At 70.4% G+C, this 57671-nt stretch carries 54 protein-coding genes (1 of these 54 running past the window's edge); 24 read left to right on the plus strand and 30 right to left on the minus strand.

Features of this window, described 5'->3' with window-relative positions; all coding sequences use genetic code 11:
• Positions 1-99 precede the first annotated feature (99 nt).
• From E1181_RS16055 to E1181_RS16070, 4 genes are all read right to left on the minus strand, one after another.
• Positions 100-813, minus strand: coding sequence for a hypothetical protein (locus E1181_RS16055; protein ID WP_132675616.1), 714 nt, complete (start codon positions 811-813; stop codon positions 100-102).
• A 56-nt stretch (positions 814-869) separates the two neighbouring features.
• Positions 870-1253 carry a hypothetical protein gene (locus E1181_RS16060; protein WP_132675618.1) on the minus strand — a complete coding sequence of 128 codons (384 nt, stop codon included), beginning with the start codon at positions 1251-1253 and terminating at the stop codon, positions 870-872.
• 75 nt (positions 1254-1328) lie between these two features.
• Positions 1329-1718, minus strand: a complete 390-nt coding sequence (locus tag E1181_RS16065) for a hypothetical protein (protein ID WP_132675620.1) — start codon at positions 1716-1718, stop codon at positions 1329-1331.
• Between the two features lie 303 nt (positions 1719-2021).
• Entirely contained in the window at positions 2022-2393 is a 372-nt protein-coding gene (locus tag E1181_RS16070) for a hypothetical protein (RefSeq protein WP_132675622.1), read from the minus strand.
• A gap of 49 nt (positions 2394-2442) precedes the next feature.
• Between E1181_RS16070 and E1181_RS16075 the strand changes: the two genes are divergently transcribed.
• The 4 genes from E1181_RS16075 to E1181_RS16090 all read left to right on the plus strand — a co-directional run bounded on the left by E1181_RS16075 (position 2443) and on the right by E1181_RS16090 (position 5628).
• Entirely contained in the window at positions 2443-2871 is a 429-nt protein-coding gene (locus E1181_RS16075; protein ID WP_132675624.1) for a protein-tyrosine phosphatase family protein, read from the plus strand.
• 114 nt (positions 2872-2985) lie between these two features.
• On the plus strand, positions 2986-3276 hold the full coding sequence (locus tag E1181_RS16080) for a hypothetical protein (protein ID WP_132675626.1): 291 nt from the start codon (positions 2986-2988) through the stop codon (positions 3274-3276).
• A gap of 115 nt (positions 3277-3391) precedes the next feature.
• The gene (locus tag E1181_RS16085) at positions 3392-4951 is read left to right on the plus strand and encodes an alkaline phosphatase D family protein (RefSeq protein ID WP_132675628.1); all 1560 of its coding nucleotides are present in this window, start codon (positions 3392-3394) and stop codon (positions 4949-4951) included.
• Positions 4952-5139: 188 nt separating this feature from the next.
• Positions 5140-5628, plus strand: coding sequence for a SixA phosphatase family protein (locus E1181_RS16090; protein ID WP_207922170.1), 489 nt, complete (start codon positions 5140-5142; stop codon positions 5626-5628).
• Here E1181_RS16090 and E1181_RS16095 read toward each other — a convergent pair whose 3' ends face one another.
• Positions 5629-8115, minus strand: coding sequence for a M14 family zinc carboxypeptidase (locus E1181_RS16095; RefSeq protein ID WP_132675630.1), 2487 nt, complete (start codon positions 8113-8115; stop codon positions 5629-5631).
• 117 nt (positions 8116-8232) lie between these two features.
• Here E1181_RS16095 and E1181_RS16100 point away from each other — a divergent pair, with 117 nt between their 5' ends.
• Complete coding sequence (locus E1181_RS16100; RefSeq protein ID WP_132675632.1) at positions 8233-9036, plus strand: acyl-CoA thioesterase domain-containing protein; 804 nt, start codon at positions 8233-8235, stop codon at positions 9034-9036.
• Positions 9037-9102: 66 nt separating this feature from the next.
• Here the strand turns inward: E1181_RS16100 and E1181_RS16105 are convergent, their stop codons facing one another.
• Both E1181_RS16105 and E1181_RS16110 read right to left on the minus strand, forming a co-directional pair.
• Complete coding sequence (locus tag E1181_RS16105) at positions 9103-9315, minus strand: DUF397 domain-containing protein (protein WP_132675634.1); 213 nt, start codon at positions 9313-9315, stop codon at positions 9103-9105.
• 23 nt (positions 9316-9338) lie between these two features.
• Positions 9339-10193 (minus strand): helix-turn-helix domain-containing protein, encoded by an 855-nt coding sequence (locus E1181_RS16110; RefSeq protein ID WP_165944641.1) that lies wholly within the window; start codon positions 10191-10193, stop codon positions 9339-9341.
• A gap of 209 nt (positions 10194-10402) precedes the next feature.
• Between E1181_RS16110 and E1181_RS16115 the strand changes: the two genes are divergently transcribed.
• The 6 genes from E1181_RS16115 (at position 10403) to E1181_RS16140 (ending at position 16596) form a co-directional block, all read left to right on the plus strand.
• Positions 10403-10630 carry a hypothetical protein gene (locus E1181_RS16115; RefSeq protein ID WP_132675638.1) on the plus strand — a complete coding sequence of 76 codons (228 nt, stop codon included), beginning with the start codon at positions 10403-10405 and terminating at the stop codon, positions 10628-10630.
• A 78-nt stretch (positions 10631-10708) separates the two neighbouring features.
• A complete protein-coding gene (locus tag E1181_RS16120) occupies positions 10709-11296 on the plus strand; it encodes a cysteine hydrolase family protein (protein WP_132675640.1) in 588 nt (195 codons plus the stop codon).
• A 7-nt stretch (positions 11297-11303) separates the two neighbouring features.
• Positions 11304-12224 (plus strand): GlxA family transcriptional regulator, encoded by a 921-nt coding sequence (locus E1181_RS16125; protein ID WP_132675642.1) that lies wholly within the window; start codon positions 11304-11306, stop codon positions 12222-12224.
• Between the two features lie 116 nt (positions 12225-12340).
• Entirely contained in the window at positions 12341-13063 is a 723-nt protein-coding gene (locus tag E1181_RS16130) for an acetoacetate decarboxylase family protein (protein WP_235876806.1), read from the plus strand.
• 49 nt (positions 13064-13112) lie between these two features.
• Complete coding sequence (locus E1181_RS16135; RefSeq protein WP_132675644.1) at positions 13113-14720, plus strand: GMC family oxidoreductase; 1608 nt, start codon at positions 13113-13115, stop codon at positions 14718-14720.
• Positions 14721-15063: 343 nt separating this feature from the next.
• On the plus strand, positions 15064-16596 hold the full coding sequence (locus E1181_RS16140) for a UxaA family hydrolase (protein ID WP_132675646.1): 1533 nt from the start codon (positions 15064-15066) through the stop codon (positions 16594-16596).
• Between the two features lie 67 nt (positions 16597-16663).
• Here E1181_RS16140 and E1181_RS16145 read toward each other — a convergent pair whose 3' ends face one another.
• Positions 16664-17989, minus strand: coding sequence for an MFS transporter (locus E1181_RS16145; RefSeq protein ID WP_132675648.1), 1326 nt, complete (start codon positions 17987-17989; stop codon positions 16664-16666).
• Positions 17990-18243: 254 nt separating this feature from the next.
• Here E1181_RS16145 and E1181_RS16150 point away from each other — a divergent pair, with 254 nt between their 5' ends.
• Positions 18244-20346: an acetate--CoA ligase family protein gene (locus E1181_RS16150; protein ID WP_132675650.1), complete on the plus strand. Its 2103-nt coding sequence runs from the start codon at positions 18244-18246 to the stop codon at positions 20344-20346.
• Positions 20347-20389: 43 nt separating this feature from the next.
• Here the strand turns inward: E1181_RS16150 and E1181_RS16155 are convergent, their stop codons facing one another.
• Positions 20390-20686, minus strand: a complete 297-nt coding sequence (locus E1181_RS16155) for an SbtR family transcriptional regulator (protein ID WP_235876808.1) — start codon at positions 20684-20686, stop codon at positions 20390-20392.
• On the opposite strand from E1181_RS16155, the gene E1181_RS16160 reads away from it, so the two are divergent.
• From E1181_RS16160 to E1181_RS16180, 5 genes are all read left to right on the plus strand, one after another.
• On the plus strand, positions 20640-21407 hold the full coding sequence (locus E1181_RS16160) for an SDR family oxidoreductase (protein ID WP_235876809.1): 768 nt from the start codon (positions 20640-20642) through the stop codon (positions 21405-21407). The genes E1181_RS16155 and E1181_RS16160 overlap by 47 nt on opposite strands.
• 150 nt (positions 21408-21557) lie before the next feature.
• Positions 21558-22280 carry a GntR family transcriptional regulator gene (locus E1181_RS16165; protein WP_132675652.1) on the plus strand — a complete coding sequence of 241 codons (723 nt, stop codon included), beginning with the start codon at positions 21558-21560 and terminating at the stop codon, positions 22278-22280.
• A gap of 75 nt (positions 22281-22355) precedes the next feature.
• Positions 22356-23483, plus strand: coding sequence for an N-methyl-L-tryptophan oxidase (solA, locus tag E1181_RS16170; RefSeq protein WP_132675654.1), 1128 nt, complete (start codon positions 22356-22358; stop codon positions 23481-23483).
• Between the two features lie 18 nt (positions 23484-23501).
• Positions 23502-24935, plus strand: coding sequence for a sodium:solute symporter family protein (locus tag E1181_RS16175; RefSeq protein WP_132675656.1), 1434 nt, complete (start codon positions 23502-23504; stop codon positions 24933-24935).
• Positions 24932-26101 (plus strand): NAD(P)/FAD-dependent oxidoreductase, encoded by a 1170-nt coding sequence (locus E1181_RS16180; RefSeq protein ID WP_132675658.1) that lies wholly within the window; start codon positions 24932-24934, stop codon positions 26099-26101. Before E1181_RS16175 ends, E1181_RS16180 begins: the two co-directional genes overlap by 4 nt.
• Positions 26102-26464: 363 nt before the next feature.
• Here E1181_RS16180 and E1181_RS16185 read toward each other — a convergent pair whose 3' ends face one another.
• From E1181_RS16185 to E1181_RS16200, 4 genes are all read right to left on the minus strand, one after another.
• The gene (locus E1181_RS16185) at positions 26465-27148 is read right to left on the minus strand and encodes a dienelactone hydrolase family protein (RefSeq protein ID WP_132675660.1); all 684 of its coding nucleotides are present in this window, start codon (positions 27146-27148) and stop codon (positions 26465-26467) included.
• 88 nt (positions 27149-27236) lie between these two features.
• The gene (locus tag E1181_RS16190; protein WP_132675662.1) at positions 27237-27629 is read right to left on the minus strand and encodes a VOC family protein; all 393 of its coding nucleotides are present in this window, start codon (positions 27627-27629) and stop codon (positions 27237-27239) included.
• A 33-nt stretch (positions 27630-27662) separates the two neighbouring features.
• Positions 27663-28067, minus strand: a complete 405-nt coding sequence (locus tag E1181_RS16195) for a DoxX family protein (protein ID WP_132675664.1) — start codon at positions 28065-28067, stop codon at positions 27663-27665.
• Between the two features lie 98 nt (positions 28068-28165).
• Entirely contained in the window at positions 28166-29269 is a 1104-nt protein-coding gene (locus tag E1181_RS16200) for a J domain-containing protein (protein ID WP_132675666.1), read from the minus strand.
• A 526-nt stretch (positions 29270-29795) separates the two neighbouring features.
• Here E1181_RS16200 and E1181_RS16205 point away from each other — a divergent pair.
• Complete coding sequence (locus E1181_RS16205; RefSeq protein ID WP_132675668.1) at positions 29796-30692, plus strand: dihydrodipicolinate synthase family protein; 897 nt, start codon at positions 29796-29798, stop codon at positions 30690-30692.
• The gene (locus E1181_RS16210; protein WP_132675670.1) at positions 30692-31465 is read left to right on the plus strand and encodes an SDR family oxidoreductase; all 774 of its coding nucleotides are present in this window, start codon (positions 30692-30694) and stop codon (positions 31463-31465) included. Before E1181_RS16205 ends, E1181_RS16210 begins: the two co-directional genes overlap by 1 nt.
• Before the next feature lie 84 nt (positions 31466-31549).
• Here the strand turns inward: E1181_RS16210 and E1181_RS16215 are convergent, their stop codons facing one another.
• On the minus strand, positions 31550-32359 hold the full coding sequence (locus tag E1181_RS16215; RefSeq protein WP_132675672.1) for an SGNH/GDSL hydrolase family protein: 810 nt from the start codon (positions 32357-32359) through the stop codon (positions 31550-31552).
• 319 nt (positions 32360-32678) lie between these two features.
• Between E1181_RS16215 and E1181_RS16220 the strand changes: the two genes are divergently transcribed.
• Positions 32679-34238 (plus strand): aldehyde dehydrogenase family protein, encoded by a 1560-nt coding sequence (locus E1181_RS16220; RefSeq protein WP_132675674.1) that lies wholly within the window; start codon positions 32679-32681, stop codon positions 34236-34238.
• An 83-nt stretch (positions 34239-34321) separates the two neighbouring features.
• Here E1181_RS16220 and E1181_RS16225 read toward each other — a convergent pair whose 3' ends face one another.
• From E1181_RS16225 to E1181_RS16240, 4 genes are all read right to left on the minus strand, one after another.
• The gene (locus tag E1181_RS16225) at positions 34322-34861 is read right to left on the minus strand and encodes a GNAT family N-acetyltransferase (protein ID WP_132675676.1); all 540 of its coding nucleotides are present in this window, start codon (positions 34859-34861) and stop codon (positions 34322-34324) included.
• A gap of 20 nt (positions 34862-34881) precedes the next feature.
• Positions 34882-36192 (minus strand): FAD-dependent oxidoreductase, encoded by a 1311-nt coding sequence (locus E1181_RS16230; RefSeq protein ID WP_132675678.1) that lies wholly within the window; start codon positions 36190-36192, stop codon positions 34882-34884.
• On the minus strand, positions 36189-36506 hold the full coding sequence (locus tag E1181_RS16235) for a (2Fe-2S)-binding protein (RefSeq protein WP_235876810.1): 318 nt from the start codon (positions 36504-36506) through the stop codon (positions 36189-36191). The genes E1181_RS16230 and E1181_RS16235 overlap by 4 nt, the downstream gene beginning before the upstream one ends.
• Positions 36507-36744: 238 nt before the next feature.
• Positions 36745-37719: a M28 family metallopeptidase gene (locus E1181_RS16240; RefSeq protein ID WP_132675681.1), complete on the minus strand. Its 975-nt coding sequence runs from the start codon at positions 37717-37719 to the stop codon at positions 36745-36747.
• Positions 37720-37986: 267 nt separating this feature from the next.
• On the opposite strand from E1181_RS16240, the gene idi reads away from it, so the two are divergent.
• Positions 37987-38565: an isopentenyl-diphosphate Delta-isomerase gene (gene idi, locus E1181_RS16245; protein WP_132675683.1), complete on the plus strand. Its 579-nt coding sequence runs from the start codon at positions 37987-37989 to the stop codon at positions 38563-38565.
• A gap of 61 nt (positions 38566-38626) precedes the next feature.
• Here idi and E1181_RS16250 read toward each other — a convergent pair whose 3' ends face one another.
• The 7 genes from E1181_RS16250 to E1181_RS16280 all read right to left on the minus strand — a co-directional run bounded on the left by E1181_RS16250 (position 38627) and on the right by E1181_RS16280 (position 46138).
• Entirely contained in the window at positions 38627-39931 is a 1305-nt protein-coding gene (locus tag E1181_RS16250) for a GNAT family N-acetyltransferase (RefSeq protein ID WP_132675685.1), read from the minus strand.
• A gap of 96 nt (positions 39932-40027) precedes the next feature.
• Positions 40028-40675 (minus strand): class II aldolase/adducin family protein, encoded by a 648-nt coding sequence (locus tag E1181_RS16255; protein ID WP_132675687.1) that lies wholly within the window; start codon positions 40673-40675, stop codon positions 40028-40030.
• A gap of 10 nt (positions 40676-40685) precedes the next feature.
• Positions 40686-41162 carry a ribose-5-phosphate isomerase gene (locus E1181_RS16260; protein WP_132675689.1) on the minus strand — a complete coding sequence of 159 codons (477 nt, stop codon included), beginning with the start codon at positions 41160-41162 and terminating at the stop codon, positions 40686-40688.
• Entirely contained in the window at positions 41159-42889 is a 1731-nt protein-coding gene (locus E1181_RS16265; RefSeq protein WP_132675691.1) for a dihydroxyacetone kinase family protein, read from the minus strand. Before E1181_RS16265 ends, E1181_RS16260 begins: the two co-directional genes overlap by 4 nt.
• 1 nt (position 42890) lies before the next feature.
• Positions 42891-44351 (minus strand): FGGY-family carbohydrate kinase, encoded by a 1461-nt coding sequence (locus E1181_RS16270; RefSeq protein ID WP_132675693.1) that lies wholly within the window; start codon positions 44349-44351, stop codon positions 42891-42893.
• Positions 44348-45403 (minus strand): 2-hydroxyacid dehydrogenase, encoded by a 1056-nt coding sequence (locus E1181_RS16275; RefSeq protein WP_132675695.1) that lies wholly within the window; start codon positions 45401-45403, stop codon positions 44348-44350. The genes E1181_RS16270 and E1181_RS16275 overlap by 4 nt, the downstream gene beginning before the upstream one ends.
• A gap of 42 nt (positions 45404-45445) precedes the next feature.
• Positions 45446-46138 (minus strand): HAD family hydrolase, encoded by a 693-nt coding sequence (locus E1181_RS16280; protein ID WP_132675697.1) that lies wholly within the window; start codon positions 46136-46138, stop codon positions 45446-45448.
• Positions 46139-46260: 122 nt separating this feature from the next.
• On the opposite strand from E1181_RS16280, the gene E1181_RS16285 reads away from it, so the two are divergent.
• Entirely contained in the window at positions 46261-47049 is a 789-nt protein-coding gene (locus tag E1181_RS16285) for a DeoR/GlpR family DNA-binding transcription regulator (protein WP_132675699.1), read from the plus strand.
• 294 nt (positions 47050-47343) lie between these two features.
• Positions 47344-48687, plus strand: a complete 1344-nt coding sequence (locus E1181_RS16290; RefSeq protein ID WP_132675701.1) for an RbtT/DalT/CsbX family MFS transporter — start codon at positions 47344-47346, stop codon at positions 48685-48687.
• On the opposite strand, the gene E1181_RS16295 is transcribed toward E1181_RS16290, so the two are convergent.
• From E1181_RS16295 to E1181_RS16305, 3 genes are read right to left on the minus strand one after another with little or no spacing between them, the layout of a single operon-like run.
• The gene (locus E1181_RS16295) at positions 48684-50333 is read right to left on the minus strand and encodes a PIG-L family deacetylase (protein ID WP_132675703.1); all 1650 of its coding nucleotides are present in this window, start codon (positions 50331-50333) and stop codon (positions 48684-48686) included. The genes E1181_RS16290 and E1181_RS16295 overlap by 4 nt on opposite strands.
• Positions 50330-52759, minus strand: a complete 2430-nt coding sequence (locus E1181_RS16300; RefSeq protein ID WP_132675705.1) for a GtrA family protein — start codon at positions 52757-52759, stop codon at positions 50330-50332. The genes E1181_RS16295 and E1181_RS16300 overlap by 4 nt, the downstream gene beginning before the upstream one ends.
• Complete coding sequence (locus E1181_RS16305) at positions 52759-53697, minus strand: glycosyltransferase family 2 protein (RefSeq protein WP_132675707.1); 939 nt, start codon at positions 53695-53697, stop codon at positions 52759-52761. Before E1181_RS16305 ends, E1181_RS16300 begins: the two co-directional genes overlap by 1 nt.
• Positions 53698-54181: 484 nt before the next feature.
• Here E1181_RS16305 and E1181_RS16310 point away from each other — a divergent pair, with 484 nt between their 5' ends.
• Positions 54182-56260: a S9 family peptidase gene (locus E1181_RS16310; protein WP_132675709.1), complete on the plus strand. Its 2079-nt coding sequence runs from the start codon at positions 54182-54184 to the stop codon at positions 56258-56260.
• Here E1181_RS16310 and E1181_RS16315 read toward each other — a convergent pair.
• The gene (locus tag E1181_RS16315; protein ID WP_235876811.1) at positions 56257-57327 is read right to left on the minus strand and encodes a sensor histidine kinase; all 1071 of its coding nucleotides are present in this window, start codon (positions 57325-57327) and stop codon (positions 56257-56259) included. The two genes, E1181_RS16310 and E1181_RS16315, sit on opposite strands and share 4 nt — an antisense overlap.
• A 5-nt stretch (positions 57328-57332) precedes the next feature.
• Positions 57333-57671, minus strand: the 3' end of a protein-coding gene (locus tag E1181_RS16320) for a response regulator (protein ID WP_132675711.1). Its footprint extends 339 nt past the window's final position; 339 of the gene's 678 nt are visible here — the last part of the coding sequence; its start codon lies beyond the right edge, outside the window; the stop codon is at positions 57333-57335.

The raw sequence follows: 57671 nt of genomic DNA on the forward strand, positions 1-57671 counted from the left end.
ACCACACCCCCCGAACCCCCACCAAGACCTGGGACGACGCCGAACGCCGCTTGGGGCCTCTCGATGAGCGGAAGCGGTGACGGGGAGGGCTGAGATCGGTCATCCGATCGCACGAAGCGCAGCTCCCGGCGGAACGGTGAGCCACGCGGTTGATTCGGACTCCCAAGCGTGCAGGACCGTGGGACGTCCTTTCACCTCAGCCTTCACACCCGAGCTGTAGACGAGTCCTCGGGCGCTGAGCCGCACAGCGTCGAAAACCTCCGCAACGCTCCTCCAACGGACATTGATCTTCCCATCCGATGTGAACGCCGGAAATTCACGAACCAGGTCCAGGTAGTCCTGAAGCGAGTCGATCGTGTACGCCTCGACCTCGTCCGCCCGGAAATGCAGTTCGTAGCAATTCCTCTTACTCCCTCTCGCCACCTTCGGCTCACCCCAAGACCATGCCGGCGTACCGTCGGGGAGGAATGAGGAAGTCCACAGCGCCCCATGCGGCTTGGCTGCCATGCCCAACCAGTCCTCAGGCTCCCAGAGATCCACCACCTGGAGCTCGGGAGCCACTGCATATCTCGCCTGAGGATTGGGGATTCCCCCCAGCTCAAACCATCCCGAATTCAACCGGGATTCGATTCGGGACAACACGTCCGAAGACGCGAGCTCCCCACCCCCATCCTCGCAGCGGTCAGAATTTGCAGCTGACCCGCTGAACACGATCTCCGCGTAGAGCTCAGCATCATCAATGCTGTCAACCTCGCTCGGATCGTCCTCAAAACGCTCGCAGAGCGCCCGCAGCAAAGGAGGAAAACGGCTCATGCGATGATCCTACCTCACCATTAGGCGCCCTGCGATGCAGTTCTCAGGAAGTTGATTCAGCTGAACGTTTCGCGACCATTCTGATTGACCGGCTGCACCAACGTCAGCCGACACATATGAAAGGTGTCCCCCAGATAGATTTCCTGCCCGGAGCTAAAATTGTCGGTCCGAATGCAATCCGGGCCATACGTGTAGCTGCCGGAATAGACTCCGGTACGTATCTTCAGTGCGTGACGGTCAATATTCATTGATCCGCTTCCACCAAAACAGGTCCATGGCTGCCACGGAGGGATCAACCCCTCCCCGTTGTAGTAGCCGAACGTACCGGCGGCACCGCACTCAACTTCAACGACCGCTTTCGCACCTGAATCAGAATTCGCAACGGAAGTCGAGCTCAACAACACAACTCCAGCGCCGACAACTGAAATTACTGCAGTCATCGCACTTCGTCCAGCACGCCGCAAATCACACCTCAGCATAGGAACCTCGTTGTTTCCCGTTGACCAAAATTCGCATCACGGGCAGTTTGCAATGTTTCCAGACCGGTCCAGGAAGGTCTCAAACCGACCGTCGTTCTGGTCCACGACAAGATAGTCGGCGTGAGCCCCCATCGACAGACCATTCTGGCACTGATCCCAGGTCGCAGGGGCCGAGATGAACCGGCCTGCGCCAGAAGTGTCCTTGTTCTCCCCCGGCACGCCGACCGCTTCAGCAATCCCATCCGAGGTGAATCGGAAAAGCTGGGAATTCACACCCAGATACTTCTTAGGCGTTTTACAGCGAATTCGCGCGTCCGAGTCCGTCGTCCCTGGGACATGCCCCGACGCATGAGGATTGTCGAGGATGACTTCGCAGTCAGTCCCCGGAAGAGCCTCCTTGAGCGCGATATCGGAAGCTTGCCCCACACCAGAATTGGCAGCAACTGCTCCACGACGAACAGAACTGTTAACGATTTTGCCAGTTTCAATCTATTTCTCCCACCTGAACGAGCACTTCGGCCCGTACAGCCAACACTAGAACATGGGAGACCCACACTTCGCCCACCGTTTCCACCAGCCGGCCGAAAAATAGGTAGTACTACTTATCGGAGTTTCATCCAGCATCGAGACAACGGACAAAGCAGTCGTTTTCTCGGTCGAGAATGCGCAACTGCCTCTCGACGGCGAAGACCCCGGCGACGCTTCTCGACACCTCGCGACGCGAGCGCCTTACCACCGGTCGGCGAGGTCACCGGGAAACGCGAACGGGCCGCCTTCGCGGGAGGCGATCGCGCCAACCACCGTCGTAGGTCGCTGATCTCCTCGACGCTGTCGGCGCGGGGCAGCCCGAGCACACCGGTCCCGCGTGGTGTCGAACGAGGCGAGCCGGGACGCACGGCCATCGCCCCGGCGTTGCCAGTCGTGATTGACACCAGGCCACCGGGTTCGGCGCACCGGCAGAGCTGGTTGACCACCGGTTTCGAGGTCGTCGAGCTGGCCGATCACGTCGTGGCACTGCACGGCGTCGAAAGGCCGTTTTCCGACCGCCTCCGAGGCGTATGCCCCGTCGGCCAGCCAGGCCCAGGTGTCATCGACCGCCACGTCCCGAAGTGTCCCGCATCGGCCGGCGAAGGTTGGTAGAACTCCTCGCATGGCCGCTTGGGACGCCGACGCACCTGGGGTGCTGGCACTGCCGTCAGGACGCCTGGTCCGGGGACGCGGGTTGCGCAGACCGCTCCCCGACGGCCCGCGCCCGGAGTTCGCGCTGCACCTGCTGGGCCGCCGCCCCACCCCGGTCGAGTGGGATTCCCGCTGGGTGCGCTGGCCGGACTTCCGGCTCCCCACCGACCGCGCCGACGCCGCCGACGCTCTCCGCGAGGCGTGGCGCCGAGCGCCCGGCGAACGCGTCGAACTCGCCTGCGGCGGAGGCCGCGGCCGCACCGGCACGGCGCTGGCCTGCCTCGCCGTCCTCGACGGCGTCCCGCCCGGCGACGCCGTGGCCTTCGTCCGCGCCCACTACCACCCCGGCGCGGTCGAAACTCCCTGGCAGAGGCGCTACGTCCGCGGTTTCCGCGTCTGACGCCAGGACTTTCGGCCGGTCCCCGGGCTCCCGGACGCGGCTGACACTGGTTTCGTCGACGGGGTGCCCACCCGGCACTCCGCGATGGGATGCCAGGGGGCGGAGAACATGCGAATGCTGATCAGGATCAGGCCGGGCCTGCAGGTGGCCAACAGCGCCATCTCCGACGGCTCGATGAAGGTGGCGATGGAACGGGCTCACGAACAGCTCAAGCCCGAGGCTTCCTACTTCCTGCCGCAGGACGGCCAGCGCACGGCCCTGTTCATCTGCGACATCGCCGAGGAGTCTCAGCTCGTGGCGATGCTCGACCCGTTCTTCTCCAACCTGGAGGCGAAGATCGACGTCTTTCCCGTGATGAACTTCGACGACCTCCGCGCGGGATTGGACCAGCTGTCCCAGGGCTGACCCCACCTCTGCCCAGGGCAAGAGTCCGTCCTGAATCCGCCTGGGGTTCGCCAGGACGTCATCTGTGCTCCATAGCGTCAGTCCGGTTTTCCCGAACTGACCGAACAGGTGGAGCATGACCTCGAACTCCTTCCGCCCCAACCGCCGCCAGGTGCTGCTGGCCGGTTCGGCCGCCATCGGCGTTGCGGCGCTGGGCACTTCCGGGCTGGCCGGTGCCGCCGGTGCCGGTACCGGCCGGATCCGCGAGCCGTTCCAGCTGGGCATCGCCTCGGGTGACCCGTTGCCCGACGGCGTGGTGCTGTGGACCCGATTAGCCCCCGAGCCGCTAACCGAGGACGGTTTCGGCGGCATGCCGGACCAGATCGTGCCGGTGCAGTGGCAGGTCGCGACCGACGAGCGGTTCACCGACGTCGTCGCCGAAGGCACCGAGCAGGCCGAGCGCGCATCGGCCCACTCCGTGCACGCCGAGGTCTCGGGCCTGCGGCCGGGCGCCGAGTACTTCTACCGCTTCCGCGCCGGCGCCGAGCTCAGCCCGGTCGGCCGCACCAAGACCGCGCCGGCGCCGGGCGCGAACCTCGAGACGTTCTCCTTCGCGTTCGCCAGCTGCCAGAACTACGTCGCCGGGCAGTACACCGCCTACCAGCACATGGCCGAAGAGGACCTGGACCTGGTGGCGTTCCTCGGCGACTACATCTACGAGGGCGGCGACGCGGGCTCGATCGGGCGCCCGCACGTGCCCGCGCACGAGATCATGGACCTCGCCGACTACCGGACCCGGCTCGGCCAGTACAAGGCGGACCCGTTCCTGCAGGCGGCGCACGCCGCGTTCCCGTGGGCCGTGGTCTTCGACGACCACGAGGTGGAGAACAACTGGGCGGGCGACCTCTCCCAGCCCGACACCGAACCCGACCAGGACCCGGCGGTGTTCCGCGAACGCCGCGCGCAGGCGTTCCAGGCCTACTACGAGCACATGCCGCTGCGGCGCGCGCAGCGGCCGTCCGGACCGGACATCCGCATCCACCGCCGCTTGACCTTCGGCGACCTGGTCGACGTGCACCTGCTGGACACCCGCCAGTACCGCGATGACCAGGAGGTCCCGCCGGAGCAGGTCGCCGACCCGGAGCGCACCCTCCTCGGCACCGAGCAGCGGAAGTGGTTGCTGGACAACCTCTCCGGCCAGACCGCGCGATGGAACGTGCTGGCGCAGCAGGTGTTCTTCAGCCAGCGGGACTTCACGTCGGGCGACACCGACTCGTTCAGCAACGACGCGTGGGACAACTACCCGGCCGAGCGCAACCTGCTCCGCGACCGCATGGACGGCGTCTCGAACCCGGTGGTCATCACCGGTGACGTGCACGCCAACTACGCCGCGGACATCAAGGCCGACTTCGAGGACCCGGCCTCGGCGACGGTCGGCGTGGAGCTGGTCGGCACCTCGATCACCTCGGGCGGCAACGGCTCCGACCAGAACCCGAGCGATTCGGTGCAGCTGCAGGAGAACCCGCACATCAAGTTCATCAACCGCAAGCGCGGCTACGTCCGCAACACCATCACCCACGACTCCTGGACCGCCGACTACCGCGTCGTCGACCAGGTCACCGCCCCCGGCGGTTCGGTCTCGGATCGCGCCACCTTCACCATCCAGGCAGGCAAGCCGGGTCTGATCCAGGGCTGACCGGTGCGCCCGTGGAGGGTCGGAGCTCGACCCTCCACAGTGGAACGATCCGGTCCCGGGCCCAACGCGCGGCCAACACCGGATGAAGACCTGCTACCAGCGGACATCGCGGGCCTTCCGCAGCCGCGGGGGACGGTGGGCGTTGGGTACTGTGGAGCCGATTCAACGGCGAGCTCGTAGGACGTGACATGACGAACGCGCGGCGGAAGCTGATCTTGGTCCGGCACGCGAAGTCCGCGCACCCGGACGGTGTGGAGGACTTCGAGCGGCCGCTGGCCGAGCGCGGCCGACGCGACGCTCCCGCGGTCGGTCGCTGGCTTCGGGACAACGCCTACGCGATCGAGGCCGTGCGCTGCTCACCGGCCCTGCGCACCCGCCAGACCTGGGAACTCGCCGCGGCGCACATCCCGGCCGGACCGCAGGTCAGCTTCGACGAGCGCATCTACGACGCCACCGCGCACCAGCTGCTCGCGATCGTGCGCGAGATGCCGGTGAACGCGATGACGACCGCGATCATCGGCCACAACCCGGGCCTGGAAGACCTGGTCCACCTGCTCACCGGCGAGTCCGTCGAGCTCAAGACCTCGGCGGTGGCCCTGCTCAGCAGCGCGCGTGCCTGGGCCGACGCCGACGAGTCCTGGACCTGCGCGTCCACCTTCGCCAAGCCTCGCGGCTGACTACGGCATCCGGATCGCCACCACCGACCTGCCCAGCGAGGCCACCTGGTCGGCGACGCTGCGGGCCCACGGGTGCTCGTCGGCGCTGCGGCCGCCGAGATCGACCAGGAAGCGCACGGCGTCACCGGCCCTGACCTCGTCGAACACGGCCGAGCGCGTTCCGAGCAGCCCTCGGACGCGGCGCGCTGCCTCGGGTCGGACCGTGAGCACCATCCGGCCGGCTGCCGAAGCGGCCGGAGGCTGCTGCGCCGCGGCGCGCGCGCTCGGCGCGGTGTCGGGCTTGGGGCCGGTGAGAGCGTTGTGCAGCATGCGGGCCGTGCCGTTGGTGAAGGCCCGGTAGTTCGGATCGAAGCCGAACAGCACCACGCGCCCGGAACCGACGTTCTCGTCGACGACCGCGGTCTTGCCGTGCAGCTCCTCGGCGCCTTCGGCGAAGCCCGAGACGTACCAGTCGGGGTCGCCGGCAGCCGGGAACCGCATTGCGGTGGCCTCCGGCGGCGCTGTCCAGACGGAGTCGTACTCGTACATCGCCCACGCCGTGTCCCCCACGCCGTCGGCGAGCGGGCTTCCCGGTGTGGTCTCGGCGCGGATGAGCGCTCCCGGGATGTCGGAGGCCGGTTCGGCGTAGGTCGCCGAGGTCAGGCCGAGGCGGCCGGCCAGCCGCGAGCCGTCGCGCAGGCCGATCAGGGTCCCGCCGCCGCGCACCCAGTCGGCGAGCGCGGCCTGCCCCTGCGGGCCGAGCGCGTGGGCGGCTTCCTCGTCCGAGCCGTTGGGGATGATCAGCGTCCGGTAGTCGTCGAGCGCGCCCCCGGCGATCTGCTTCGCGGTGACGTCACCGAAGTCCTGGCGCTGCTCCCCCAGCCAGTGCCGCAACCAACCGGCGGACTCGACCGAGGAGCTGTCGGTCGCCGAGGTCTGGTAGACCGCCGTCTTCGGGCCGCGTGCGGCCGGAGGCGCGGGCTCGGCCTGCGGCGGCAGCGGCGTGGCGACGGGTTCGAGGTCGGCGCCGGACCGGCCGCCGTCGACGTTCTCCAGCAACGGCCCGCTCCACGCGGTGACGTCGTAGAAGTACGGGAACGGCACGTAGCTGCTCTCGTTGAGCATCGCCTGCACCCAGTGCTTCTGGCCCTGGGCCAGCGGGATCCACAGGGTTCCGGCGGGCAGCGTCGTCTCGCCCGCGGGCCGCCCGTAGGGCGTGTAGTCGGGCACCGTCAGAGGCGCGGCGAGGCGGTGGACGTCGACGTCCATGCGCTGCAGGCGGCGGGCCAGTCGTTGCACGCCCTCGGCCTTGGCGGGGTCGTCGGTGCGCAGGAAGTAGTGCTTGACGTCGACGTCGGGCACCGGGTTGGTGATCTCCCCGTCCTGCCAGTACAGCTGGTTGGGCTCCAGCTCGCCCTGCTGTCCCTGCCGCTGGGCTTCCAGGTGCTCGCCCCGCCACTGCTCGCGCAGCCGCTCGTTCTGCGCTCCCGCGGTCATCAGGGTCGTCCACATCGCCGTGTACTGCTCGCGCACGCGGTCGGCGATCGGGTCGGCGTTGTTCTTCTCGAAGGTCATGCCCGCGGCGTTGAAGCCGGTCAGCGGCACGGTGTCGCCGTAGCCCATGTACATCAGGTCGTAGGAGCTGCCGTTGAAGTACGGGATGCCGAAGCGGTCGAACGAGGCCTGCATGGCCGGGCCGTAGAGGCCGTAGACCCAGTTCAGCGGTGTTTCGCCGATGTCGTGGTAGACGGGGTCTGCGTTGGGCGGGAAGAAGTAGTCGTCGCTTCCCATCTCGTGCGAGTCGATGTAGAGCTGCGGCGGCAGTTCGCGGAGCTTGTCGAGCTTGGCGTCGGTTTCCGGCTGGGTGCGGGCGAACCAGTCGCGGTTGAGGTCGAAACCCGCCGCGCTCTGGCGGGTGTCGAGCTCGTGCCCGTCGGGGTTCTGGGTGGGCAGCACGACGACGATGGCATCGTCCAGGATGGACGGTGCGGTGCAGTCGGTGCGCGCGGCGAGCTCGTAGAGCACGCGCAGCGAGGCGTCGGTTCCGCTCTCCTCGTCGCCGTGCACGTTTCCGGCAACCCACAGCACCGAGGGCGTGTCGCGGACGAGTTCCTGGGCGAGGGGTTCGGGAGTCCTGGGATCGCGCAGCAGGTTCAGGTTGTGGCCGATGGTCTTCAGCGCCGCAGGGCTGGTCCACCGGGGCTGTCCGACGACGGCGTAGTTAAGCGGCCGCCCCTGGATGGAGGTGGCGATCGTGCCGTCGACGACGTTCGGGCTCGCCTGCGACACGGCGTGCAGGTAGGTGTCGGACTCGGCGGCGGTGATCTCGCGTTGTCCCAGGTCGAAGCCGAGGACGTCGCGCGCGGCGGGCACGCTGCGGTCGACGGTGGGCGGGGTGAACGCATCGCAGGCGGGCTGCGCCCGGGCGGCTGGAGCCGCCACGTGCGGTAGGACCGCGACCATCGTCACAACACCGATCAAGGCTGCGCCGCGCAGGTGCTCGGTCACCACATGTCCCGCCCTTCCGGAGAGCGTCCGTCCCAGCGCAGAGCAGTCGATCAGCGCGTCATCGGGGTGTCAAGGCGCACATCGGGTGTCGCGGGTTCGGCGTTCTAGACTCCGCGCATGGTCGACATCGCTGGTGAGCCGTTCTTCCACCCCGACGGGGACCTGCTGGTCCCGGGCCCGCACGCGAGCAGCCCGTGGTCGCCGCAGATGATGCACGGGCGGCTGTTCGGCGGCCTGCTGGCGCGGTCGCTGGAGCTGGAGCACGGCGCGGAGGAATTCCAGTTCGCCCGGTTGACGGTCGACCTGTTCCGCAGCGCCCAGCTCGAACCGGTCCGCGTCGAGACTCAGCGGGTCCGCGACGGACGCCGCATCCGGGTCGCCGACGCCACGATCTACTCCGGCGAGAAGGCGGTCGCCCGAGGCAGCGCCGTCCTGCTCCGCCGAGGCCAGCAGCCCCAGGGCGAGGTTCCAACCACCCAGCCGTGGTCGATGCCCACGCCCGCCGAACTCGGCCCGCCCCCGGCCTCCGCCGGCCAGTGGGAGCCGCCGTTCGACATCTGGATGCTCGACGAGTCCGGCGCCCCGACCGACTGGTCCAACGCGGGCGCCCGCCGAGCCTGGCTCCGCGACACCCACGACCTGGTCGAGGGCGAGACCATGACCCCGTTCGTTCGCACCGCCACCGCCGCGGACTTCGCCAGCCCGCTGGCCAACATGCCCAAGGGCGGCGCGCTGGGCTTCATCAACGCCGACTACACGCTCACCCTCAGCCGGATGCCGTCCACGCCCGAGATCGGCATGGAGGCCACCGGTCACCTCAGCAACGACGGCGTGGCCACCGCGTCCACGACGTTCCAGGACGCCGAAGGCCCGTTCGGCTACTGCAACGTCACAGCGGTGGCGACCCCGCCCATGGCCTGACCTCGGTGTTCAGAGGTGAGCGCTCCCGCTTCGAGCAGCCGGGAGCGCTCACCCCTGGGCGGTGGATCAGCGCTGGTCCAACTCGCCCGACTTGATCTTGCGCGAGAAGGCCGCCCACTCGTCGCTGCCGACGGCCAGGATCGGGCTCCGCTCCCCTAACTTGCTGTCGCGAACCAGACGACCACCCGCAACAGCCGCGGTCTCAACGCACTGCGCGTTGCCGGAGCTGTAGCTGCTCTTCACCCATCGAACCCCGGACTCCGGGACATGACTTCCCATCGAACTCGCCCCTCTCGTCATCACTAACCCATCTGTTCAGCCGCCTCGGCGAGGAACTCGCGTGACTCCACTGGCCCGAGCGCGGCAGCCTGCAACCGACCCCACAAGGCTCCGTACGAGGACACGGCATCGTGGGCGTCGAGATATCGAGCGTCGTCATGGGATTCGACGTAGACGAAGTCCAGCGGCGAACTCACGCCGGAAGCGGGAACGTTGACCAGCGTGAAGCGGTAGGCGACCTGCCCCGCGTAGGTGCGGGCCTCGAAGGGCAGCACCTGGATCTGCACGTTGCGAAGCCGCGCGATCTCGACGAGGTGGAGCAGCTGCTCCCGCATCACCGCCGGTCCACCGATGTTCCGGCGCACGCATGATTCAGACAGTATAAAGGAGAGCTGGGGACGATCGTTTCTGGTGAAGATGCTCTGCCGCTCTTTGCGCGCGAGCACGCGGTTCTCCAGGTTGTCGTCCGCACCGCCGTTCTCGAACAAGGCCTGGATGTAGTTCTCCGTCTGGAGGAGGCCGGGGATGACTTCGACCTCGACCGATTTGAGGGCTGCGGCGTCTCGTTCGAGGTCGACGAACAGGCGGAACCAGTCCGGGTAGACAGCTCGGTAGCCGGCCCACCGCCCTCGCTGGTTCTGGCCGCGCGCGAGGTCGAGCAGGACTTCGGCGTGGTCGGTCTCGGCACCGTAGAGCTCGCTGAGCAGCTTCACGTCACCGGCCTGGATGCTGCTCTGCGCCAGCTCGATGCGGCTGATCTTGCTGGTCCGGCAGCCCAGGTGGCGTGCGGCCTTGTCGGGGTCGATCCCGGCCTGCTCCCGCAATCGCTTGAGCTCGTTGGACAGCAGCAGTCGACGAACGGTCGGGGTCGTGGCCATCGGGAAGGTGCCTCCGTGATGCGAACTGGTCGTGATCAGTATCGATCGCCGGGCGCCCCGAGAAGATCCCCCTTTCGAGCGAAACAACATTAGGAGTCCTACATTCACCGCCCCGCCTGCCGATGTTCCTGGCAGCTCGGTCGGCGGCGTCCTCCTCCCCGACTCGGCGCCGCCGACCGAGCCCTCATCTCACGAGAAGGGACAGCGCGGTGTCTTCCGAAGCACGAACCCAGCGCCACTACTGGCTGCCGATCCCCAACCCCGATGGCAGCGGAGGCACTCGCCACGCCTTCCGGGGCCACCGCTGGCTGGGGACCCCGACCGAAACGGCCGTCTGCGAACGGGAAACACCCATGGCCCAACCGTCCGAAATGGACTGGATCTGCTTCCCGACCTGCCGCACCTGCAACGAGACGCTCAAGGGCGAACTCGCGTGAGATTCGATGACCGGATCGTGCTGCCTGCTGGCGGGATCGTGCCTTCTGCCCAGGCGCGTTCCCGCAGAGGATCGTGACGTGAGCAGAGCACTTCTCGTCATCGACGTCCAGGAGTCCTTCCAGCGGTTGCCGTTGTGGCGGACCATGTCCCATCCCGATATCGCCGAGTCGGTTTCGCGGCTCGTCGACCACGCCCGAGCCGAAGGGGACCTCGTGGTGTGGATGCTGCACAGCGAGCCCGGTTCCGGTGGGGTCTTCGACCCGGTCAACGGGCACCTGCGGCTGCTGGGCGGGCTCGCCCCCGAGGAAGGCGAGCCGACCGTGGTCAAGACCTCGCACAACGCCTTCACCAGCACGAATCTCCATCAGACCCTCACGCGGCGAGGCGCCCGGGAGCTCGCCGTGTGCGGCATCCGGACCGAGCAGTGCTGCGAGACGACCGCGCGGGTCGGCTCCGATCTGGGCTACGACGTCTCGTTCGTCATCGACGCGACGTCGACCAACCCGGTCGCGCACCGGGACGCTCCGGCCGACCGCGGCGTCGAGGACCTGCTGGCCGATCCGCGGACGCTGCGCACCGAGGAGATCATCGCGCGCACCGAGTACGCGCTGGCCGGTCGGTTCGCCTCGATCCGGACGGTCGCCGAGGTGACCGGGGTACGCTGACCGGATCGTGAGCCGTGTCGTCTTCCTGCTGCTGCCGAGAACGCACCTGCTGGACCTCGCGGGCCCGGCGCAGGTGTTCTCGACCGCTGCCGAACTCGGGCGCGACTACGAGCTCAGCTACGTCTCGCAGCACGACGAGGTGATCAGCGCGCAGGGCCTCCCCCTGCGCGCTGACACCGAATGGCCCGAGCTCACCGCCGACGACCTCGTGCTGGTCCCCGGCTCGCGGGTGCCCGAACCACCGCGCTGGCCCCGGCTGCACTCGACGACCGCGCAGAAGCTGCGCTCCCACCACGCCGCGGGCGGCACGATCGCCAGCGTCTGCTCCGGCGCGGACGTCCTGGGCCAGGCGAAGCTCCTCGACGGCCGCCGTTGCACCACCCACCACGACCTGCAGGACGAGCTCGCCCGCCGCTACCCGGATGCCTCGGTGGTGCGCGACGTGCTGTTCGTGTCCGACCGGCGGGTCGTGACCTCGGCCGGCATCGCCAGCGGCATCGACCTCGCGCTCCACCTGCTGGCGGACGAGCACGGTCCCGGCGAGGCGGCGCGGGTGGCCCGGGCGATGGTCGTCTACGCGCGCCGCAACGGCGACGAGCAGCAGGCCAGCGCGATGCTGCGGCACCGCGCGCACCTCGACGACGCCGTGCACCGGGTCCAGGACATCATCGACGCCCGCTTCACCGACGCCCTGCCGCTGAGCGAACTCGCCGCCGCCGTCGGGTTCAGCGAACGCACCCTCACCCGCTCGTTCACCCGGGCCACCGGACTGACACCGCTGCGCTACCAGCAGATCCTGCGCTTGGAGCGGGCCGATCACCTGCTCGGCCGGGGTGCCACCGCCGAGTCCGCCGCGCGGGCCGTCGGGCTCGCCGACGCGCGCATGCTGCGCCGCATCCGCACCCGCGAGGCCGCCGCGCGGAGTTGAGCCGCGCGATCGGACCCTTGACTTGTGGACATACACATAACCATTATCTGTATGACTGTCGCTTGGTGATGGTGGCCCGAAGACGTACCCGCACACGAGGAAAGGACAGGTCAGCGGTGCACGAGAAGCCTCTCACGAACTCCGTGCACGTGGTGCAGGGCGAACGGGTGCACATGCCCGTCGAGGTGCGCGCGGCCACCGGCATCACCGCCCAGTTCCTGGTTCCCGCCGGGCCCGCGCGCGACACCCTCGCCGCCGCCGGACTCGAACCGGTCACCCCGATCCCGGGACGCGTTCCGGCGACCTTGGGGTTCATCCACTACCTCGACTGCGACCTGGGCGAGTACCACGAGTTCCTGGTGGCGTTGATGTGCAGGCAGCCCGGCGTGCGCGGCTCGACCGGCGTCTTCATCCACTGGCTGCCGGTCGACCAGACCTTCACCTGCGAGGCGGGGCAGAACATCTGGGGATTCCCCAAGGAGATCTCCACCATCGACGTCAGCACCCGCGGCAAGCGCACCCGCTGCGAGGTGCGGCTGGAGGACCGCCCCGTCGTCGCGCTGGAGTTCGGGCGCGGCGTTCCCGCTCCCTCCGCGATGGGCGCGATGACCCTCGACGCCTACACCCACCGCGACGGCGTCCTGCGGCGAACCCCGTGGACGATGCGCGCCGGCGGCACCCGGATGCGCCCCGGCGGCGCGCGGGTCGAACTCGGCGACCACCCGATCAGCGACGACCTGCGGCGACTCGGGCTTCCGCGAAAGGCCCTGTTCACCAACCACATCGGCGAGCTGACGATGCGGTTCGCCGACGCAACACCCATTTCCAGCCGGTCGTGACCACGCGAACCGGAGCAGTCAACGGCGACCACTGGAGAAGTTGAACAAGATGAGCGATGCCGATTACATCGTCGTGGGCGCGGGCAGCGCCGGATCCGTCGTGGCCAGCAGGCTGGCCGAACGCGGGGCGAACGTGCTCCTGCTGGAGGCCGGGCGCAAGGACGACCTCCCCACCGTCACCGTGCCCGGCATGATCTCCGTGCTGCACGTCGTGCCGCAGCTGAAGAAGCAGGTCGCCTGGAAGCAGTACTCGACCCCGCAGAAGCACGCCCACGAACGCGAGATCCCGATGACCCGGGGCAAGGTCCTGGGCGGGTCGAGCTCGATCAACGGCATGCTGTTCGTGCGCGGCAACAAGGACAACTACGACTCGTGGGCCGCCGAGGGCTGCGAGGGCTGGAGCTACCAGGACGTCCTCCCCGCCTTCAAGCGCCTGGAGAACTGGGAGGAAGGCGCCAGCGACGTGCGCGGGGCGGGCGGGCCCATCGAGGTCACGCGGCAGAAGGACATCACCCCGGCCGGCGAGCAGTTCATGGCCGCAGCGCAGGAAACCCTGGGCGTGCCGCGGATCGACGACTACAACGGCGAGTCGCAGGAAGGCGTGAGCGTCTTCCAGCAGAGCGCGAGCAAGGGCCGCCGGTACAGCTCCTCGCGCGGCTACCTGACGAACCGCGAGCTGCCGTCGCTGCGCGTGCGCACCCACGTGCACGTCGCGCGCGTCATCATCGAGAACGGCCGCGCCACCGGCGTGGAGATCATCGACACCAAGAGCGGCCGGAAGGAGACGCTGCGCGCCTCCGACGGCGTCGTGGTCTCGGCAGGCGTGGTCGGATCGCCGCAGATCCTGATGCTCTCCGGTGTCGGCCCGGCCGGTCACCTCAAGGAGAAGGGCATCGAGGTCAAGGCCGACCTGCCGGTCGGTCAGAACCTGCACGACCACCTGTTCGTGCCCATGACGTTCGTGACCAAGAAGGCCCTGCACCGCTCCACCGCGACCTACATGGCCTCCGGGATGCTCAAGGAAGCACTGGGCAAGCGCGGTGAGTCCTGGCTCGGCAGAACGCTCTTCGAGACCGTCGGTTTCGTCAAGACCTCACGCGCCAAGGGCGACGTGCCGGACATGCAGATCCACACGATCCCGTGGAGCTACCCGACGCCCAACCAGGACGAGGACAAGCTCTACCGGACCGACACGCGCCCGGCGATGACGATCTTCCCGACGCTGATCTACCCGCAGAGCCGCGGCGAGGTCCGGCTGGCCTCGACCGATCCGACGGCCTCGCCGGTGATCGACCCCGGTTATCTCAGCGAACCGGCCGACACCGAGTTCCTCATCGAGGCGATGGGCATGATCCGGGAGATCATGGCGAACAAGACCATCGCCGCGGACGTCACCGAGGAGCTCAGCCCCGGCCCGAAGTACTTCGACGAGACCGCGCTGCGGCGCGAGCTGCCGACCCGGATCCACTCCGTCTACCACCCGGTCGGCACCTGCCGCATGGGCGTGGACGAGCGCGCGGTAGTCGACCCCCAGCTGCGCGTCCGAGGCGTGGACGGCCTCTGGGTGGCCGACGCCTCGATCATGCCCAGCATCACCGGAGGCAACACCAACGCCCCCTCGTACATGATCGGCGAGATGTGCGCCTCCCTCATCTGACCCACCCCACAACCCGACAAACCCCAAGACCACGGCGCCACCTCCCGACTCCGCGGGTGACCCGAATACGGCCGTACTCCGGGACCTGATTACTGCGGTATTCCGGGTGGCACCCGGAATACGGCGGTGTTCAGGACACCGAATACCGCCGCAATCGGGTCACCACCTCGGGACCCGACGGGGTCGGCTCGGATGGCGGACTGCGGTCTGGCGCTGTCGTCGTCGTGTTCGGGGCGTGAGAATCGGGTCATCGCGTTGCGCGGTGACACCGGGCGTTCGCACGTTTAGCATCCGGTTCACCACGACGAAGTGACTTCACATTTCTGAAGCGAGGGTGATCGGGTTGTCGTCGCCGACCTTGGACCAGTTGGGTTTCCGCCTGCACGAGGAGGACTCCGTCCTCATCGCCCGGCAGGACATCGAGCCCGGCACCTACTCCGGACTCGAGATCACGAACGCGGTGCCGCGCGGGCACAAGGTCGCCACCGCCGACATCGCGGAGGGGGCGGAGGTGCGCAAGTACGGGCAGATCATCGGGTTCGCCTCCCGCGACATCGCCGCCGGTGAGCACGTCCACACCCACAACGTCGCCTACCAGGAGTTCCAGCGCGAACACGCCTTCGGCGCCGACGTCACCACCACCGACTACGTGCCCGAGGACCAGCGCGCCACGTTCCAGGGCTTCGTGCGGCCCGACGGCCGGGTCGGCACCCGCAACTACCTCGCGGTGCTGACCTCGGTGAACTGCTCGGCGACGGCGGCGAAGATGATCGCCCGCCGCGTCGAGGCCTCCGGCATCCTCGACGACTACCCGAACGTCGACGGCATCTGCCCGCTCACCCACACCCTCGGCTGCGGGCACAGCGGACGCGGCAACGAGGGCTTCGAAGTCCTGCGCCGGGCGCTGCAGGGCTACGCCGGGCACCCCAACATCGCCGGACTCCTGGTGCTGGGACTGGGCTGCGAGGTCAACCAGGTCAGGGCGCTGACCGAGGACCTGAAGCTGCCCGACGACATGCCCGTGCACGCGATGACCATCCAGGAGTTCGGGGGCACCAAGAAGACCGTCGCCGAGGGCGTCCGGCGCATCGAGGAGATGCTGCCGATCGCCAACTCCCACCAGCGGCAGACCGTCGGCGCCGACAAGCTGGTGCTGGCCATGGAGTGCGGCGGCTCGGACGCCTACTCCGGCATCACCGCCAACCCGGCGCTCGGCGCGGCGGCGGACCTGCTGATCCGCCACGGCGGCACGGCGGTCTTCGGCGAGACCACCGAGATCTACGGCGCCGAGCACCTGCTCACCCGCCGCGCGGTCAGCCGCGAGGTCGGCGAGAAGCTGGTGGACCGGATCGACTGGTGGGAGAAGCACGTCCAGGTCGATGGCAGCTCGATCAACAACAACCCCTCCCCCGGCAACAAGGCGGGCGGGCTGACCACGATCCTGGAGAAGTCGCTCGGCGCGGCCGCCAAGGGCGGCACCACCAACCTCGTCGACGTCCTGCAGTACGCGGAACCGATCACCGACCGCGGGCTGATGTTCATGGACACCCCCGGCTACGACCCGGTCAACGCCACCGGGCTGATCGCGGGCGGCGCGCAACTGCTGTGCTTCACCACCGGGCGCGGTTCGGCGTTCGGCTGCAAGCCGGCGCCGAGCATCAAGCTGGCCACCAACACGCCGCTGTACGAGCGGATGACCGACGACATGGACATCAACTGCGGCGTCATCGCCGACGGCGAGATGACGGTGGCGCAGATGGGCGAGCAGATCTTCCAGCACATCCTGCGCGTCGCCTCGGGCGAGGAGACCAAGAGCGAGGAACTCGGCTACGGCGAAGAGGAATTCGTCCCCTGGCACCTCTCAACCGTGCTCTGAGCGCCGGAGTTCCCCTTGCCGTGAGAGCGGTTCCGCCGAACCCGGGTTCGGCGGAACCGCTCCTCGATCAGGCCGCTACGGGCTCGCGGCGCGGGATCTCCAGGTCCCAGCGGTGGCGGTGCAGCAAGACCGGCACCTGCTCACCGCGCTGCGCGGCCGCGAAGACCTCGGCGCGGGCACGGCGCCACCAGACCCAGGTGCGCGAGGCGCCGAAGATCAGCAGCGCGACCAGGGCCAGCATCGCCACCCGGTACTCCGAACCGCCGGGCATCGACTCGAACATGTCGAGCACCAGACCCACGGTCAGCACGCCCAGCGCCGTGGCCGAGTGCCCGCCGGCGTTGGCCACACCGGTGGCGGTGCCGACCTGGCGCAGCGAGTTGTAGTCGCGCACCAGGGCGAAGGCCACCGAGGACACCGGACCGCCGATGGCGAAGATCAGGAACGCCACCGCGATCACCGCCAGCGGCGGCCGACCCTGCGGCCAGGTCAGCAGCGCGCACCACGACAGCGCGTTGAGGCTGAGATAGCCCATGACCAGCCACATCCGGCACTCCGGACGCTGACCGATGAGCGCTCCGACCAGCGGGCCGCCCACGACCTGGCCGATGATCAGCAGGCTCAGCAGCACGCTCGCCGTGGAGGCCGCCACGCCGAGCCCGTCGACCAGGTACGGGAAACCCCACAGCAGGGTCAGCGCACCCGAGACGAACATGGTGCAGAAGTGCGTCCAGAACGCCAGCCGCGTTCCCGGCACCGACCACGCGTCCCGCACCTGAGCCAGCACCGCTCCCCCGCTCTGGGGAGCCGAGGCCTTCGGCGTGGTGTCCCGCACGACCGAGACCGTCACCGCCGCGTAGGCCATCGTCAGCGCACCCACCAGCAGGAACGTCCCGGTCCAGCCGATCGTGCGCAGCGCCGCGGCCAGCGGGAACGTGGCCGCGACACCACCCAGCGCCCCCAGAGCGCTGGAGATGGTGGCCACCAGCGCGTAGCGCCGCGCCGAGAAGTGCGCCGCCACCAGGCGCAGAATGCTCACCCACATCAACGCATCGCCCAGGCCCAGCACGCCGCGCGCGGCCAGCCCCATCGCGTACGTGTCGGCCAGCGCGAACAGCGCCTGGCCGGTCCCCAGCAACAACACCGCCGTGGTGATCACCCGGCGTGCGCCGAAGCGATCCACCAGCAAACCGGTGGGAATCTGCATGCCGGCGTAGATGCCGACCTGCAGCACCGTGAACGCGCTGAGCGCGGCCGGTCCGACGTCGAACCGATCGAGCGCCTGCGTCCCGGCAACCCCCAAGCTGCCCCTGTGAAATACCGCGGCGAGGTAGGCGACCACCGCCACGCTCCAGATCCACCATGCCCGACTCTCCGGTCGGTCGGCAGCCACGAATGCCCTCCCGTGTTCTTCATGTCAACAACGTCCAGCGAACGCTTACTCATCCGTTACTTCGTTTCGCGGAGCTCCGGGGTTAGCGATCTCGCGAGTGGACTGCACCACATGCTCCACAGTGGAGGGACGTCGATTCGAGTCTTGGCCCCGGAGCGACGCTCGCCTAGCCTCGAACCCGGTGCCCGCGACGCTGCGGGCACCGACGCATCGAAAACACCGGCGCAGCAACGCGCCAGGTGGGATGGAGCGCGATGGACGGCACCACGGCCCCGCATCCGGCGATCCACCGCATGTTGCACCCGAGGTCGATCGCAGTCCTCGGTGCTTCGAACAACCCGGTCAAGCTCTCCGGCCGCGCGATCGCGCTGATGAAGCGCTTCGGCTACGCGGGCAGGCTGCTGCCGATCAACCCATTGCGCGCGCGGGTGCAGGGAATCCCCGCTCACCCGCGGCTGGCCGACGTCGACGGCGAGATCGACCTCGCGATGATCATGCTTCCCGCCGACCAGGTCGTCGACGCCGTCCGGGACTGCGCCGATCGGGGGATTCCGGCGGCGATCGTGGGCGCGGCGGGATTCGCCGAGCTCGACGAGCAGGGGGCGCGACTTCAGCAGCAGCTCAGCGAGGTCGTCTCCGAGACCGGCATCCGGGTGCTCGGGCCGAACTGCCTGGGCATGTTCAGCCTGCGCGACAAGGCGATGCCGACGTTCACCTCGGCGATGGACGGGGACTTCCAGCTGCGCGAGGGGCCGTTGGCGTTCGTCAGCCAGAGCGGCGCGTTCGGGACCTTCATCTTCTCCGCCGCCCAGCACGCCGGGATCGGCATCTCGCACTTCCTCAACACCGGCAACGAAGCCGACCTGTCGGTCGCCGAGCTGCTGGGCGGGCTGGTCGAGCTCGACGAGGTCCGGGTGCTGATGGCCTACCTGGAAGGCGTCCACGACGGCCGGGAACTGCTGACCGTGGCCCGCCGAGCCCACGAACTGGACAAACCCGTCCTGGCGGTCAAGGTGGGGCGGTCGGACGCCGGCGCCAGGGCTGCGGCGTCGCACACCGCGTCGCTGGCCGGTGAGGACGCGGTCTTCGACGGCGTCGTGCGGCAGTTCGGCGTGGTCCGGGTGGAGGGGATGGAGGACCTGCTCGACGCGGGGATGATCTTCGCCGACGGTCGCCGGGCCAGAGGCAGGCGCCTGACCACGCTGTCGCTGTCCGGCGGCGCCGGCGTGCTGATGGCCGACGCCGCCGCCCGCCACGACCTGGACGTCGCCCCGTGGGAACCCGAGTGGCAGCACCGGATGGCCGAGGTCCTGCCCTCCTTCGGCTCCCCGCGCAACCCGGTGGACCTCACCGCGAACCTGATCAGCGACCCGGCGATGCTGCGGCGCGCCCTGGAGATCGCGGTGGAGCACCCCGGCTCGGACATGATCGCGGTCCTGCTGGGCAATTCCGACCACGTCGCGGACGAGCTCATCGGCGCCGTCGAGCACGCCTACCGCTCCACCGACCGGCCACTGGTCGTGGTGTGGACCGGCGGCAGCGGGCGTCCCCGGGAATGGCTGCGAGAGCTGGGGATTCCGTGCTTCACCGACCCCGGGCGCGCGGCTGCGGCACTGGGCGCACTGGCCGGGTACAGCTTGCGCCCGGCCCCGCCGAGCCCGAAGCGGCCGCGCGACATCGACAGCCGCGCGGTGCGCGCGATCCTGTGCGAAGCGCGCGATCACGGACGCAGGCAGCTCGACGAGCACGAGTCCAGCAGGCTCATCGCCGCCTACGGAGTGCCCTGCGCGGGCGCTTTCCCCGCCAAGGACCCGCAGAGCGCGGTCGCCGCCGCGCACGACCTGGGCACGCCCGTGGCGGTGAAGCTCCTGTCCCGCACCATCGGCCACAAGTCCGACATCGGTGGAGTGCGCCTGAACCTGTCCACCGACGCCGAGATCCTGGAAGCGGCCGATGACCTGCTGCGACTGGATCCGGACGCCAAGCTGCTCGTGCAGCGGATGACGACCGGCACGGAGTTGATCGTCGGCATCAAGCGCGACCCCGCGTTCGGCCCGGTCGTGGTGGTCGGGTTCGGCGGCGTCCTCGTCGACGTCCTCGCCGACAGCCAGGTCGGCGTCGCACCCCTGGACACCGCCTCGGCGAAGCGACTGCTGGTTTCCCTGCGCGGCAGCGAGGTGCTCGCGGGCGTCCGAGGTCAGGCCCCGCGCGATCTCGACGCCGCGGCCGACGCCATCGCCAGGTTGTCCTGGCTGGCCCACGACCTCGCCGACGACCTCGCCGAACTCGACGTCAACCCACTGCTGATCGACGAGAACGGCGCAGTGGCGGTCGACTGCCTCGCCATCCTGACCTGATCGCGGGAGCGCCTTGCGGGACAACGGCTTCCCGCCTCCTCGATCAACGCGCGCGAAGCCCGTCGACGATGACCGACACCATCGGCTGAGCCCGCGCGTCCCATTCGGCTTCGGGAACGCGGGCCAACCCGCCCAGCAGCAGGATGACGTCCGCCGCGCCGACGTCGTCGCGCACCTCGCCGGCGGCCCTCCCCCGCTCGAGCAGCACCTCGAGCGCGTCGTCGAGGCGCTGGTGCTGGTCCGAGTGGAGATCGCGCCACGCCGACGCCTCGATCGCCGCCACGACACCGCGCTTGACCCGCGCGTACTCGACCAGCCGCTGCAGCCGACTGGACGACAAGATCGTCGCCATCACCGGAGCCAGCAGCGGGATCGGTGAGGCGACAGCGCTGGAGCTCGCGGCCCGAGGCGCGGCCGTCGTGCTGGGCGCTCGGCGCACCGACCGGCTGGACGCGCTCGCCGCGCGCATCCGAACCGAGGGCGGTCGGGTGGAGACGCTGGAAGTCGACGTCGCGCAGCGCGCCGACGTCGAGCGGCTGGTGAACCTGGCGGTGAACCGGTTCGGACGCCTCGACGTCCTGGTGAGCAACGCCGGAGTCGCCCGGATCGCACCCCTCGCCGACCTCGACGTCGACGACTGGGACGCCATGATCGATGTCAACCTGCGCGGCGTCCTGCACGGCATCGCCGCCGCCCTGCCGGTCTTCCGGAGCCAAGGCCGCGGGCACCTCGTCACCACGGTGTCGACCTCGGGGTTGAAGATCGTCCCGACGCAAGCCGTCTACGCGGGCACCAAGAACGCCGTGCGCACGCTGCTGGAAGCGCTGCGCCAGGAGTCGACGGACGGCGTGCTGCGCACGACCTCCATCTCGCCGGGATACGTTCGCACCGAACTCGTCGACCACGTCGAGGATCCGGAACAGCGAGCGCAGGCCCAGCAAGCGATGGACGCGCTCGGAATCAGCCCGGAAGCCGTGGCGCGAGCCATCGCCTTCGCCATCGAGCAGCCCGACGACGTCGAGATCGGCGACCTGACCATCCGCCCCACCAGGCAGGGCTGACCGGTGCGGTCAGCGGCCGTGATTCCTGCGGCTCGCGCGGCCATCGCCGCACGTTCGCGGTTCGGTCGTGCCCTGTCAACGTCGAGTTACATCTTTTGACCGTTCGAATTCTCTATTGACCGGTCAAATGCGCGGAGCTAGATTCCGTCCATGGCAACCCCGGCGTACCTGCGCATCCGCACCGAACTGGAGCAGCGGATCCGCTCGGGTGCGCTGCTGCCCGGCAGCAAACTCCCCACCGAGGCGGAGCTGCGCGAGCAGTACTCGGTCAGCCGTGCCACCGCGCAGCGGGTGCTGACCGAACTGGCCCAGGCCGGGCTGGTGGAACGACACCGTCGGCGCGGCACGTTCGTCGCCGAAGGCGCGCGGCAGGAGAACCTGCTGCGCCTGGTCAACCCCGCGCTGCAGGGCCCGGAGATCCCCGGGCGGCACGCGGTGGACTCCGCTGCGGTCATCCCGGCGCGCGACGCCGACGTGGAGATGCCCGGGGTGGACGATGACGCGCCGGTGACGCAGCTGCGCCGGCTCAAGTTCGACGTCGACGACAACCCGATCGCCGTCGAACTCTCCGCGGTCCCGTTCTCGCTGGCACCACGACTGCTCGACGAGGACCTGGCCCACCTGACCGTGCACGACTACTTCTCCCGCAACGGCGTCTCCGCGGCCAAGTCCCGCGTCTACATCGACCCGGTGCTGCTCGACGACGACACCGCGTCCCGGCTGCACCTCACCCCCGGCCAGGCCGTGATCCGGCTGCGCCGGCTGACCTGGCTCACCGACGGCAAGCTCGCCGAAGCCATGTGGCACATCATCCGGCCCGACCTCGTCGAGTTCTTCATCGAGCACAGCGTCCTGTCCACGCAGGACCGCTGATCCCCCCTTCGCCCACAGCGGTTTCACGACGGAACCGTTCGTTCAGCCTGCCCGGAAAACCTTGGAGGAGCGTTCATGACTCGCGTCGCGGTGATCGGCACCGGCGTCATCGGTGCCATGACGGCCTGGCGGCTCGCGCTGCGCGGAGCCGAGGTGCTGGCCTTCGACGCCTACGGCCCCGGCCACGACCGGGGCGCCTCAGCGGGCGAATCCCGCATCTTCCGCACCGCCTACAAGGAAGGCGCCGGTTACGTGCCGCTGCTGCAACGCGCCGAAGCGCTGTGGCGCGAGCTGGAACGCGGCGCGGACGCGCACCTGCTGACGATGTGCGGCGGGCTGACCATCGGCGCGCCCGACAACACCGACGTCGCGGCCGTGCGCCGTTGCGCCGAAGACGCCGGGCTCGACCACGAGGTCCTCGACACCGCCGAATCGCGAAAGCGGTTCCCGCAGCACCGCATCGACGACGGCGAGGTCATGGTGCTCGACCCGGCGGCAGGCGTGCTGCGACCGGAACCCGCCGTGCAGGCCGCGCTGCGGTCCGCCGAGGCGGCGGGGGCCCGGATCCTGTCCTACCACCCCGTCACCGACGCCACCGAGACCGCGGACGGCTGGCGGATCACCAGCAACGACACCACCTTCGACGTCGACCACGTGATCTTCGCGCCCGGCCCGTGGGCACGACAACTCGCGGCGTTGCGGAACCTCCCGGTCCAGGCACGGTTGATCACCGCCTACTGGTTCGCCGCGCGCGACGTCGCCGCGCACTCACCGGAGTCGCTGCCCATCGCCATCCGCAGGCACGCCGAAGCCGGGTTCTCCTGCTTCCCCGCGCTCGACGGAATCGCGATCAAGATCGTGCCGCACCACCTCGGGTGGACCGAGCTCGACGGCCCCGACGACCTCCCCCGCACCTCCGCCACCGACCACGCACGAGCCGCTTCGGCCGCCGCCGCGCGACTGCTGCCGGGGGTGACACCGCACCCGATGCGGACCGGCACCTTCGCCGAGGGCTTCACCCCCGACGACCACGCCCTGCTCGGCCCGCTCCCGGGTCACCACCGGGCCACCGTCATGACCGGGTTCTCCGGGCACGGCTTCAAGCTCGCGCCCGCCTTCGGCGAGATCGGCGCGGACCTCGCGCTGACCGGAGGCACCTCACACGACATCGCAACGCTCGACCCGAACCGCTTCCCGCTGTGAGCCCACTGGAGGCCAACCATGCTCACCGGTTCCACCGGCCAGATCGCCGGGATCATCATCGCCAGCCTGCTGGTCATCGGATTCGGCATCGGCATGTCCGTCTACTTCGGACGCAAGGCGAAGAACTCCGCGGACTGGCTGTCCGCGGGTGAATCGCTGCCGCTGATCGTCGTCATCATCACCCAATTCGCCACCGCCACCGGCGGCGGCGTGCTCATCGCGCACGTCGGCATCGGCTACCGCTCCGGGTGGTCGGTCTTCCTCTACGAGGGATGCGTGCTCGTCGGGTTCCTGGTGCTGATGTGGATCGCGAAGTGGCTGCGCGAGCAGCGCTTCACCACCGTTCCCGACATCATCACCAAGCTCTTCGGCCGCAACCGGCTGGCCATCGCGATCGCCGCGCTGGCCGCCCTGGTCGTGCCGTTCGGTTGGCTCGCGACCCAGTTCGTGGCGTTCGCGCAGCTGTTCGGCCAGCTCACCGGCGTGTCACCGACCGCGCTGGTCCTGCTGATCATGGTGGCGTCGCTGCTGTTCGTGCTGCCCGGCGGCCTGACCTCGGTCGCCTGGACCGACTTCGTGTTCGGCATCTTCATGATCGCCATGTCGCTGGGCGTGGCCGCCTACGCCGTCCACCTCGCAGGTGGTTGGGGCCAGATCACCGCGACCGTCCCGCAGCGGCTGTGGGGCTGGGAGGGGTTCACGGCGGTCGGCTGGGACCAGATCTGGCTGTGGGTCGCGGCGATCCTGCCCGGAACCCTCACCAACCAGCTCTACTACCAGCGGGTCTTCGCCACCAAGAAGGTCTCCGACGCCCGCCGCGGGCTGGGCCTCTCCGGCCTGACGATGCTCATCGGAGGCGTCTACGCCGGGTGCATCGGTCTCGCCGTTCACTCGATGAACCCGGGCCTGGCCAACGAGGAGGACGCCGCAGGCTGGCTGCTCACCCAGCTGCCGACCTGGCTGGTGATCGTCTTCGGCGCGTTCCTGGTCTCCACCATCATCTCCACCACCGGTGCCGCGCTGCAGTCGGTGGTGGCCAACCTGACCCGCGACGTCTACCAGAACATCGCGGGCAAGCAGGCCGGTGAGCGGCAGACCGTCACGCTCTCGCGGATGATCACCGTCGTCGTGTCGGTGCTCGCCGCGGTGCTGGCGATCCTGTTCCCGAAGGCGCTGACCTGGTTGGTGGCGACCTACGCCTACTCCGCGGCGGCGCTGGCGGCGCCGATCTTCCTCGGGTACCTGCTGCACCGGCGACGCCGGCTCACCCCGGCCGCCGCCATCGCGGGCATGGTCGCAGGCATCCTGGGGTGCGCCCTCGCCCAGCTCGCCGACACCACCGTGCCCTACGCGGTCTACGGCATCGCCGTCTCGGCCGCGGCAGTGCTGGGAACCGCGCTGCTGACCCCCGCCCGTCCCGCAGTCGAGAACGAAAGGGCAGTCCGAGCATGAACATCGCCGTGATCGGCCTGGGCGTCCTGGGCGCGGCAACCGCGCGCTCGCTGAGCCTCGCAGGTGCCCAGGTCACCGTCTTCGAACGCACCGCCCCGCTGGCGGGCACCTCGAACACCTCGTTCGCCTGGGTGAACTCGCACAGCAAGAACCCGCGCCCGTACCACGACCTGAACGTGGCGGGCATGGCCGAGCACGACGTCCTGGCGGCCTCGCCGGGCCGGTGCGCGCCGTGGCTGACACTCGGCGGGAACATCGAGTGGGCCGACGACCCCGACGGGACCGAACGGCTGGCCGCATCGGTGCGCGAACTGGAGGAGCGGGACTACCCGGTGGAGTGGATCGGGCCCTCGCAGGCCCGCGACCTGGTCCCCGACCTCCTCGTTCCCGACGGCGTGCGGGACATCGCCCACTACCCCACCGAGGGCCACCTGATCCCGGCTCTGCTGGTCGCGCGCTTGTGGGGAGAGGCCCGCGAGAACGGCGCCGAGCTGCGGTGCCCGGCCGAAGTCGTGTCGGTGTCCGAGACCGGGGACGGGGTGCGGATCACCCTGTCGGACGGCGAGGTCGCCACCGCCGACGCGGTGGTGTTCGCGGCCGGGCGGTGGACCGAGGCGCTGACCGCGACCACCGGTCACCGAGTGGCGATGGCCGATCCGGACGTCGCGGGATCGGCCACCGTCGGACTGCTGGGCTACACCGCTGCGCTGCCGACCCGGCTGGACGCCGTGCTCACCACGCCTGCCCTGAACGTGCGCCCCGACGGCGGCGGGCGGCTCGTGGCGCAGGGCCTGGACCTGGACGCCGACGCGGACCCGGCGAATCCGCCTGCGGTGGACGGCCACCACGCCCAGGAGCTGTGCCGGCGGCTGAACGACCTGCTGGCGGGGACCTCCGGCGCGGTGCTGGAGTCCATCCGGGTCGGACAGCGGTCGATGCCCGGTGACGGGTTGACGGCGGCGGGCTTCCTCGGCGAGACCGGTCGGGTCTACGTGCTGGCCACGCACAGCGGGGTCACGCTGGGACCGCTGCTCGGCAGACTCGCCGCGTCCGAGGTGCTCGGCGGTGACACGGCTCCCGAGCTCAGCCACTTCCGCCCTGACCGTCTCGTCGGTCGAGACTCGTTGCCGCCCTTGCAGAAGGTGCGGTTCGCCGGCCAGCAATGACGATCACTCCGCAGTGGTGTGATGAAACGCTTTCCGCTCCAATCGATTTCGGAGCGTGATCAGGTGGATCATCCCATCCAGCGATCGCTATTCGCTCGCGTTTTCGAATGCCCGGCGGCACAATGGGCACATGAGTTCGATGAAGCGGGCATTGACCCGACACCGGTTGCGAGCACCTGGATGTGGCGGCGTGGCGCGGAACTCCGCCTAGCGCGACGTGACTCGCGTGCTGGTCCCCAGACCACGGGATCACGAGCCAGGCGCCGTCAGATGATCACCGAGGACCGGCCTCCGCGGAAACCGGCCACCCGGTACGCCCCTCCAGAGCACGGCTGTTGTTTGAGAACTCCACAGTGGGAAAGCTCAGCCCAGGTGGCGGTGCAGGAAGTCCAGGGTGCGCGGCCAGGCGACGCGGGCCGATTCCTCGTGGTACGACGCGGGGTTCTGGTCGTTGAAGAACGCGTGGCCCGCCGCGTACACGTGGATCTGGGGGTGGACGTCCGTCTGCTTCTTGATCTTGTCCGCCACCTCGCCGACGGCGTCCACCGTGACGCCGCGGTCGTACTCGCCGAAGTGGCCGAGCATCGGTGCCGTCATCGCGGAGAAGTCCGTCTCGACCGGGGGAATCCCGTAGAAGGGGATGACGGCGCCGATGCGGTCACCCTGCTGAGCCGCCAGGACCAGCGCGAACTTGCCTCCCATGCAGAAGCCGACCGTGCCGACGGCCGACCCGGTCACCAGTTCGTGCCCCAGCAGGTAGTCCACTGCGCCTGCCAGGTCACGAGCCGCCCGGTCGACCGGCAGCTCCTGCATCATCCGGGCGGCTTCCTGCGCGTCGTGCGTGGTGTGGCCGCCGTAGAGGTCCGGGGCCAGGGCCACGAAGCCCTCGGCGGCGAAGCGGTTCGCGACATCGGCAACGTGGTCGGTCAGCCCCCACCACTCCTGGATCACCACCACTCCCGGGCCCGGTCGCCCGGGAGTCGCCAGGTAGCCGTGGGCGGTCCGCCCGTTGCTGGCGAAGCTGACGTTCTGGTGCGGGTTCGTCACGCTCGTGCTCCTTCGTCGGAGGATGACCGTTCGCCGGGGCCGCTCGTGCCCGCACCATGATCCCGCCGCGAACAGCTGATCGCAGCCCTCAGTCGAGCGGCATGTGGAAGATCTCCCAGGTGTGCCCGTCCGGGTCCTCGAAGCTCCGGCTGTACATCGGGCCTTCTTCCACGACCTCCCCGATGCGCGGCGACCCCGCCTCGCGGGCCTTCGCCACGAGCTGGTCCACCTCCTCGCGCGAGTCGGCGGTGAGGGCGGTGATGACCTCGGTGACCTTGGTCGAATCCGCCAGGTCCTTGGTGATGAAGGACTTGAAGAACGGTTCCACCAGCAACATCGCGTAGCTGTCGTCGTTGATCACCATGCAGGTGGCGTTCTCATCGGTAAAGTTCTGGTCGAAGGTGAACCCCAGCGCGGTGAAGAACTCCACCGACCGATTCAGGTCCTTGACGGGCAGGTTGAGGAAGGTCTTCATGGCCATCGTCATCACTCCACTCAGTTGAGGTCGGAACTGTCAGGATCGGGCGAGGAAGGGGATGGTGCCGCGCCGAGCCCACGCGACGAGCAGCAGCACCACGCCCAGCACCAGCGGCGACAGGGCCACCACGGGGGCGCCGAGCGGGAAGATCTGCGCCAGCACGGCGCCCACCATCACCAGCGCCAGCCCGAACGCCGCGAGCCCGCACAGCCGCGGGATCAGCAGGCCGATCGCACCGAGCAGTTCGACCGCCCCGGTCAGGTAGCGGAACCACTGCCCGAAGCCGATCAGGTCGAACATCTGCACGGCCATCGGATCACCGAGCAGCTTCGGGACCGACGCGAAGACGAAGAACGCGGCGAGCAGCACCTGCAGCACCCAGAGCCCGATGTTGACCGCCCGTCCCGGCGGAACCTTGGTCTCGTTCGCACTCGTAGTCATTCGGACGCACCCTTCCCATCGCGCTGTTGAGATTCGATCGCAGGTATCGACTCGACGCGCGCTGGAAACTCATCGGTGGTCGCCGACGAAAAGGGGTGTCAGTCCACCAACTGGTCGAGCACGGTGGTGAAGACGTCGCGGTCCACGGTGACCGGGTCTTGGGCGAGCCAGTGCCCGATGTCCTTGACGAACTGCGCCGGGGTCATCGGCACGACCTGCTCGTCAGGCTGCTCGACGGTGGTGATCTCGCCGGCTCGGCTGGGGTAGATCAGCACCGCACCGCGCACCTCGACCTCGGGCAGCAGCGCCTCGAAGTTGGCCACGCCCTCGTTCAGACGGGTCACACCACCGCGGAACGGGTGCCCGTTGCGCCACAGCGACCCCTTCTCGTCGGTCGTGTAATGCCCGGGCAACCAGCTCTTGGACTCCACGAGCACCAGCCGGCGTCCGCACAGCACCGCGTGGTGGACGTCTTCGAACACCGAGTCCGGCCAGGTCAGACCGTGGAAGACACGCACACCGGGCAACCGGATGAGGTACTTCGCGCACAGCTCGGCGGTGAGCAGCTGGGCCCGCTCGTGCTGGATGTCGGGCAGCCCGAAGATGCGCTGGTTGCCGAACTCGGCGGTGAACATCCGATGGTCCCGGTGGGCGCCGATGTGGCGGCGCAGGAGCACCACGATCACGACCCCGGAGCTGATCAGCAGGCCCAGCCAGGTGGCCATCAGCACCGCGTTGAGCTCGACGGCCACCCCGGCCAGCAGCAGCAACGACCAGGCGCCGACCAGCGCGAACGTCGGCATCCGGTCCGGGCCGAGAACCGGCAGGTACTGCACTCGCGCCTGCGGGTCGACGCCGTCCCACCAGTCGAGGTCGTCGAGCCGCACCCGCGGCATCCGGGGCACGTAGTCGGGGTCCTCCCCGAAGTCGCGACCGGGCCGCCTTGTTCCCCCCGGCCGTCGCGGACGCCTCGGCGGAGCGGTCTCGGCCTCGACCGGACGGCGCCGGGCGCGGTCGTAGGAAGCGCGACGCACCGGGTCGGTGAGCGTCTCGTAGGCCTCCTGGAGGAGCCGGAACGCACCGTCGCTACCGCCGACGTCGGGGTGCATGGTGCGGGCGAGCGTCCGATAAGCCGATTTGATCTCGACCGGCGTCGCGTCGCTCCCCACACCGAGGAGTTCGTAGTAGTCGACCCCGCGCACTACCCTCCCCGCCTCCCGGACCGCGCGGCAACAACGAGCTGCAATGAGAACGCCCGGCAATGATAGGACGTGAGCCGAGATCAAGATCAACCGACCGGCAGGAAATCACCACGAACCGGACCACCGACCGCCCGGCGGGCACGAAAAAACCCGCTGACCTGCTTGGCCAGCGGGCTCTTCCACGCGGATGACCGAGGCGGCGCTCCGCCGCCCCTCCCTTTTGGCCATCCGGGAGCCGGGCTCGGTCCTGGATGGCGCCTGGGACCGGCTCGGCCTGCTGTGCGGTGCACGACCGCGTAAGTCTGGGTGAATGCTCTGCGGGCGGGGACCCGTCCGGCATCGCCGTCCACCATAGCCGATCGAGGCGGCGTTGTGGGCGAAATCGACTCCCGAACCCGCGAACCGTTCGGCCGGGTGCCTGGTTGGACGCCCCTCAGCCAGGCCGAGATCACGGGGCGCGACCTTGACGCGATCTGATTCGACGTGCATAAGATCGCCGGTCGAGCCGCTGGCTGAAAGGGTGCAGATGGCTGCGGATCCGCTCGCTCCCGGCGTCTGGGGCGTGGTCGCCACCCCGTTCACCGAGTCCACACAGGACGTCGATCTGGCGTCGTTGTCGAAGCTCGTCGGGCACTACCGCCGGATCGGCGTCACCGGGCTGACCGTGCTCGGCGTCTTCGGCGAGGCGGTGCGCCTGTCTGCGGCCGAGAAGCGAGCGGTGCTCGAAGTCATGGTGGAAACCGTGGACCTGCCGATCGTGGTGGGTGCCTCCAGCACCTCGCCGGCACCCGTGACCGAAGAAGTCGAACTGGCCGCCGACGTGGTCGGCGACCAGCTGGCCGGGGCGATGGTGCAGGTCAACACCGCTGACCCGGCGCTGCTGGCCACCCAGCTCAACGCGCTGCACGCCGCGACCGGCGCCGGCCTGGTCGTGCAGGACTACCCGCTGGTCACCGGCGTGTCGATCAGCGCGGTCGACCTGGCCTCGGCAGTCGAGCAGGTCGAATCGGTGACGGCGGTCAAGGCCGAGGCCCCGCCCACTCCCCCGGCGATCGCCACGCTGACCGCTCGCACCGGTGTCCCCGTCTTCGGCGGGCTCGGCGGCGTCGGACTGCTGGACGAGCTGGCCGCGGGCTCGGCGGGAGCGATGACGGGATTCTCGTTCCCCGAGGGGCTCAAGGCCTGCGTGGACGCGTGGAGGCGGGGCGGCTACCAGGCGGCGCTCGAGGCGTACCTGCGGTACCTGCCGCTGGTGAACTTCGAGGCTCAGGCCCGCATCGGGCTGGCGATCCGCAAGGAGGCGCTGCGCCGACGGGGCCTCATCGCCGAATCGCGGGTGCGCGCACCTGCGCCCGGCATGCCGGAGAGCCTGGAGAAACAACTGGATCGGCACTTGGCGGCCGTGGAGAACATGGAGAACTGATGGATCTGGGAATCGCCGGCCGCAATGCGCTGGTCTGCGCCTCGACAGGTGGATTGGGTGAGGCGACCGCGCGGGCGCTGGCAGCCGAGGGCGTCAACGTGGTGGTGTCCGGCCGTCGTGGTGAGCGCGCGCAGGCGATCGCCGCCGAACTGCCCGGCGCCACTGGCGTCGAAGTGGACCTGACCGCGCCGGGCGGGGCCGAGAAGCTGCTGGCGGCGGCGCAGGACGCGCTGGGGCAGATCGACATCCTGGTGCTCAACGGTCCCGGGCCGCGCCCGGCCAGCGCCTCCGAGGTCGGCCCGGACGACACCGCCGAGGCGGTGCGGAACCTGCTGCTGGTGCACCAGAAGCTGGTCGGCGGCGTGCTGCCGGGGATGCGGGAGCGCCGTTGGGGCCGGCTGCTGGCGATCGCCTCCAGCGGCGTGGAGGCCCCGATCCCGAACCTCGCGCTGTCCAACATCGGTCGCAGCGCGCTGGCGGCGTACCTGAAGAGCCTGTCCATCGACGTGGCCGACGAGGGCGTCACCGCCAACCTCCTGCTGCCGGGCCGGATCGCCACCGACCGCCTGTCGTCGCTGGACGGCGCCACGGCGGAGCGCGAACGCCTGCCGGTCGAGGAGGTCCGCGCCCGGGGAGAGGCCGCGATTCCGGCCAAGCGCTACGGCGAGCCCGCCGAATTCGGCGCCACGGCAGCGTTCCTGTGCAGCGCCCACGCCTCCTACATCACCGGGACCGCGATCCGCTGCGACGGGGGCCTCGTCCCGACCTTGTGACACCAGCGATGGCCGCACGAGGCGTGCCGCGCGGAACGACGGGAGGTTTCTCCGCGCGACACGCCTCTTCCGCCTCCGGGAGTGTCAGCCGGTGACGGAGTTCAGGGTCGGCAGGTACGCGTTGGCGTGCCCGTCGACGTCGGGGTGGAAGGACTCCTGGATCGGGTTGCTCGGACCGTTGATCCACTCGTCGGAGGCGCAGACGCCGTGCCCCTCGAAGGCGCTTCGCGGGTCGGCGAAGGAGAACCCGGCGGCCGAGGCGCGTTCGGAGATCACCGAGGCGAGTTCGTCGGCGCCCTCGTTGATCCGCTGGCGCTTGTACTCGGAGTAGAACGGGATCCCGCAGTCGCCCATCTCGTTGATCTTCGGGTACCCGAGCACCACGACCTCGGCGTTGGGCGCCGCGGAGCGGATGTTGGCGTAGGTGGAGTCGAGCTTGGCCGGCAGCTCGTTGCGGGCCTCCTCGGAGGCGTCGTTGACGGCGTTGTCGCAGCCCTCGTCGGTGCCGGCGACGCAGCTGGTGATGACGTCGACGAATCCGATGTCGTTGCCGCCGATGGAGATGGTGACCAGCGTGGTGTCGGCGCTGAGCGAGCCGAGCTGGTCGGCGTTGACGTCGTCGGTGACGGCACCGGAGCAGGCCGCGAACTCGAAGCTGGCGACTCCGTGCGAGTCGGCCCACAACTGCGGATATGCCTTGGGGCTTCGAAGACAACTCCCGCTGTCCTCGAAGTACTCCCGGGTGCCGGTTCCCGAGGCGTAGGAGTCGCCCAGGGCGACGTAGTTTTCGGCGGCGGATGCGGAGTCGGAATCAGCTGCGAAGGCCGGTGCGGCCGTGCCCGAGACGACCGTGCAGGCTGCCACCGCACCGATGAGGTACCTTGCGTGACGCATGTTTTCCTCCGTTCGGAGCGCGAAAAGCTCCTTCATTCAAGGAAGTCCGCGCCGAATTTCGGAGAACTTGGCGAGTACCCGCCAGTAACCGGCTCCCGCAGCAGCTCGAACGTCACACCGGTAGCCGCCATCAGGACAGTTCCGGGATCCGGTTTCGCCGGTTTTCCCAATGCCGCCGGAGCGGCGAGGCTCTGAAAGGGCTCACAAGACGCACGTACGTTTTGTTCGAATTCGTACGATTGCAGCAGGCGCTGCGCCTCACGACCTGGCATAGTCCTATGCCTCCCGGCACCCCATCCCACTCTTTTGAGGAGGGCGTATGACACTCCGGGTTCCCGATCACCACACCGCTTCGGCGGTGCTCTCGCGGGCCATCGCCGCAGTGCCGGAGGCGTTCGACGACGGCGTGCCCCGCAACCTCATCGACCGCCGCTGGCAGGCCGTCGGGGAGCCCGCCCCGCAGGTCACCCCGGTGGACGGCACTGTCTTCTCCCAGCTGCCCAAGATCGACGCCGCGACCGCGCAGGACGCCGTGCGCGCAGCGGCCAGGGCCCACCAGGCGTGGGCGCAGACGACCTTCGAGCAGCGTCGGGAAGCGGTGACCAGCGCGGTCGAGGCCATGTCGCAGGTCCGCGACGACCTCGCACTGCTGCTCGCCTGGGAGATCGGCAAGCCGTGGAAGGCCGCCTGCGCCGACGTCGATCGCTGCCTCGACGGCGTGCGCTGGTACGCCGAGCACACCGAGCAGATGCTCAACCAGGACGTGGAGGGCGCCCCGTACAAGCGCCAGCCGCTGCCCGGCCCGGTGAGCAACATCGCCAGCTGGAACTACCCGATGAGCGTCCTGGTGCACGCCGAGCTGGTGCAGCTGCTCGCGGGCAACGCCGTGATCGCCAAGACCCCGACGCAGGGCGGCGCGGTGACGCTCACCGTCGCGCACGCGCTGATGGCCCGCGCCGGGCTACCGGCCACACTGCTGTCCGGGGACGGGTCGGCCCTGTCGGACCCGCTGGTGCGCTCGCCCGAGGTGGGCGCGCTCGCGTTCGTCGGCGGACGATCCAACGGCGGCAAGATCGCCGCGCAGCTGGTCGACACCGGCAAGCGGCACATGCTGGAGCAGGAGGGCCTCAACACCTGGGGCCTGTGGGAGTTCTCCGACTGGGACGGGCTGAGCGCGCACCTGCGCAAGGGCTTCGAGTACGCCAAGCAGCGCTGCACCGCCTACCCGCGGTTCGTGGTGCAGCGGAAGCTGGTGGACAAGTTCCTCGCCACCTACCTCCCGGTGGTGCAATCGGTGCGCTTCGGCCACCCGCTGGCCGGCGAGAACGGCGAGCCGCCCGCGCTGGACTTCGGCCCGCTGATCTCGGCGGCGAAGGCCACCGAGCTGGAAGGCCGGGTCGCCGAGGCATTGCGCCACGGTGCCGTTCCGCTGCACCACGGCGACCGCTCCCAGGGGCGCTTCCTGGAAGGTCAGGACGTCTCCGCCTACGCCGCACCGGTGACGCTGCTGGCGCCGCCGGGTGCCAGCCGGCTCATGCACGAGGAGCCGTTCGGGCCGGTCGACACCATCGTCGTGGTCGACACCGAGGCCGAGCTGCTGGCGCAGATGAACGCCTCCAACGGCGCGCTCGTCGCCACCGTCGCCTGCGACGACGAGTCGTTCGCCGCCGAGCTGGCCGAGAGCGTCCAGGCGTTCAAGGTCGGCATCAACAAGCCGCGCTCGCGCGGTGACCGGGACGAGCCGTTCGGCGGCCGGGGCGCGTCGTGGAAGGGCGCGTTCGTCGGGGGCCAGCACCTGGTCCACGCTGTCACCCAGGGGCCTCCGGGAGAGCAGCTCTACGGCAACTTCCCGGGCTACCACCGCTATCCGCAGACCTGATCGCGGCGCGAGCGAACGGGGAACCCCGCTGCGGCGGGGTTCCCCGTTCGTCATCTGCGGGCGGCCGCTCGCGCCCGGCGCGATCACCAGGGTTCGCCGGGGCGGGGGTCGCAGGTGAGCGGCATGCTGCGGTCGAGGGCGGCCCCGGCCGGGTAGTAGTAGATCCAGCCGTCCTCGTCGGGGGTCGGGTGGATCCCGGTGGGCGTGAGAGCCCTGGTCGGCGCGGGCCAGGGCTTCCAGCCCCGCGCTTCGTAGAAGGGGCGGCCGGCTTCGCTGGCTCCGAGGGCCCCGAGGTCGTAGGCCGCGCGGATCATGCGCTCGACCTCGGCCATGAGGGCGGCGCCGATGCCCCGCCCCTGGCGGTCTCGTCGCACCGCGACGCCCTCCACGTAGCCGGTGCGCAGGGCGCGGTCGCCGAGCAGCAGGCGCCGCATCACGAGCGCGGCGTGCCCGACCAGTTCATCGCCCTCCCAGGCGAGCACGTGCATGCCGCCCAGGCAGTGCTCCCAGTCGGCTTCGGTCATGGCGTCGTCCTCGACGAAGACGTCCCACAGCAGCCCGCGCGCCGCGCGCAGACTCGCCACGTCGAGGTCCGCGGTGTGCGCGGTCCGCAATTCGGCCATGCGGCACATGATGGCAGGAATCAGGCGACCGGGGGCTCTTTCGCCGACGTCCGGATCAGGTTCTCGGCGAGCTCGCTGGCATTGCGCCCGCACATCCGCCCCTGGCAGGACCCGAGCCCGACGCGGCAGGACAGGTTCAGCGAGCTCGCGTCGCGCTGGGCGGGCGCGCTGTCCCGAAGGGCCTGGTAGGGAACCTCTTCGCAGCGGCAGACGACGGTCTGCGGGGTGAGCCACTCGTTCCAGTCCTCACCGATGCGGGTCGCCGACGCCATCGCCCGGCCGAAGCGCTGTCCACATCGGACGACGAGCATGGCTCGGCGAGCGGGTTTTTCGACCTCGCGCCACGTGGTCGCCTCGACGTGCACCGCCGCGGCGAGACCCGCGACGGCACCCTCCGCCGCTGCGGCACGGGCTCCGGCGATGCCGGTGGCCTCACCTGCCGCGAACACCCACGGCGTCGAGCTCCGCTGCGCTCCGTCGACCCGCACGAAGCCGTCCTCGATCTCGCAGCCTGCCGCTCTCGCGAGTTCCAGGCGCGGTTCCAGGCCGTGGGCGACGCAGATCGCGTCCACCGGGATCCTCCGGTGCGTGCCCGGGACCGGCCGCCACCGCGCGTCGAGCTTGGCGACCACGGCCTCCTTGACCCGTTCCTCGCCCACCGCCGCCACGACCCCGGCTCGGGTGCGGAACTGCGTGTTGCCGACGAGTCTGCGCAGGTAACCGGCGAACCCGGCGAGCTTGTCCCACTGACCTGCCAGATCCGGTGCTCGCCGCAACCAGGCCGTAGGGCTCCCCGCGTCGAGCACGGCCACCACGTCGGCGCCCACGCCCAGCAGCGATTCGGTGACCGGCAGCAGCAGCGGCCCGGTTCCCGCGACCAGCACCCGGCTGCCCACCGCGATCCGCTGGCCACTCGCCAAAGCGTGCGCGGCCCCGGCGGTGAACACGCCGGGCAGCTCCCAGCCCGGGAACGGCAGCACCCGGTCGTGCGCTCCGGTGGCCAGCACCAGCGCGTCGGCGTGGAAGGTCTCCCCCGCGTCCCCGGGTCCGGTGCTCACGTGGACGTCGTGCCCGTCCAGCGACCGAACGCCGCCGGACAACCGCCGGATGCGCGGGTGCGCGCCGATCTCCTCGGCGAGGGTCGTGAAACTCCCCTGCGCTCGCCGGATCCGCTGCGGTTGGGCTAGGCCGAACTGCTCGGGCGGCGCCTGGTGGTACTTCCCGCCCAGTGCGTTCGAGGAGTCGACGAGCAGCACCTCGGCCCCGGCTCGGGCGGCGTTCAGGGCGGCGGTCATGCCGGCCGGGCCCGCACCCACGACCACGACGCTCATCCCCGCTCCTCACGGCCGCGGGTGCTGATCACGTCGCCGGGTTCGACCGACCGCAGGCAGGCGCGGACGCCCGGGGTCCCGTTGACCACCAGCACGCACTCGGCGCACACGCCGATCCCGCAGAACAGCCCGCGCCTCCGGCCGCGACCACCGGATTCGCGCCACGAGGTCAACCCCAGCGACATCAGCACGGCGGCGACCGTCTGCCCGGCGTGCGCGGTGACCCGGCGTCCGTCCACCTCGACGGCGAAGCTGGCCTGGTAGCGCGGTTGCACGGGGTCCAGGTGGGCGGGCAGCAGGTACGGTCCGGTCAACAGCCGCCACCTCCTGGATCTGCACCGGCATGGCGCTCTCACCCGTGCCCGGTGCGCTCGGTTCCCGATCGAACCGACAGGAGAAATTGAACTGCCCCAGAACAGATCGCGCATCAATCCATTGATGTAGGCCCGTCAGACATGGGACTGATGCGCGAGAACGGCCGTCCCCGGCAGCCACCGCCTGCGCTGCGGTGCTGCCGGGGACGGCCTCTTCCCTCTCCCGATGGCTTGAGATCTACGGCTGCGGGAACTGCGCCGCGTAGGTCTTCACGGCGTTGGCGATGGCCGCGAAGTTGCGCTCCAGGGCTTGGGCGTCGACGTTCTCGACGGTGTCGCAGGCCTGGTGGTAGCAGGCGTCGAACGCCTCACCGGCCTGGCCGCCCCACTTCTCGGCCTGCTCCGGGCTCTTGGTCTCCTCCGCGCCGGTGAAGGTGCCACCGGCCGGGATGCCGACCTCGATGAACGGACCGTAGTCGGATCGACCGTCGAAATCGGTGCCCTCGGCGGGCGCACCGGCCGCACCCAGCGAGTCGTTGAGGAGCTTCTCGATCTGCGCCGAGCCCTCCGGGCCCGGACCGGCGCCGACGCCGTCGGAGTCGTCGCCGTCGTAGGTGAAGTAGCCGGCGTTGGGCGAGCCGACCATGTCGAAGTTCAGGTAGGCGGCGATCTTCCCGCGCTCGGCCTCCGGCAGCGTCTCCACGTAGTGGGTGGAGCCCACCAGGCCCTCTTCCTCCGCGCCCCAGAAGGCGAAGCGGAGCTTGTTGGTCGGCGTTTCACCGCCGGCCGCGTAGTCGAGCGCGGCCTGCAGGATCGCGGCCGAACCGGTTCCGTTGTCGTTGATCCCCGGCCCCTCGCCCACGCTGTCCAGGTGGGCGCCGAACATGACGACCTTGTTGGCGTCACCACCCGGCGTTTCGGCGATCAGGTTGTAGGTGGGACCGCCGAGGGAGTCGAACTCCTGGACCGCCGTGGTGAAACCGGCTTCGTCGAGCTTGCCCTTGATGTAGTCCAGGGAAGCCTGGTAGCCGGGCGTGCCGGCGGCTCGGTTCCCGCCGTTGGCACCGGCGATGTTCTGCAGTTCCTGCAGGTGGTCCTGCACGGCCACGGCACCGGCGCGTGCGCTGTTCTCGGCAACGGCCGCGGTGGGCAGCACCAGCGCTGCGGCCGCCGCGAGCGCGGCAGCGGTGGCGAGCATCGGGCGGTTCGGCATCTCCGCGATCCCCTTCGTCGATGTCGGAGTCGATCTCGATCGATCGCGTATTCGCCAGGCGAACGTATCGGCGGGGATCACCAGGAAGACCGTTTTGACCAAAAGTCGCCTCACCAAAACGTTTTTCCCGTATTCGCGGTGGGATCTCACGGTTGCAGAGCACGGCCGGACGCTCGCTGCGCTCGGCCGATCAGGGCTCGCGTTGTTCTCCCGGCGGTGCTGAGGCAAGCTGGTGCGACACCCCACTACCCCATGGAGGTACCGCACGTGGAACAGGTGGTCCTGCTCGACGAAGCCGGCCAGGCGATTGGCGTCGAGGACAAGGCGACCGTGCACCACCAGGAGACGCCGCTGCACCTGGCGTTCTCCTGCTACGTGTTCAACGACCACGGCGAATTCCTGCTCACCCAGCGGGCGCACCACAAGCGGACCTTCCCGAGCGTGTGGACCAACACCTGCTGCGGACACCCGGCTCCGGAGGAGGAGATGAAGGCCGCCATCACCCGCCGGCTCGGCGAAGAGCTCGGCCTGAGGGTGCGCGGGCTCGAACTGGCGCTGCCCGCGTTCCGCTATCAGGCCACAATGGACAACGGGGTCACGGAAAACGAGATGTGCCCTGTGTTCGTCGCTTTCACCGACAGCACCCCCGCGCCGAACCCGGACGAGGTCGCGTCGACTCGTTGGGTGCGCTGGAAGGAGTTCAGCACCGGGGTCCTCTCCGGTGACACCGAGGTCTCCCCCTGGTGCGCGCTGCAGGTGCGGGAGCTCACCGAGCTGGGGCCCGAACCCGCGCAGTGGCCCATCGGCACCCCGGCGAACCTCCCGCCGGCGGCCCGCGTGGCCTGAGAACCGCGCAACACCGAGCGGCCCCGGGACTCAGCTGAGTTCCGGGGCCGCTCGACGAGCGCTACTCGGCCCGAGCGAGCGGGGTGAGGTCGCGCGACCAGCTCCACTCGCCGGGTTCGGGCGCACCGACCAGCTTCATGCCCGCGCCCCGCAGCGTGCGGGAGATCGCGGTGTTGTCGACGTGGGTGTGCGCGGTGAGCGTCGTGATCCCCAGCTCAGCGGCCTGGTCGACGATGTGCTGGGCGAGCACCGCGCCGACGCCCCGGCGCTGCCAGTCGTCGCGCACCAGCAGGGCGAGCTCGCCGCTGTCGCCGTCGTACATCAGGTTCCCCATCCCCACGACCTCGCCCTGCGGCCCGAGAGCCAGCGTGGAGCGCCCCAGAGCCGGGGTCAGGAGACGTCGCAGTCCTCGTTCGCCCGGGGCCGGTCCGGGGCTGAAGTAGCGGCGGAACCGCGCCGCGCTGGAGCAGCGCTCGTGGAACTCGGCGACCAGGTCGAGGTCGGCGCGATCGGCCGGGCGCAGCGTCAGCTCGATCCCGCCGGGTGTGGTCGCGGCCCGCTCTGTCGGGCGGACGCGGGCGCGGCAGCTGGTGACCAGGTCGACCAGCGCGCGGGAGCGGGCGAACTCGGCCGGGGTGAACGCGCCTCCGGGCCGGGTCAGCACGAGGAACCCGCCGCCGGGTTCGGCCAGGCACATCGCGTCCTCGGTGAAGACCCCGGCCTCCAGCGACGGCTCGGGTTCCTCCTGCCACCGCACGTCGACGTGCCCGAGCAGCGAGCGCAGACCCCGCACCAGGTCGGTCCGGCCGTTGACCAGGTCGTTGGCGAGGGTGGCGGTGCGGGTGGGCACGTCGTCGAGCTCGCGGACGTCGGCGCGCGCGGCGGTCACGTCGTAGCCGCCGGCGCTCTCCACCGCGGCGACCAGGTCGGCGTGCCGGATCCGGGTGGGAACGTGCAGCAGCACCTCGTCGACCGCCCCGTCCGCGACCGGGTGCACCTGCATGGTGCGGATGTCGCCGCCGAGCGCCGCCAGCGCCCCGGCCAGCTTCGCCAGGCGGCCGGGCGTGTCGGTGACGCGAGCCCGCAGCCGCCACAGGTTCTGCGGGACGAACGCCACCTCAGACGGGACCGGTTCCGGGCCCTCCTCGGTCGTGATGGGGACGGTCCCGCGGCGCGACCACCACCGCGCGGCACCCGCGGCCAGCAGCGCCGCTCCGAGGGACATCAGCACCAGCGTCGCGGCGGAGTGGCTGCGCACGCCGGTGACGAGGAGGTTCGCCGCACCTGCGACCAGGAACAGCGCGGCCAGCTCGATGATCTCGCGGGTCCAGTCCCCGTGGGCTCGACGGTGCTCGCTGGGAGTCATGCCCCCATGCTTCAGGCACCGCGTTTCACCGGGACGAACTCGGATCACACCGGCGTTAACAGCCGGACATCACACCGAGCGGTGAACGCGCGACGATCAGCGAACCGATTGGCCGTAGCCCGCGAAGAGGGTCGCGCAGTGGGCGAGTTCCTCGTCGGGGAGCACGGCCGGGGCGCCGAGCTTGGCCGCCGTGAGCCAGAGCTCGCAGAGCCATTCGAGCTGCCGGGCCCGGTTGTAGGCCTTGGTGAGGCTGTTGCCGATGGTGACCGTGCCGTGGTTGCGGAGGATGCAGCCGTTGCGGTCGCGCAGCGCCTCGGACATCGACACCGCGAGGGCGTCGGTGCCGAAGGTGGCGTAGTCGGCGACGCGCACGGCACCGCCGTAGTCGGCCAGCTGGTAGTGCACGGCCGGAACCTCGTCGCGCAGCAGCGACAGCGCCGTGGCGTGCAGCGAGTGGGTGTGCACGACCGCGCCCGCGTCGTGCTCGACGTAGGCGGTGAGGTGCATCGGCAGTTCGGAGGTGGGCTTGAGCTCGCCCTCCACGACCTCACCGCTGAGGTCGACCAGCGGGATGTCCACCGGCCGCAGCTCGTCGTACTCCACGCCCGACGGCGTGACCGCGACGAGGTCGCCGCTGCGCACCGACACGTTGCCGGAGGTTCCCACCACCAGCCGGTCGGACGTCATCCGCCGCGCGATGTCGATGACCTCGCCGCGCTGCTCGGCCAAACGCAATGCGCTCATCCCTTCCCGCTCAACAGGCCACCCCGGTGCCCTCGTAGCCGTCGATCGCCGCGACCTTCTCGGCCGAGGCCGAACTCGTGTCGAAACGGTAGTCGAGCCACTCACCGGCGAGCTTGCGGGCCAGTTCGAGCCCGACCACGCGCTGCCCGAAGCACAGCACCTGCGCGTTGTTGCTCAGCACCGACCGCTCGACCGAGTAGCTGTCGTGCGCGGTGACCGCCCTGATCCCGGGCACCTTGTTGGCGCTGATGGCCACGCCGAGCCCGGTTCCGCACACCAGAAGCGCCCGGTCGGCCGACCCCTCGGCGACCAACCGGGCGGCCTGGACCGCCACGTGCGGGTAGGCGGTGTGCTCGTCGTTGCCGACACCGACATCGACGACGGAGGCGACCCGGGAGTCGTTCTCCAAGTCCTTCTTCAGCGCGTTCTTGTACTCCAGCCCGGCGTCGTCGGATCCGACGACGATGCGGTACGGCTCTTCGCTCACTGGTCCTCTCCCCCTCCGGTGCGTTCGCCGATCAGCTCTCCGACCCGGGTGAGCACGAGCGCCAGCGACGTCGCGCCCGGGTCGGGTGTTCCCACGCTGCGTTCGGCCAGCGGCCTGGCCCGGCCCGTCCGGGGCCGCAGTTCTGCGGTGGTGGTGGCCGCCTTGGTCGCCACCGCCGCCGCGCGACGCCACGCCGCGGCTGCGCCGCTGCCCTCGTCGACCGCGCCGCGGAGCTCCTCGGCGAACGGCACCAGGGCGTCGACCAGGGTCTTGTCGCCGAGTTCGGCGCGGCCGAGGCGCTGCACCGAGGCCAGCGCGGCCTCGGTACCGGCCACCAGGTCGGCCGCGCGAGCCTCGCGGTCGTCGGGCAGCAGGTCGCCGAAGGAGCGCAGCGCGGCTCCCCACAGCACCCCTGAGGTCCCGCCGGCCTTCGACGCCCACGCGTCGCCGGCCGCGAGCAGCACGGCTGCGGGACCGACGCCCTGTGCCGCTGCGGCTTCGGCGGCTTCGACCGCCGCCGAGCTGCCGCGCGTCATGCCGCGTCCGTGGTCACCGTCGCCCGCGATGGCGTCGAGGCGCCCGAGCTCGTCCTCGTTGTCGCGCAACAGGTCTGCGACCGCGCGCAACGACGTGACCACCTCGGAGGCAGTGGCCTGCCCCTGCTCCGGCGCGACCACGACCTCCGGTTCGGCCACCACCGGGTCCTCGACCTCGACGTCCGATGTGGACGCTTCGACGAATCCCCTGCGGTAGGCGGGAGTGTCGGCCGGGGCGAGCCAGAGCCGTTCGAGCTCGTCGTCCAGCCAGGTCAGGGTCAGCGAGCAACCGGCCATGTCCAGGCTGGTCACCAGCTCGCCCACCTCCGGAGCGACGACCTCGACACCGGCCTCGGCCAGCAGCCGCGACGCGGTTCCCCACACCACGAACAGTTCCTCGTACTTGGTGGCGCCGAGCCCGTTGAGGATCGCCGTGACCCGACCACCTTCGGCCGGGGCCTCGGCCAGCAGGCCGTCCACCAGGGTCTTCGCCAGTTCCGACGCCGTGGGCATGGGGGTCTCGGACACGCCGGGCTCGCCGTGGATGCCCAGGCCCAGACCCATCCGGCCTTCGGGCACCTCGAACAGCGGGTGGTCTTGCCCGGGCAGCGTGCAGCCGTCGAAGGCGACTCCGAGGCTGCGGGTGCGCGCGTTGGCGTGCTCGGCGACGCGCACCACCTCGTCGAAGTCGTAGCCCTCCTCCGCCGCTGCGGAGGCGACCTTGAACACCACGAAATCGCCCACCACGCCGCGCCGCTTGGCCTGCTCCTCGGTGGGAGCGCTGGCGACGTCGTCGGTGACGACCACGTTGTGCGCGCGGGTTCCCTCGCGTCGCAGGCGTTCCACGGCGAGCCCGAAGTTCATGTTGTCGCCGGCGTAGTTGCCGAAGGAGAACACCACTCCAGCGCCTCGGTCGGCCGCGCGCGCCACGGAGTAGGCGTCGGCGGCCGAGGGCGAGGTGAAGATGTTGCCGATCACCGCACCGTCAGCGAAACCGGGCCCGACGACTCCGCAGAACGCCGGGTAGTGGCCGGATCCGCCGCCGGTGACCACCGCGACCTTGCCCGGCCGGGCCGGTCGGGAGCGCACCACGCCGCCGGGGACGCGGCGCACGTGATCGGGGTGCGCGGCCACGAAACCGGTGACCATGTCCTCGGTGAAAGTGGCCGGATCGTCGTACAAGCGCGTCACGTCAGCCCTCCTCGACGGGCGCCCAGTGCGGTCGGGCGCGTTCGATGGCGGTCAAGTAGTCGTGGTAGCCGCGGTCGTAGAACTCCACGGCTCGCGGGTCGGGGTGCACGACGCGCCGGTCGGCGGCCCACTGCTCCCGGTCGACGGGTTCGCCCAGCGAGTCCCACGCGGTCATCGCCGCTCCCCGCGCGCCGACGCCCTCTTCGTGCGGGACGTTCAGCGGCCGGCCGAGGACGTCGGTGAAGATCTGGCTCCACGCCTGCGAACGGGCACCGCCGCCGCAGGCCGCGACCTCTCCGCTGAGCCCGGCGCTCTCCAGGTTGTGCCGGGCGGCGTAGGCGACCGCCTCGCACATCGCGCGCACCATGTCGGCGGGCGTGGTCTCCAGCGACAGCCCGGTGAACTGGCCGCGCGCCCGCGAGTCCACGAACGGCGCGCGCTCGCCCGAGGAGGACAGGAACGACAGCGCCGACACGCCACCGGCTCCCGGTCGGCTCTGCGCGAGCAGGGTTTCCAGCTGCTCGACGCTGGATCCCGTCGTGGACAGCACCCAGTCCAGGTTGGCGGTGCCCACCATCGCGGGCATCACCCGCAGGTAGCGCTGCGGGATCGGCGTGGCCAGCCACATCCCGGCGGGTTCGCCGCGGGGGTCGATGACGACCTCGTCGCGCAGCACCTGGCAGCCCAGCGTCGTGCCGATCACCAGGCTGCCGTCGCCGATGTCGCTGACACCGGAGCCGAAGGCGCAGGCGGGCAGGTCGAACGGCCCGGCCGAAACGGGAAGTCCCGACGGCAGGCCGAGTTCGGCGGCGGCCTTCCCGGAGAGCGCGAAGAGCTTGCCGACGGGGGTGGTGTCGGCCAGCAGGCGGCGGTGCTCGACGATGCCGCAGGCTTCCAGCGCCTCGGTCGAGTACACGCGCTCGGGCACGTCGAGGAACGGCATCGAGGCGTCGGAGGCGTCCACGGTGACCTCACCGGTGAAGCGCTGGACGATCGCGTCCACGCAGTACCCGGCGACGGCCGCGCGTTCGAGGCGTTCCGGCTCGTGCTCGGCGAGGTGGGCCAGCAGCGGCCCGGCCGAGCCGGGGAACATCCCGGAACCGGTCAGCGCGTGCACCTTCCGCTGCACGCCGCTGGCCTCCCAGTCGCGCAGCACACCGGCGGCGCGGGCGTCCAGCCAGGAGATGGCGCGCCCGACGCCGCGCCCGTGCTCGTCGCGCAGCCACAGCCCGTCGCCCTGGCCGGTGATGGCCAGGGCCTGCACGGGTTCGGTGGCCGCGGCCGCGACCTGGCGGACGACCTGGGCGACCGAATCGACGACCTCGTCGAGGTCCTGCTCCACCAGTCCGGGCGCGGGCCGGTGCAGAGTGGAGCGCACGCCGCGGGTCAGCAGCGCCGACCCGTCGCGGCCCAGCAGCGATGCCTTGGTCACCGAGGTGCCGACGTCCACTCCGATGATCATGGCCGCAGGTCTCCGAACTTCGCCAGCACGTCCGGGTTGGCCACGAACCGCGGCCGCTGCCCGTCGAGGAACCTGGCGACCTCACCGGCCACGATCTCGGCCGCCCGGTGCGCGGTCTGGCGGGTCGCACCGGCCAGGTGCGGGGTGGTGATCACGTTCGGCGCGTCGAACAGCGGCCAGTCCCGCGGCGGGGGTTCGATGTCGTAGACGTCGACCGCCAGCGCGCCGAGCTTGCCGGTGCGCAGCAGGTCGGGCAGCGGCGAGTAGTCCAGCAGCCCGCCGCGCGCCGAGTTGACCAGCACCGCGCCTTCCGGCAGCAGCTTGAGGTTGTCGGCGTTGAGCAGGTTGCGGGTCTCCGGGGTCAGCCGCGCGTGCAGGCTCACCACCGAGCTGCGCCGCAGCAGTTCCTCCAGCTCGACCAGTTCGACGCCCTCGCCGGCGACCTCGGCGGAGTTCACGAACGGGTCGGCCACCAGGACGTTCGCCCCGAACGCGCGCAGCACGCGGGCGACGATGCGACCGATCGCGCCGTAGCCGACGAGTCCGGCGGTGGAGCCTTCGAGCTCGATGCCGGCGTTCTCGTAGGCGTAGTAGTCGCCGCGCCAGTTGCCGTCCTTGAGCTCGGCGTCCGAGCCCGGGATCCGGCGCAGCGCGGCGAGCATGAGCCCCACGGCGAACTCGGCCGCGGCGGCCGCGTTGCGACCGGGCGCGTAGCTGACGATGACGCCGTTGTCGGTGGCGGCCTGCAGGTCGACGTTGACCGGGCCGCCCCGGCACACGCCGACGAACTTGAGGTTCTCGGCGGCGCCCAGCACGTCTCCGGTGAACGGCGCCATCTGGGTGGCGACGATCTCGTTGTCGCCGAGGGCGTCGAGCAGCCGCTGCTCGGTGCCGCTGGCCTCCTGCACGTTGCCGACAGGGCCGAACGGCTCCACCGGCCACGGCAGCTTCAGCGTGTCGAAGCGCAGTTCGCGCGTGGTCGCGCGGCGCAGGGCGTCGACGAACACCTCGGGGTGCACGAAGTGGTCGCCGGCGGCCAGAACGCTTGTCATCTCCGGACTCCTTTGTCGCGAGGTGTGCGAGCTCAGCTCAGTTCAGCGTGCCTGCGGCAGCGAGCCGATCAGCTTCAGCCGCACGTCGTCGAGGTCGGTGGCGATGTGGGCCGCTCCGGCGAGCGCGTCCTCGGCAGGCGGGTAGTCACCGTTGGGGATGGCCACCACCGTCATGCCCGCTCGGGCGGCGGCGCGCAACCCGTTGCTGGAGTCCTCGACGGCGAGGCAGTGCTGCGGCTCGTGGCCGAGCTTCTCGGCCGCGGCCAGGTACACGTCGGGGCTCGGCTTGCCGCGCGGCACCTCGGCGCTGGACACGGTCGCCGAGAAGTGCGGGGTCAGCCCGTGGCGGTCGAGGACGGCGTCGATGAGCCGCCGCGGCGCCGAGGAGGCCAGCGCGATGGGTGCGCGGGCGGCGACGTCGGTGACCATCTTCTCCGCGCCCGTCAGCAGTTCGATCTCGCCGTCGTCGAGCGCGGTGATCATGTCGTCGACCACGATCCGCTCGGTCTCGACCGCGGATTCAGCGGCCTCGCTGAACTCGGCGAGGAACGCGGCCCACTCCGGCGCGCTCATGCCCTGGACCTGCCGGGTCTCCTGCCCGGTCCAGGTGCGTCCGCGAGCCGCGGCGAAGCGGGTCCACATCCGCTCCCACAGGTGCTCGCTCTCGACCAGGACGCCGTCCATGTCGAACACGACCGCGCTGTGGGCGCTGTTCGGCCGATCCGGCTGGGTCATACGTACCTCCCGCCAATCATTGATGCACCCAAATTAACACTCATGGCGTTAACTGTCACTACCAGAGTGATACTCCGGTAGGTCTGCGCCTCTCCGCGCACCCGACGAGGCAAGATGAGCGCATGGCGTCAGCACCGAAGAAGCAGTCCCCCCGCCTCCAGCGGCAGCAGAAGATCGTCGATCACGTGCTCTCGCAGGGGTTCGCCAGCGCCGCGGAGCTGTCCACGCTGACCGGGGTCAGCCTGATGACCGTGCACCGCGACCTCGACGACCTGGCGACGCGGGGCCTGCTGCGCAAGTACCACGGAGGGGTTTCGGCCCAGCCGTCCACGGTGTTCGAGTCCAGTTCGGACTTCCGGCTGCACACCCACACCGCCGAGAAGGAGGCGCTGGCCGCCGACGCCCTGCGGTTCATCACGCCCGGCATGTCGGTGATGCTCGACGACTCCACCACCGCGCTCGCGCTGGCCAGGCTGCTGCCGGACGTCGGCCCGCTGACCGTGGTCAGCAACTACCGGCAGGTCCAGGAGGCGCTGCGCGACGTGCCCGACATCCGGCTCATCGGCCTCGGCGGCGAGTACTCGCGCACGCACGACTCCTACCTGGGCCTGCCGTGCCAGGAGATGATCTCGACGTTCTCGGTGGACATCGTGTTCCTGTCCACCTCCGCCATGAACGCCCGCCTGACCTACCACCAGGAGCAGGAGATCGTGCTGGTCAAGCGCGCGATGATGGGCAGCGCCACGACCAAGGTGCTGATGATGGACGCCAGCAAGGTCGCCCGCTCGGCGCTGCACCAGCTCGCCCCGGTCAGCGCCTTCGACCACGTCCTGCTCGCCGGGAAGCTCGACGACGCGCTGATCGAGGAGATGCGGGAGCAGACCGAGGTCCGCCTGTCCCCGATGAGCTGAGCACACCCCGTCAGGCGAGCGGCGCAGCCGCTTTCTCCTCACCCCATCTGAACAACCGGCACCGCCGCGGGTTCATCAGCGGCTTCGCGACGAGCACGCCGTGTTGGCATGCACGAGGAGCGGCGCGCGGAGCCCGCGGAGCCGCTCGGGTTCCGCCACCCGCACCGCCGAGCAAAATGACCACTGATGCGGTTTAACATCTTGTGCGTTAACTTCCACAGGGTGCATGATGGCCGACATTCGTTGGCTAGGTGCGGCGACGCACCGACACATCCGACCTTGTTGGAGACAGTGATGTCCCAAACGTCCGCAGCCGGGTACCCGGGCTTCCTCGACCGCATAGGCATTCCGCGGCAGCTCTTCTGGGGTTTCGTCGCCGTGCTGATCTTCATGATCGGCGACGGCGTGGAGACTACGTTCCTGTCCGACTACCTGCAGCGACCCGAGGGCGGTGCGCTGCCCGGCGCGGTCGCCTCGTTCGCCACGGTCACCCTCTACGGCGTCGCGGCCATGATCGCGGCGTGGTTCTCCGGAACGCTCTCGGCGATCTGGGGTCCGCGCCGGGTGATGTGGCTCGGCGGTGCGTGGTGGGTCGGGTTCGAATGCCTGTTCCTGTTCGTGGCGCTGCCCTCGCACAACGGGGCGTTCATCGTCGCGACCTACGGCATCCGCGGCCTGGCGTATCCGCTGTTCGCGTTCTCGTTCCTGGCGTGGGCGCAGGTCGCGAGCCCGACGAAGATGCGCGGTTCGGTGGCCGGGTGGTTCTGGTTCGCCTTCACCGGCGGTCTGCCGACGCTGGGTGCCGCGCTGGCGGCGCTGTCGATCGGCGTGTTCGGCCTCAGCGACTACGAGACCCTGGTGCTGTCGCTGGTCGTGGTGACGGTCGGCGTGCTGCTGGGGTCCTTCGCGGTGCGCGAGGAGCACGGGCTCAAGCCGATCGCCGATGAGACCGTGGAGAACCCGCGCAGCCTCAAGCGGCTCGCGGAGGGCGTGGACATCCTGTGGCGGGACCGCCGGGTGCTCGCCGGTGGCCTGATCCGCATCGTCAACACCGCGCCGCAGTACGGGTTCTTCGCGATGTTCCCGTTCACCTTCGGGCCTGCGGCTCCGGACGGCGGGTTCCTGACCGCGGCGCAGGTGGCCTCGCTGGCGTCGATCGCCTACGGCGCCAACATCGCGGCGAACCTGTTCTTCGGCGTGTTCGGCGACCGCTTCGGCTGGCGCCGCACGGTGACCTGGTTCGGTTGCCTGGGTTGTGCGATCGCCACCCCGCTCTGGTACTTCAGCTCGGTGGCCTCGCAGAGCTTCGCCGTGGCAGCCGTGCTCGGCGTGGTCTACGGCCTGCTGCTGGCCGGTTTCGTGCCGCTGTCGGCGCTGATGCCCTCGATGGTCGCCACCAAGGACAAGGGTTCGGCGCTGGCGGTGCTGAACTTCGGCGCCGGTGGCGCTGCCTTCGTCGGCCCGGTCGTGGTGACGGTGCTGTACCCGCTGGTCGGAGGCGGTGGCGCGACGATCGTGTTCTGCCTGATGTACCTGGCGGTGGGCGTGCTGTCGCTGCGTATGAAGGACGACAGCGACCCGGGCGAGCACCGCGCGCCGCGCGCCGGTGCACCGGAGGCCGCTGGAGCTTCGGCCTAGGGAACGGAGAAGGTCCTGATCAGGCCGTCGCCCGTGAGGGCGGCGGCCTGATCTCCGTGCGGCGACAAGGCTGGTTGCCCTTCGACGGGTCCGAGCGTGGTCGTTCCGTCCGGCCGGAAGATCTGCAGGAGCCCGTCGGCGTTGCGGACCGCGAGCACCGGGCCCGGGGCGATCGCCGGATCGGAGATCGCCTCGGCCGCGATGGTCCGCACCCGCTTCCAACCCGCGTGCTCGGCCAGCACCACCAGATCGCCTCGGGAGTCGCGGTAGGCCGCGTACCCGCTGGTGGTGGCGATGGCGCCGACCGGACGCTCGGAGGAAGCAATGGGCACACCGCATCCGGACTCGGTCAGCCGCCAGTGCAGCATCCCGTTCCGGGAAGCGGCCATCACGTGGATCCCGTCGCTCCCCGACACCAGCACCGACACCTCGTCGCCCACGTCGGAACCGCCGAGCCGGCACCACGCCCCGGTGTCGCGGACGCTCACCCCGCCGCCGGAGTCGCGGACCGCGACCACCACGCGCCCGCGCACCGACACCGCCGAGGGCGGCCCGAGGTCCACGCCCGGTTCCCGCGGCGGTGGCACGCCCAGAGACCGCCACGGCCGGTCCCCGGCCTTGAGCCACACCGCACCCGAATCCCGTTCCTGCACCACCACCGTCGCGGGGTCGGCGAAGGACGCGGACCCCACGCGCGGGTCGAACCCGGGTGTGTCCACAACGGACTCCCCGATCACCAGGTCATGCCCTCGCACGTGCGCGTGGCGACCGCTGGTCAACCACCGCGTTCCCCACGGCCTGCGCAGGCGCATCGCGGCGAGCCACGCGTCGTAGGGCTCGCCGAGGCTGACCAGCGGATCGTGCTCGGCGTAGCGGGCGAACACCGCGCGCTTTCCGGCCACCACGCGTTCCGGGAGGTTCGGCGGTGCGTCGGCGACGTTGTAATCGCGGTAATGCAGCAGCGGCAGATCGGTTCCGATCAGCGCGGTTTCGGTGAACCGAGCGGTGGCGAGGTGGTCGGGGTGGTCGTGGGCGCTCCCCCACTGCTGCTGGTGGCGCGGGTCCGGTCGCGGGTCCTGCGTGCGGACGAGCGTCGGCGCGAACAGCTCCCGGAGGCGGATCAGCGCATCGATCACCGAACCGCGGTCGTAGCTGGTCACGGGCACGACCGACCCCGTCGCGACGACGGTCTCCACTCGTTGCGCCGGATTCCGCCAGAGCCTGCTCAGGGCGTGTCGAGCGCGCGGGTCGTTGTCGTCGGGCAGGCCGAGGAACACCAAGCCCACCGAGGGTCGACCGCGGAGCCGGTGCAGTTCGGCCGAGCGACCTCCGGGGAGGTCCAGCGCCGAGCGCGTCCAGTCGTCGGCGACCCCGGCCATCGCCGCGAACGCGGCGCGAGCACCGGCCTGGCGGCTCGCCGCGTAGTCCGCGGGCGGTTGCACGTCGCTCTCGCCCGCGGTGAGGAACACCGTCGTGACCCGGGCGCCCGAGCGGATCGCCAAGGGCACGTCCGGGCTCATGAACAGCATGTCGTCGTCGGGGTGCGCCACGACCTGCAGGTGCGACGGCCTCGGCGAGCCCGCCGCCGCAACCCCTGATGCGACCAGCAGCAACGCGACCGCGAGCAGCAGCCCGGCAGTCCTCATCGCGCCCACCGCCACGACATCCACAGCGCGCCCAGCGCCCCGGCGGCCACCAGCAGCAGCCCCACCTGGGCACCCGGTGGCGACCACGACAACGTCAGCGTCCCGCCGGAGATCTCACGCGGAACCCGCACGTGCAGCAGTCCCGCACCGGTCGCGGAGGTCGGCACCGGACGTCCGTCCACAGTGGCCCGGTAGCCGGGCCAGGACAGCCGTGCGAACACGAGGTCCCCGCTCCCGGTGAACCTCACGGTCTCGGTCCGCGCGCCGCGCTGCACGTCCTCCAGCACCTCAACCCCGCGAGCCGCGCTCAACCGCCCCTGCGGCCACGGGACCGGAACGGTGCGGGTGAGCACGACGACCTCACCGCTGCGGTGCGCGATCCGCCAGCCCGGTGGCGGCTGGGTGACCTCGCGCAGCCGTCGCTGCACCACGACGTGGGTGGCCTTGAGCTGGTCGGCAAGCCGATCGGGACCCCACAGGCGGTCGTACGCGCGCGGACAGGTCCCACCGAAGTAGTTGAGGCACAACGACGTGTGCAGGGCCTCGTGGCCGATACCGGTGTAGGACACCAGGCTCGCGACACCGGCAGCGGCCGGCATGTTGCCCAGCAGCAGATCCGACCACGCGGTGCGGTCGGCGATGCGCTCCGGCGGGATCCGCTCGCGTGCCGCCACCTGCACCACCGTGCCGCCGCGCAGCGGCGCGTGGACGCGGCGCAGGGCGTCGACGTCGGTCGGGAAGTTGTAGTCGGCGACGTCGCGGTTGACCGGGAACCACAGCAGCTGGAGCCCCAGCACCAACGCCGTCCCCAGGTGCAGCACCGGGAACAGCCTGCAGCGCAGGGCACACGCCAACAGCCCGGCGACCAGCACCAGTCCGAGCAGGTGCTTGGGCGCCTGCGCGGGCCAAGCCGCGAAGGCCAGGTAGCCGCCCGCCAGCATCAGCAGCGCCGAAGCCCCCGCGCGCGTCGAGGCGCGGTCCCGCCGCAGGCCGGTGGACAACGCCACCGACAGCAGCACCGCCACCGCCAGGTGCACGACCGCGATGTGCCGCAGCGGCCAGCGGAACATCCACACGTTCGACGGGCCCAGGCACAGCAGCGCGAAGAACCCCGCGACCAGCACCACCGCGGTGCACCGCCGCCACGGCATCTCGCGCCACCTCAGCCAGGGCAGCAGCGGGACGGCGAACCACGACAGGAACGTGGCGGGGACCGTCATCCGGTAGTCGCCGAAGGAGATGATCTGCGGCAGGAACCCGGGCGTGCTCGCGTTGAGCAGATCGCCGATGCCCGGCACCAGCAGACCGGAGTTGAACAGCTCGCGACCGGACCGCCAGCCCACAGCGGCGGTCGCCAGCACCGGCCAGAACACCAGCGGCAGGCACCCGGCCACCGCGACACCGATCGCGACCAACCGGCGCCGCCCGGATTCGATCGCCAGCGCGGCGAAGACCAGGCACAACGCGAGCAGGCCGTACGGGTCTCCGGCAGAGACGCACAGGAAGCACAGCCCGAACGGCAGCACCGCCGGTGCGCCTCCGTCGAGGTACCGGCGCAGCGCCCACCACGCCCACGGCAGCCACGCCAGACCCATCAGCCCACCGGCCCAGCTCGCGGCCTGGAAGTGCAGCACGAACCCGGACACCGGCAGCGCCACCGACATCACCGACGCCGCAGCGGGTTTCGCCCCATGACCCCGGCACAGCAGGTAGGTTCCGACCGCCAGCAGGACCAGGAACTGGATCTTCACCACCGCCGCAGCGACCGCCAGGTCGCCGATCAGCGCGACCACGACGAAGTCCAGCAGGTGCACCGGGTTCCAGATGCCGAACAGCGACTCGGCGGCCAGGTTCCCGCCCATCCACGAATCCGGTTCCAGCCCCAAGGCCCACTCGCCCGCCAGCAGCCGCTCGCCGAGGCGGTGCCACATCGGCAGGAACTGGGCGGCGCTGTCGTCGGCGAAGTAGAACGAGCGATTGACCAGCAGCGGCAACGTCCCGAGACCGGCGACCGCCAGCCCCACCCCGGCGGCACCGCGCCACTCACCGCGGTCCTGGCGGGTCAGCGCCGCGCGGCTGGCCAGGAACGTCACCGGCACCAACGCGAACCCCACCAGCGGCGCGAGCCTCGGATCGACACCGAACACGGCCACCGCGAGCGCCACCGCCGAGGTGCTCACGCCCAGCAGCACCAGGCTCGACAGCGGGAACAGCAGCAAAGAGCGCCCGCTCGGCCGCACCCGGAAGGTGAACCGGCAGTTCAGCGCGTAGGAGCACAGCATCGCCGCGCCGGTGGCCAGCGCGTGCGCCACCAGGTACGGCAGCACCAGCCACAGCGCCAGGTACACCGCCCAGTGCACGCCGGTGTTCACCCCGCCCACCAGCGCGAACCGGCCGAACTGCGAGGACCCGATCAGCCGCCGCATCACGACACCTGTCCCGCGGTGCACAACCGGTGCTCGCCGGGCAGCAGCTCCGGTACCGGACCGGTCTCCTTCACCAGGTAGTGCGGCCGCCGCCGGGACTCGGCGTAGCCGCGACCGACGTACTCCCCGAGCACGCCGAGCATCAGCACCTGGACACCGCTGAACCCGAGAAGCACTGCTGCCCAGCGCTTCTCGCCGTCGGCGAGCGCTGCGAGCACGCCCGCGAGACCGGCGACGAGCAGTCCGAGGTAGATCGCCGGGCGGAGCGGCTTGTCGTTGAACGCGGTCAGCCCGTCGATGCCGTGATCGACCAGGTCCGACAGCCGCCACCGCGACTCACCGGTCTCGCGCGGCACGTTGCGGTAGGTGACCCAACCGGTGTCAAAACCGATCCAGGCGAACAGCCCCTTGGAGAAGCGGTGGTGCTCGGGCAAGGACAGCAGCGCGTCGGCCGCGCGCCGCGACAGCACCCGGAAGTCCCCGGCACCGTCCTGCAGCCGCACGTCCAGCCACCGGCTCGCCAACCGGTAGTAGACGCGTGACGAGGCGCTCCGCCAGGCCCGTTCGCCGGAGCGGCTGCGCCGGGCGACGACCTGGTCGTAGCCGGTGTCGAGCAGCACCAGCATCCGGGGGAGCAGTCGCGGTGGGTGCTGCAGGTCGGCGTCGAGCAGCGCCACCCGGTGGCCGCGGGCGTGCCGGAGCCCGCAGAGCATCGCGGGCTCCTTGCCGAAGTTGCGGCTCAACGACACGTAGCGGTACCGCGGGTCGTGCTCGCTGAGGCGCCGGGCCTCGGACAACGTGCGGTCGGTGCTGCCGTCGTCGACCAGGATCACCTCGTAATCCCGGACGTGTCCGGACAGCGCCTCGACCAGCGCGTCGTGCAGCCGTTGCAATCCGTGCTCCTCGTTGAAGCACGGCACGACGATCGACAGGTGCATTGTGCAGTTCTCATCCGTCTCGGGGCCGGCGGCCCGCGCGCCCCGGAACTCCCGGAAACCGCTGCGGGCCTTGCTGGATCGCCCCGAACCATGCCCGCCGCATCCACCTCCACCCCCTCCCAACACACCGGCGAATCCCCCACCCCAGCGTCAAATCCTCTCCGGAGAGCCGGATTTCAATGGAAATCGGGACGCGGAGATCCGCTGAAGCTCGTATCCCGATTTCCATTGAAATCCGGTCGCGGGAGGGGAAGTCAGGGCTCAGGCGCCTTGCGTCCCGGAAAACGGCGGTGTTCAGGTCCCCGAAAACGGCGGTGTTCGGGGTTCCTCGTGGGTGTGGCGGAGGTGTGGTGTCCGGGTCAGGCACCGGTCGTGGAGGGGTGTCCATTGCGCCGTTACATCGGTCGACGCGTGATGGTGGCACCAGTGGGGATGACCGGACCTGGTGCGGCATCGGGGTGTGCGTGATGGCAGGCTGGTTCGCATGTCGTCCGCATCGTTTCCTCGCCGGAGCGCGCGCACGCAGGGGTTCAGCCTCGGTGCGCCACGCAACTTCACCGTCGCCGGCGACGGCGCGCGCGTCCTGTTCCTGCGCTCCACCAGCGGCACCGACCGCACCACGGCGCTCTGGGCGCTGGACACCGCCACCGGAGCCGAGCGGTTGCTGGTGGACCCGGCGAAGCTGCAGGCCGAGGACCAGGTGACCGCCGAAGAGCAGGCCCGGCGAGAACGCGCGCGGGAACGGGCGACGGGCATCACCGGCTACAGCACCGACCGCGACGGCGAGCAGGTCGTGTTCACCCTGTCCGGGCGCCTGTTCATCGCCGAGGTCTCCACCGGTGACGCCCGCGAGCTCCCGGTCCAGCAGCCTGTCGCCGACCCGCGCCCCTCCCCCGACGGACGGCACATCGCCTACCTCTCCGCCGGCCAGCTCCGCGTGATCGCCGCCGACGGCACCGGCGACCGCGCTCTGGCCGAACCGGACGGCGACAACGTCACCTGGGGAGCCGCCGAGTTCATCGCGGCCGAGGAGATGGACCGCCACCGCGGTTACTGGTGGGCGCCCAGCAGTGAGGAACTGCTGGTCGCGCGCGTCGACGAAACCCCGGTCCGGCACTGGTACCTGGGCGACCCCGCCCACCCCGACCGCGTTCCCGTCGCCACCCGCTACCCGGCCGCGGGGACCGCCAACGCCGAGGTCACGCTCGCCGCGATCGGGCTGGACGGGCAGCGCGTCGCCGTCGAGTGGGACCGGAGCACCTACCCGTACCTGGTCACGGCGCACTGGTCGCGGCACGGCAGCCCGCTGATCGCGGTGCAGACCCGAGACCAGCGCACCCAGCTGCTGCTGTCCGTGGACACCGAGGCCGGCACCACCACCGAGATCCACCGGGACACCGACCCGCAGTGGATCGACATCAAGCCGGGCTGGCCGTCGTGGACTCCGGGCGGTGAGCTCGTGCGCATCGACGCCGCCGAGGGCGCCTACCGCCTGGTCGTCGGCGACCGGCCGTGGACGGCGGCTCCGCTGCAGGTGCGCGGCATCGTCGACATCGGCACCGAGGACGTGCTGGTCTCCGGTTCGGAGGACGACCCGGCCGAGGTACACCTCTACCGCGTCACCGCGACCGGGCACGAACGCCTGACCAGCGGTTTCGGCGTGCACACCGGTACCCGGGGCGGCGACGTGCTGGTCGTGGCCACCAGCGACCTGGACCGAGCCCGGACCGGCGTGGTCGTGCGGCGCGGTGAGCGGACGATCGCCGAGATCGACAACCACGCCGAGTCCCACGGCCTGGACCTCAACGTCCGGCTGCTGCGGCTCGGCGAGCGCGAGCTGCGCAGCGCCCTGCTGCTGCCCAGCGGGTACACCGCGGCGGACGGGCCGCTGCCGGTGCTGCTGGACCCCTACGGCGGCCCGCACGCCCAGCGGGTGCTGGCCCGCCAGCAGGGCTACCTGACCTCCCAGTGGTTCGCCGACCAGGGCTTCGCGGTGCTGATCACCGACGGCCGCGGGATGGCCGGGCGCGGGCCCGACTGGGACCGGGCCATCGCCGGTGACCTGGCCGGTCCGCCGCTGCAGGACCAGGTCGACGCGCTGCACGCCGCGGCTGCCGAACACCCCGAGCTCGACCTCGACCGGGTGGCGATCCGAGGCTGGTCCTTCGGCGGCTACCTCGCCGGACTGGCCGTGCTGCGCCGCCCGGACGTCTTCCACGCCGCGATCGTCGGAGCCGGCGTCGTGGACTGGCGCCTCTACGACACCCACTACACCGAGCGCTACCTGGGCGATCCGAACACTTCGCCCGAGGTCTACGAGGCGAACTCGCTGCTGCGCGACGCCGCGAAGCTGGAACGCCCGATGCTGATCGTGCACGGCACGGTGGACGACAACGTGGTCCTGGCCCACGGCCTGCGCCTGTCGGCCGCGCTGACCGCCGCCGCACGCCCGCACTCGGTGCTCCCGCTCGCGGGCGTGAGCCACATGCCCACCGACGAGACGACCAGCGAGAACCTGCTGCTCATGCAGGTCGACTTCCTGCGCGCGTCGTTGGCGCGCTAGGAATCCTGCGGGAGCAGCGCGACGAGGCGGAAACCGCCGTCCTCGGACGGGCCCGCGTCCAGCTCGCCGCCGGCCATGCGGATCCGCTCGGACAGGCCCTCCAGCCCGGCTCCGCCGGTGAGCTCGGTGATCGGCTCGTCGTCCGGGGCGTCGTTGGTGACCACGATGCGCAGCGCGTCGGCCCGGTTGCTCAGGTCCACCCGGACCCCCGCGCCGGGCGCGTGCTTGGAGGCGTTGGTCAGCGCTTCCTGCACGACCCGGTAGGCCGCCCGCTCGACCGCGCCCGGCACCTCGTGGTGCTCCAGCTCGCCGGTCAGCTCGACGTCCACACCGGATGCGCGCGCCTGGCCCACGAGGTCGGTGATCGTCCTGGCCTCGGCCTCGGCGGTGGTCGAGCTGAGCCCGAGGGTCGTGCGCATCTCGTCCAGCGCCTGCTTGGCCAACCCGCGCACCCGCGTGGCGGCCTCGCGCACGGACGCCTCACCGCTGCTCGCGCCGAGCGCGGCGGACTCGACGGCGATCAGCGTGACGTGATGGCCGACGGCGTCGTGGATCTCCCGGGCGATGCGGGCGCGCTCCTCGGACTTGGCCATCTCGGCCTTGGCCTGCGCGACCACTTCCCCGGCGTCGGCGAGCCGCTGCAGGCTCTCGGCCAGCTGCTCGCGCAGCGCCACCAGCAGTCCCAGCACAGCGGGCGCGCCCGCCGACAGCACCACGAACGCCAGGGTCAGCAGGATCGAGCCGGGTGTCAGCGACTGCGTGATCAGCACGGGCGCGACGGCGACCACGCAGGTCAGCAGAACCCAACCGGCCAGTTCGGGCGGCTTCGGCCGCACCCGTCCGAGGCGGAACATCGCCACCAGCATCGCCGCCCAGCCCAGGCCACCGGCCATCGCGGGCATGCACAGCAGCACGGTCAGCCGGGGCCAGCGGTGCCGCAGCGGCAGCAGCAGTCCCGCCGCCAACCCGGACAGGACCTTGTAGCCCATCGGGTCGGGAGTGGCGATGACGGCGGCGACGGGCAGGCCCACCGCCAGGGCCTCCAGGCCCCAGAACCGCCAGTTCACGCCGTTCACCGCGCACCGCCGACGCCGGAGACCCGCTGCGCGATCAGAGCGGCCTGCACCCGGTTCTGCGCGCCGAGCTTGGACAGGACGGTGGAGACGTAGCTCTTCACCGTCGCCTCGGTCAGTCCCAGCCGGGAACCGATGTCGGCGTTGGAGCGGCCGTCGGCGAGCAGTTGGAGCACCTGCCGCTCCCGCGCGGACAGCGCCTTGACCAGGTCGAGCTCGCGGGCGTTGTCGCTGGTGACGCGAAGCCGCGGCAGCAGCCGCGCGGTGATCCTCGGGTCCAGCACCGCACCGCCTGCGGCCAGGTCCTGCACCGCGCGCACCAGCACCTCCGGCTCGGC

Origin of the sequence: Saccharopolyspora terrae (genome assembly GCF_004348435.1) — a bacterium.
Taxonomy (GTDB): Bacteria; Actinomycetota; Actinomycetes; order Mycobacteriales; family Pseudonocardiaceae; genus Saccharopolyspora; species Saccharopolyspora endophytica.

Coding starts and splice junctions, on each gene's coding strand:
- E1181_RS16230 (WP_132675678.1), bottom strand. CDS start 36,192: ATGAGCGTCGTGGTCGTGGGTGCGGGCCCGGCCGGCATGACCGCCGCC.
- E1181_RS16275 (WP_132675695.1), bottom strand. CDS start 45,403: ATGACAAGCGTTCTGGCCGCCGGCGACCACTTCGTGCACCCCGAGGTG.
- E1181_RS16300 (WP_132675705.1), bottom strand. CDS start 52,759: ATGCGGCGGCTGATCGGGTCCTCGCAGTTCGGCCGGTTCGCGCTGGTG.
- E1181_RS16060 (WP_132675618.1), bottom strand. CDS start 1,253: ATGACTGCAGTAATTTCAGTTGTCGGCGCTGGAGTTGTGTTGTTGAGC.
- E1181_RS16290 (WP_132675701.1), top strand. CDS start 47,344: ATGTCCCAAACGTCCGCAGCCGGGTACCCGGGCTTCCTCGACCGCATA.
- E1181_RS16240 (WP_132675681.1), bottom strand. CDS start 37,719: ATGCCGAACCGCCCGATGCTCGCCACCGCTGCCGCGCTCGCGGCGGCC.
- E1181_RS16255 (WP_132675687.1), bottom strand. CDS start 40,675: ATGAGCGCATTGCGTTTGGCCGAGCAGCGCGGCGAGGTCATCGACATC.
- E1181_RS16165 (WP_132675652.1), top strand. CDS start 21,558: ATGGCAACCCCGGCGTACCTGCGCATCCGCACCGAACTGGAGCAGCGG.
- E1181_RS16085 (WP_132675628.1), top strand. CDS start 3,392: ATGACCTCGAACTCCTTCCGCCCCAACCGCCGCCAGGTGCTGCTGGCC.
- E1181_RS16280 (WP_132675697.1), bottom strand. CDS start 46,138: ATGACCCAGCCGGATCGGCCGAACAGCGCCCACAGCGCGGTCGTGTTC.
- E1181_RS16195 (WP_132675664.1), bottom strand. CDS start 28,067: ATGACTACGAGTGCGAACGAGACCAAGGTTCCGCCGGGACGGGCGGTC.
- E1181_RS16090 (WP_207922170.1), top strand. CDS start 5,140: ATGACGAACGCGCGGCGGAAGCTGATCTTGGTCCGGCACGCGAAGTCC.
- E1181_RS16110 (WP_165944641.1), bottom strand. CDS start 10,193: ATGGCCACGACCCCGACCGTTCGTCGACTGCTGCTGTCCAACGAGCTC.
- E1181_RS16075 (WP_132675624.1), top strand. CDS start 2,443: ATGGCCGCTTGGGACGCCGACGCACCTGGGGTGCTGGCACTGCCGTCA.
- E1181_RS16310 (WP_132675709.1), top strand. CDS start 54,182: ATGTCGTCCGCATCGTTTCCTCGCCGGAGCGCGCGCACGCAGGGGTTC.
- E1181_RS16225 (WP_132675676.1), bottom strand. CDS start 34,861: ATGGCCGAATTGCGGACCGCGCACACCGCGGACCTCGACGTGGCGAGT.
- E1181_RS16190 (WP_132675662.1), bottom strand. CDS start 27,629: ATGGCCATGAAGACCTTCCTCAACCTGCCCGTCAAGGACCTGAATCGG.
- E1181_RS16295 (WP_132675703.1), bottom strand. CDS start 50,333: ATGAGGACTGCCGGGCTGCTGCTCGCGGTCGCGTTGCTGCTGGTCGCA.
- E1181_RS16205 (WP_132675668.1), top strand. CDS start 29,796: ATGGCTGCGGATCCGCTCGCTCCCGGCGTCTGGGGCGTGGTCGCCACC.
- E1181_RS16250 (WP_132675685.1), bottom strand. CDS start 39,931: ATGACTCCCAGCGAGCACCGTCGAGCCCACGGGGACTGGACCCGCGAG.
- E1181_RS16270 (WP_132675693.1), bottom strand. CDS start 44,351: ATGATCATCGGAGTGGACGTCGGCACCTCGGTGACCAAGGCATCGCTG.
- E1181_RS16180 (WP_132675658.1), top strand. CDS start 24,932: ATGAACATCGCCGTGATCGGCCTGGGCGTCCTGGGCGCGGCAACCGCG.
- E1181_RS16105 (WP_132675634.1), bottom strand. CDS start 9,315: ATGGGAAGTCATGTCCCGGAGTCCGGGGTTCGATGGGTGAAGAGCAGC.
- E1181_RS16150 (WP_132675650.1), top strand. CDS start 18,244: ATGGACGGCACCACGGCCCCGCATCCGGCGATCCACCGCATGTTGCAC.
- E1181_RS16055 (WP_132675616.1), bottom strand. CDS start 813: ATGAGCCGTTTTCCTCCTTTGCTGCGGGCGCTCTGCGAGCGTTTTGAG.
- E1181_RS16220 (WP_132675674.1), top strand. CDS start 32,679: ATGACACTCCGGGTTCCCGATCACCACACCGCTTCGGCGGTGCTCTCG.
- E1181_RS16080 (WP_132675626.1), top strand. CDS start 2,986: ATGCTGATCAGGATCAGGCCGGGCCTGCAGGTGGCCAACAGCGCCATC.
- E1181_RS16135 (WP_132675644.1), top strand. CDS start 13,113: ATGAGCGATGCCGATTACATCGTCGTGGGCGCGGGCAGCGCCGGATCC.
- solA (WP_132675654.1), top strand. CDS start 22,356: ATGACTCGCGTCGCGGTGATCGGCACCGGCGTCATCGGTGCCATGACG.
- E1181_RS16100 (WP_132675632.1), top strand. CDS start 8,233: ATGGTCGACATCGCTGGTGAGCCGTTCTTCCACCCCGACGGGGACCTG.
- E1181_RS16215 (WP_132675672.1), bottom strand. CDS start 32,359: ATGCGTCACGCAAGGTACCTCATCGGTGCGGTGGCAGCCTGCACGGTC.
- E1181_RS16175 (WP_132675656.1), top strand. CDS start 23,502: ATGCTCACCGGTTCCACCGGCCAGATCGCCGGGATCATCATCGCCAGC.
- E1181_RS16285 (WP_132675699.1), top strand. CDS start 46,261: ATGGCGTCAGCACCGAAGAAGCAGTCCCCCCGCCTCCAGCGGCAGCAG.
- E1181_RS16210 (WP_132675670.1), top strand. CDS start 30,692: ATGGATCTGGGAATCGCCGGCCGCAATGCGCTGGTCTGCGCCTCGACA.
- E1181_RS16305 (WP_132675707.1), bottom strand. CDS start 53,697: ATGCACCTGTCGATCGTCGTGCCGTGCTTCAACGAGGAGCACGGATTG.